Raw genomic sequence first — 55487 nt, 5'->3', positions numbered from 1 at the left:
GTTGCCGGTCGCACCGGTCACTACGATCACGGAATCTGCCTCCGAAGGCTCGGCTGATCGTTCCTGACAGCTCGAGCCTAGGCCGACGGTCCGGACCGCGGCACCGTCGGCAGGGACCAGCCGCGCCCTGGGCCCTGTCGTCGAACTCCCGTCGTCCGCCCGGAGGCCGGGCCCCGCGGCGTCAGGTGCGTGCTCGCGGCGTGCCGGGCCCCCGGCCCTCGTACTGGAGTACTCGGGCCCGGGCCCGGTGCGACGGGAGTGCGTGCATGGCGTCGCGGGGCAGACCGGAGTTCGACGCCAGGGCCCGGTCCGCCCGGCCTACTCCGCCTGGGCCACCTGTGCCTCTTCCGTGTCCCCGGCGCGCACCCGCAGAGCGCGGGCCAGGTCGTCGAGGCGGTCGGCGAGGGTGCGGCGCAGGGCCGGGGTGGGGTCGGCGTCGCGCAGACAGGCCTCGCCGAGCCGCAGGTTCTCGCTGTCGACGGCGTGGGCGGGGAAGGCCCAGCGGCCGGCGGCGACAGCTATGGCGGGGCCGCGCCGGGCACCGACGGCGACGGCGTCCGCGTAGAAGCGCGGCACGTACTCCCGCACCAGCTCGGCCTGTTCGGGCTGCCAGAAGCCCTGTGCGGTGGCCGTGAAAAGGTAGTTGGACAGGTCGTCGCCCGCGAACATCGCCTCCCAGGCGGCCCGCTTGGCCTCCGGGTCGGGCAGGGCGGCGCGGCAGCGGGCGGCGCCCTCGTGGCCGGAGGCGCTCGGGTCGCGCTCCAGCTCGGCGGCGATGGCGGCCTCGTCGGTGGCGCCGAGCACGGCGAGCCGGCCGAGGATGCGCCAGCGCAGCTCGGGATCGAGCTCCGGCCCGCCGGGCACCGTGCCGTCCGCGAGCCAGGCGGCGATGGTGTCGGGGTGGGCGGCCGCGCTGATCAGGTGGCGTACGGCGATCAGGCGCAGGCCGGGGTGGTCGCCGTCCTCGGTGCGCCGCAGCAGGTCCCGGCAGAGCGCGGTGAGGGCCGCCAGGGCGGCCGGTCGGTCCTCGGGCTTCAGGTACTGGTCGGCGATCTGGCCGGAGGCGAAGGAGAGGACGCCCTGGACGAGCGCCAGGTCGGTCTCGCGCGGGAGGTGGGCGCGGGCCGTCTCCAGGTAGGCGGCGGGCGGGAGTTCACCGTCGCGGACGGCGTCCCGCAGGGCGTTCCAGACGACCGCGCGGGTGAGCGGGTCGGGCAGCCCGGACAGACCGCTGCGGACCGCCTCGAAGGACTCGGCGTCGAAACGGACCTTGGCGTAGGTGAGGTCGCCGTCGTTGAGCAGGAGCAGCGCGGGGCGCTTGCCGATGGGCTGCGGGTCGGCATGCGGGACGTCCAGGTCGAGGCGCGTGCGCAGCACCAGCCGGCCCTCGTCGGCGACGTCGTGGTCGTACAGCCCGGCGGTGAGGCGGTGCGGGCGGCCGCCCGCGCGGTCGACGGTCAGCGCGCAGGTGCCGTCGGCGGTGGTGACGAGGGGCGTGAGCTTGTCCACGCCCGTCGTGCGCAGCCAGCTGTCGGCCCAGGCGGGCACGTCGCGGTCGGTGGCGGAGGCCAGGGAGTCGATGAAGTCGGCGAGGGTGGCGTTGCCGAACTTGTGCCGGGCGAAGTGGGTGTTGATGCCGGCGAGGAAGTCCTTCTCGCCGAGCCAGGCGGCCAGCTGACGCAGCGCGGAGGCGCCCTTGGCGTAGGAGATGCCGTCGAAGTTGAGCAGCGCGGAGGCCGTGTCGTCGACCTTCTCGGGGGCGACCGGGTGGGTGGTGGGCCGCTGGTCGGCGTCGTAGCCCCAGGCCTTGCGGGTGACGCCGAACTCGGTCCAGGGGTCGGTGAAGCGGGTCGCCTCGGCGGTGGTCTGGTAGCCCATGTACTCGGCGAAGGACTCGTTCAGCCAGATGTCGTCCCACCACTTGAGGGTGACGAGGTCGCCGAACCACATGTGGGCCATCTCGTGCGCGATGACCATGGCGCGGGTCTGGCGCTCGGTGTCGGTGACGGCGGAGCGGTAGACGAACTCGTCGCGGAAGGTGACCAGGCCCGGGTTCTCCATGGCGCCCGCGTTGAACTCGGGGACGAACGCCTGGTCGTAGGAGTCGAAGGGGTACGGCTCGTCGAACTTCTCGTGGTAGCGGTCGAAGCACGCGCGTGTGACGTCGAGGATCTCCTCGGCGTCGGCGTCGAGGTGCGGCGCGAGGGAGCGGCGGCAGTGGATGCCGAACGGCAGTCCGCGGTGCTCCGTGCGCACCGAGTGCCAGGGGCCGCCGGCGACCGCGACGAGGTAGGTGGAGATCAGCGGGGTGGGTGCGGCCTGCCAGACGCCGTCGGCGCGCTGCTCGACCACGCCGTTGGCGAGCACGGTCCAGTCCTCGGGCGCCTTGACGGAGACCTCGAAGACGGCCTTGAGGTCGGGCTGGTCGAAGGCGGCGAAGACGCGCTGGACGTCGTCCATGAAAATCTGCGTGTAGACGTACGTCTCGCCGTCGCTCGGGTCGGTGAAGCGGTGCATGCCCTCGCCGGTGCGGGAGTAGCGCATGACCGCGTCGACCCGTAGTTCGTGGTCACCGGCGGAGAGGTTCTTCAGCGGCAGCCGGCCGTCGTCCAGCGACTCGGGGTCGAGGGGCTCCCCGTCCAGCGTCACCGCGCGCAACTCGACGGGCTTCAGCTCCACGAACGTGTCCCCGGCGGACCGCGTGGTGAACCGGATCACGGTCCGGGAGTCGAAGGTCTCGTCTCCGGTCGTCAGGTCCAGTTCGACCGTGTAGCGGTGGACGTCGAGGAGCTGTGCTCGGAGCTGCGCTTCATCGCGCGTGAGTACGGACATGCAGGCCATGCTGCCTGATCGCACTGACAGCGCACAGGGGGTGGCCGGATTCACGGCTTATGTCCGGCCCGCCGTCCCGCCCCGCAGCTGCCCTGCGACCGCCCCCGACACTCCCCGACCGGTTCCGACGCCCCCCCGACCGTTCCCGTACGCCGTGACCGCCCTGCCGGGGCCTGCCCGCGGTGCCGGGGGCGGCCGGGTCCGGACGGGTCAGGCCTCCGTCTGCTGTCCGTTGGCGGTGTCCTCGGCGATGCGCTCGTGGTGCCGGATCACCTCCGCGATGATGAAGTTCAGGAACTTCTCGGCGAAGGCCGGGTCGAGCTTGGCGTTCTCCGCGAGGCGGCGCAGCCGCTCGATCTGGCGGGCCTCGCGCGCCGGGTCGGCGGGCGGCAGCTGGTGGACCGCCTTGAGCCGGCCGACCTGCTGGGTGGCCTTGAAACGCTCGGCGAGGAGATGGACGACGGCCGCGTCGATGTTGTCGATGCTGTCGCGCAGCCGCTCCAGTTCCTGACGGACGTCGGGGTCCACGTCACCGGTTCCGATGTTGCTGGTGGTCATGCACGTCACCCTATGGGTTGTCCGGGCCGGACCTCCGGGCTGTCCGGAGAGTGGATCATCGGTGGATCGTCCGGATCGGGGACGCGGTCGCTCCAGCCCCCGGGCACGCTGCGGCCCTGCTGGGCGCGGAAGCGCACCGGGGCGAGGCCCACACGCCGGGTGAACAGCCGGGAGAAGTACGCGGGGTCGTCGTAGCCGACGCGGCGGGCGACGGCCGCGACGGGCAGCTCGGTGGCGGCGAGCAGTTCCTTGGCCCGGCCCAGCCGGATGCCGAGCAGGTAGTCCTTGGGACTGCAGCCCGCGGCCCGGCGGACGGCACTGCGCAGCTCGGCGGGGGTCATGCCGTGCACGCGCGCGTGGTCGGCCACGCTCATCGGCGTGCAGGCGTCCCGCGCGAGCGCCCGGAGCACCTGGTCGCCGTCCGGGGCGAGGTCGGCGCGGGCGCGGCGCAGGGCGACGAGGAGCTCGTGCACGGCGGCGCCGGTCTCCACCTCCAGCAGCGGGTTGCCGCGGCGGGCGGCGCGGGCGATGCGGGCGACCACCGCGCGGGGCCCGGAGGCGTCGGAGAGCGGGACGACGGGCCGCTCGGGTTCGATGTAGCCCAGCTCGGTGTAGGTCGTGGCGGCGGGCCCGGCGAAGTCGACGAAGCCCTCGTCCCAGCCGGTTGCCGGGTCGGGCGCGTAGTGGTGGGGCACGCCGGGGGTGAGCCAGAGCAGCGCGGGCGCGATGACGGTGGTGCGGCGGCCGTCGGCGCCCCGGTACCAGCCGCGGCCCGAGCTGATCACGACGGCCACGTGATGGTCGAGGGTCCGCGGGCCGACCGTCGGCAGCGCGCCGTGCTGGAGGCCCACGCCGAGACAGACGAGACCGAGGCGGTGGTGCGCCGGGCCGGGGCTGAAGAACCGCATCCAGGTCTGGTACATGGGCGCTCCTCCCGGGCGTGCTCCGAGGCGGGCTTCTGTCCGGGGCGAGCCCGGGTTTCGTCCAAGCAGCGCCGATCTTCGTCCATGACGCCGACCGCCGAAAAGGGGTGGGCCGGGGCGCTTGGCGCGTTCCTGGTGGGGGATACCGATGTCCTGCCCGACGGCCGGCCGGTACGGCCGCTGTCGGGGGCGCTCCACTGCTTCCGGGTGCACGTGGAGCGCTCGCGGCACCGGCCGGCGATGCTGCGGGCGATGGGCCTGAACTGCGTGCAGACGTACGTCCCCTGGAACCTGCGCCGGCCGGCCCCGGGCCGCCATCGGGACGTGCGGGCGCTCGGGCGGTTCCGGGACGCGGTCGTGGACGCGGGCCTGTGGGCGATCGTGCGGCCGGGCCCCCGCATCTGCGCGGAGTCGGAGAGCGGTGGGCTGCCGCCCGGGGTGACGGGCGACGTCCCGTCCCGGTGCTGCGGGAGGGCGGGAACGAGGTCCGGGACCCGGAGCTGCAGGAGACGGACCCGGACCGGCGCGCCGCCTGCTGACCGTGTGACCGGGCGTCCGTCCCGCCTACAGTGGAGGGGAGTTCCGGCGTCTTTGGGGGTGCGGACGTGGCGAACGGCGGACCGGTCCAGCACGGCTACCCGCACCTGGAAACGGTGCGGGCCGCCATCACCGCGCTGTACAGGCGCCTGTCCTACGACACCGTGCAGACGTTCGCCACCAGCCTGGCCCCCGCCGACGTGGCCTTCTGCGACACCGACGACCTGCACCTGGGCGCGCAGCGGGTGGCCCGCGAGATCGTCCGGCACTTCCGGCTGCCGGACGCGCGCCTGATCGTCGGCTTCCGGGAGATGACCCACGCGGCGAACGTCGAACTGGCGGCGGGCCCGGAGTACTTCGTGGAACTGAACGACCGTTTCCGCACCCACCGCAGGGACATCGGCGCGGCACTCGCCCACGAGGTCGCGCACGTCTACCTGCACCGCCTGGACCTGTCCTTCCCCACCACGGCGGAGAACGAGATCCTGACGGACGCGGTGACGACCTATCTCGGCGCGGGCTGGCTGCTGCTGGACGCCTTCCGGGAGGACGGGGTCTCCTCGCAGAAGCTCGGGTACCTCACGCCGGAGGAGTTCGGTTACGTCCTGGCCAAGCGGGCGCTGCTGTTCCACGAGGACCCCTCGGTCTGGTTCACCAGCCCGCAGGCGTACGACGCGTACGTCAAGGGCATGGCCCGGGCCCGCCAGGACGAGCAGCAGCCGCCGCTGACCGGGGCCGGCTGGGCGGGCCGGCGCCGCTACGCCCACGACCGCCGGCACGCGCACTCCGTCGCACCGGAGGCGCCCTACGCCTTCACCCCCGACCCCGCCGGCCACCTCCGCGTCTCCTTCCCCTGCCCCACCTGCCATCAGCGGATCCGGGTACCGGTGAGGGGGCGGGTACGGGCGCGGTGCGGGTTGTGCCGGACGGTCCTGGAGTGCGACACCTAGGGCGTGTGTCGAAGTGCCTGGTGAGGATGGCGGAGAGCCCACCCGCGATCCAGAATGATCGGATGGTCACGCTTGAGACTGCCCGTTTGATCCTGCGTCGCTGGCGCGAGGAAGACGTTGCGCCCATGGCTGCCATCAATGCCGACCCCGAGGTCATGCGGTGGATCCGTGACGGCAGCATCCGTGACGAACAGCAGACACGCGGGGGGATCCAGGCTTGGGAGAGCGAGTGGGAGTCCGAGGGCTTCGGCCTGTTCGCCGTGGAGATCCGGTCCACTGGCGAGCTGGCCGGGTTCACCGGCCTTTCGGTGCCCCACTTCCTGCCGGAGGTACTGCCGGCGGTTGAGGTCGGCTGGCGGCTGGGACGTTCCCACTGGGGCCAGGGCCTGGCCACCGAGGCCGCTGCGGCCGCCGTACGGTTCGGGTTCGAAGAACGAGGGCTGAGGCGGATCGTCAGCATCACTCAAGTGGGCAACGACGCCTCCGAACGGATCATGACCAAGCTGGGGATGCATCCGGTCCGTGAGACCGTCAATCCCACCGGTGGCCGGCGAGTACGGGTGTTCGAGCTGTCGTCGGACCAGTACGTCACAACCACTCGTTGACGGCGGCAACGAGGACGGTGGCCTCGTAGCTTCGGTGGCCGGCCACCGCTGGACCCGCGCTTCTCGCGGTTGCGGACTTGGTCGGCCTTGTCCGGAATAGATCATCCCACGACCAAGGTCTACTCTCGATACACGCCCCGGGCGCCGTAGACCGCCCCGGGCGGTTCCGCCGCGGCCAGCAGCTTGCGCGCCGCCTCCCCCGCCTCGGCCGGCGTCCACCGCGCCCCCCTGTCCACCGTCGGTCCGGGCCGCCAGCCCTCCATGACCGTGATCCGGCCGCCCTCCGCCTCGAAGACGCGGCCGGTCACCCCCGTGCTCGCGGCCGAGCCCAGCCAGACCACGAGCGGGGAGACGTTCTCGGGCGCCATGACGTCGAAGCCGGTGGCCGGGGCCGCCATGGCCGCCGCGAAGGTACGTTCCGTCATGCGGGTGCGGGCGGCGGGCGCGACGGCGTTGACCTGGACCCCGTAGCGGGCCAGTTCGGCCGCCGCGACCAGGGTCAGCCCGACGATTCCGGCCTTGGCGGCGCTGTAGTTGCCCTGCCCGAGCGAGCCCAGCAGTCCGGCCCCGCTGCTGGTGTGGACGATCCGGGCCTCGGGGAAACGCCCGGCCTTGGCCTCGGCCCGCCAGTGCGCGGCGGCGTGTTTCAGGGGCAGGAAGTGGCCCTTGAGGTGGACACGGATCACGGCGTCCCAGTCGTCCTCGCCGAGATTGACCAGCATCCGGTCACGCAGGAAGCCGGCGTTGCTGACCAGCGTGTCGAGCCGCCCGTACGCGTCCAGGGCGGTACCGACCAGGGAGGCGGCGCCGTCGGTCGTGGCGATGTCACCGCGGTGCGCGACCGCCTCGCCGCCGGCCGCCCGGATCTCGGCGGCGACGGCCTCGGCCGGGCTCTCCGCACCGGGCGCTCCGTCCAGCGCGACACCCAGGTCGTTGACGACGACCCGGGCCCTCTCGGCCGCGAAGGCGAGGGCATGGGCCCGGCCGAGCCCACGGCCGGCCCCGGTGACGGCGACGACCCGGCCTTCGCAGATTCCGGTCATCTCACTTCCCCTTGTCGCGGTTGACGGTTGTGGCGTCCAGAAAGGCGGGGCGCTCCCCGCCGCCGTGCACGTGCAGACTGGCTCCGGTGATGTAGGCCGCCGCGTCGGAGGCGAGGAAGACGGCGGCGGCGCCGACGTCGTCGGGGGCGGCCAGCCGGCCCAGCGGGACGGTGCGGGAGACGGCGGCGACGCCGTCCGGTCCGCCGTAGTGCAGATGTGAGAGCTCGGTGCGGACCATGCCGACCACGAGCGTGTTGACGCGGACCTCGGGCGCCCACTCCACGGCCATGGAGGCGGCCAGGTGCGCGAGGCCCGCCTTGGCCGCGCCGTAGGCGGCCGAGCCGGGCGAGGGGCGGTCGCCGCTGACACTGCCGGTCATCACGACCGACCCCCGGCTGCGCCGGAGGTGCTCGTACGCGGCGAGGGAGGCGGTCAGCGGGGTGATCAGGTTCAACTCGACGACCCTGGCGTGCCGTTCGGCCTCGGCATCCGCGAGCCGTCGGTACGGCGTGCCGCCCGCGTTGTTGACCAGCACGTCCAGCCGGGGCAACGCGGCGAAGAAGGCTCGCACGGCGGGCGGGTCACGCAGGTCGAGTGGGCTGAACTCGACGCCCTTCAGGGGCCGTTCCGGCGGTCTGCGGGCGCAGGCCAGGACCCGGGCGCCGGTCTCGGCGAACGCCCGGGCGATCCCGGCCCCGACGCCCCGGGTACCGCCGGTGACGACCACGGTCCTCTCGCGCGGCCCGTTGTCCACAGGGTGCGCTATCGAGTTGTCCACAGGCCCTCCCGCTCGTCTGCGCCGACTGCTAGCTTCGAAGCCTCACACCTAACAAATGTTTGGTGGAAAGGTAGCTGATGCGCCCATGGGTGTCTCCCGTTCGTCCCCGGAAAAAGGGATTGCCGCGGTCACCGTCGACTTCCCGCCGGTGAACGCGCTGCCGGTGTCCGGCTGGTTCGCCCTGGCCGACGCGGTGCGCGCGACCGGCCGCGACGCCGATGTGCGGTGTGTGGTGCTGGCCGCCGAGGGCCGCGGGTTCAACGCGGGCGTGGACATCAAGGAGATACAGACGCGGGGACAAGAGGCGCTGATCGGTGCCAACCACGGCTGCGCCGAGGCCTTCGCCGCGGTGTACGAGTGCGCGGTCCCGGTCGTCGCGGCGGTGCAGGGTTTCTGCCTGGGCGGCGGGATAGGCCTGGCGGGCAACGCGGACGCGATCGTGGCGAGCGAGGACGCCGTCTTCGGGCTGCCCGAGCTGGACCGTGGCGCGCTGGGGGCCGCCACCCATCTGGCCCGGCTGGTCCCGCAGCACCTGATGCGCGCTCTGTACTACACGGGGCGCACCGCGAGCGCCGAGGAGTTGCACCGGCACGGCTCGGTGTGGCGCGTGGTGCCGCGCGCGCAGTTGCGGGCGGCGGCGCTGGAGCTGGCACGCGAGATCGCCGCCAAGGACGGGCGGCTGCTGCGCATGGCCAAGGCCGCCATCAACGGCGTCGACCCGGTCGATGTGCGCCACAGCTACCGCTTCGAACAGGGCTTCACGTTCGAGGCCAACCTCAGCGGACTGGCCGACCGGGTCCGCGACGCGTTCGGGAAGGAGGGCACGTAGATGGGCGACAAGACGATGACCGCCGACGAGGTGGTCTCCCGGCTGGGGAGCGGCATGACCCTCGGCATCGGCGGCTGGGGTTCCCGCCGCAAGCCGATGGCGCTGGTCAGAGCGCTGCTGAGGACATCGATCAGCGACCTCACGCTCGTGTCGTACGGCGGCCCGGACGTCGGGATGCTGGCCGCGGCCGGCCGGATCCGCAGGCTGGTCACCGCCTTCGTCACGCTCGACTCCATCCCGCTCGAACCGCACTACCGTGCGGCGCGCGAGCGGGGCGCCTTCGAGCTGACCGAGATCGACGAGGGGATGTTCCAGTGGGGCCTCAAGGCCGCGGCGCACCGGCTGCCCTTCGTGCCGGTGCGGGCGGGCCTCGGCTCGGACGTCATGCGGGTCAACCCCGGCCTGCGGACGGTCACTTCGCCGTACGCGGACGGGGAGACGTTGGTGGCGATGCCCGCCCTGCGGATGGACGCCGCCCTGGTCCACGTGGGCCGCGCCGACCGGCTGGGCAACGGGCAGTGTCTGGGCCCGGACCCGTACTTCGACGACCTGTTCTGCGAGGCGGCGGACGCGGCCTACGTCTCGTGCGAGCGGATCGTGGACACGGCCGAGCTGACCAAGGAGGCGCCCCCGCAGTCACTGCTCCTCAAACGGCTCGCGGTGACCGGCGTGGTGGAGGCCCCGAACGGCGCGCACTTCAGCTCCTGCGCTCCGGACTACGGCAGGGACGAGGAGTTCCAGAAGCTGTACGCGTCCATGCCCTGGCCGGAGTTCACCGACCGGTTCCTCGGCGCCGACGAGAGCGCCTACCGGACGGCGGTCAAGGCATGGCGGCAGGAGGAGCGATGAAGGGCACCCGCACCCCGTCCTCCCCGCCCACCGGCGCCCCCCTCTCCCCGCCCACCCGCGCCGAGTACTGCGTGATCGCCTGCGCCGACGCCTGGCGCGGCGCCGGGGAGATCCTGGCCGGACCGATGGGCCTGATCCCCTCCCTGGCCGCACGGCTGGCCCGGCTCACCTTCGCGCCGGACCTGCTGCTGACCGACGGGGAGGCGCTGCTGGTCCGCCCGGACGGCACGCCCGAGGGCTGGCTGCCGTACCGGCAGCATCTGGACCTGGTGGCGGGTGGTCGCCGGCACGTGATGATGGGCGCGAGCCAGATCGACCGGTACGGCAATCAGAACATCTCCTGCGTCGGAGACTGGGCCCACCCGCGCCGGCAGCTGCTCGGGGTGCGCGGGGCGTCCCTCAACACGCTCAACAATCCGACGAGTTACTGGATACCGAGACACTCCCGACGTGTGTTCGTGGAGCACGTGGACATGGTGTGCGGGGTGGGGTACGACCGGGCGGCGGGCCTGGGCTCCTCGGCCCGCTTCCACGACCTCGTCCGGGTCGTCTCCGACCTCTGCGTCCTCGACTTCGCCACCCCGGACCACTCGATGCGGCTCGCCTCGCTGCATCCGGGGGTGAGCGTGGAGCAGGTGTGCGAGGCGACGGGCTTCGAACTCGCCGTGCCGGACGAGGTGCCCCGCACCCGGGAGCCCGAGGCGGAGGAACTGCGGCTGATCCGTGAGGTGCTGGACCCCGACGGGGCACGGGCGCGTGAGGTGCCCGGCCCCCCGAGGGGGTGAGGTCGTGCGGGAGACCGCGCTCACCCGGCTGGTCGGGGTGCGCCATCCGATCGTGCAGACCGGGATGGGCTGGGTGGCAGGCCCGCGGCTGGTCTCGGCGGCGGCGAACGCGGGCGCGCTCGGCATCCTGGCCTCCGCGACGATGACGCCGGACCGGCTGCGTGAGGCGATACGGGAAGTGAGGTCGCGTACCGACGCGCCGTTCGGGGTGAATCTGCGGGCCGACGCGGGCGATGCGGCCGACCGGGTGGAGATCATGCGGGCGGAGGGCGTCCGGGTGGCCTCCTTCGCCCTGGCCCCCTCGCGCGAGCTGATCACCCGGCTCAAGGAGGCGGGGGCGGTCGTCATCCCGTCCGTCGGGGCGCGCCGGCACGCCGAGAAGGTGGCCGCGTGGGGTGCGGACGCGGTGATCGTGCAGGGTGGCGAAGGTGGCGGGCACACCGGCGAGGTCGCGACGAGCGTGCTGCTGCCGCAGGTGGTGGACGCGGTGGACATCCCGGTCGTGGCGGCGGGCGGCTTCTTCGACGGGCGGGGTCTGGTGGCGGCGCTGGCCTACGGGGCGGCCGGGGTGGCCATGGGCACGCGGTTCCTGCTCACCTCCGACTCGACCGTGCCGGAGGCCGTGAAGGCCCGGTATCTGGCGGCGACGGTCCGCGACGTCACGGTGACCCGGGCGGTGGACGGGCTGCCGCACCGGATGCTGCGCACCGACCTGGTGGACGCGCTGGAACGGTCGGGCCGCATACGGGTCCTGGCCCACGCGCTGCGGAAAGCGGCCGGTTTCCGGCGGCTGTCGGGGCTGACGTGGCGGCAGCTGTTCCGGGACGGCCTCGCGCTCAGACACGGCAAGGAGCTGTCCTGGAGCCAGGTGCTGCTGGCCGCGAACACCCCGATGCTGCTGAAGTCCGCGATGGTGGACGGGCGTACGGACCTCGGGGTGATGGCGTCGGGGCAGGTCGCCGGGGTGATCGACGACCTGCCGTCGTGCGCGGAGCTGGTGGAGCGGATCGTCAAGGAGGCGGAGGAGGTGCTGGAAGGGCTGAGCGGGGCAGCGCTCTGAAGAGGCGCGGGGGACCGCACGACCAGCCGTGGCGCCGCCGCAGCCGCAGCCACGTCCCGCTCTTCCGGACCGCCGAACCCCTTACGGAGCGGCTTTCACTCAGAGCCGTTCGATGATCGTCACGTTGGCCTGGCCGCCGCCCTCGCACATGGTTTGCAGGCCGTAGCGGCCGCCGGTGCGCTCCAGTTCGTGCAGGAGGGTCGTCATCAGGCGGGCGCCGGTCGCGCCGAGCGGATGGCCGAGGGCGATCGCGCCGCCGTTGACGTTGACCTTGTCGGGGTCGGCGCCGGTCTCCCGCAGCCAGGCGAGGACGACCGGGGCGAAGGCCTCGTTGATCTCCACGAGGTCGATGGCGTCGAGGGCCAGACCGGTCTTCTTCAGGGCGTGCGCGGTGGCCGGGATGGGCGCGGAGAGCATCCGGATGGGGTCCTCGCCGCGCACGCAGAGATGGTGGACACGGGCACGCGGGCGCAGTCCGTGGTCACGTACCGCCCGTTCCGAGGCGAGCAGCAGGGCGGCGGCGCCGTCGGAGACCTGTGAGGAGCAGGCCGCGGTGACGGTGCCGCCGTCGAGGACGGGTTTCAGCGCGGCCATCTTCTGCAGGGAGGTGTCACGCCGCGGGCCCTCGTCGACGGCGACCTGGCCGTAGGGGACGGTCTCGCGGTCGAAGCGGCCGGTGTCCATGGCCCGGATCGCCCGCCGGTGCGAGCGCAGGGCGAACTCCTCCTGCTCCTCGCGGCCGATACCCCACTTGGCGGCGATCATCTCGGCACCGCTGAACTGGTTGACGGGCTGGTCGCCGTAGCGGGCGCGCCAGCCGGTGCTGCCGAGGAAAGGACCGTCGGTCAGGCCGAGGGGCTCGGCGGCCTGCCGGGAGGCGAAGGCGATCGGGATCTGGGACATGTTCTGCACCCCGCCGGCGATCACCAGGTCCTGGGTGCCGGACAGCACGGCCTGCGCGGCGAAGTGCACGGCCTGCTGCGAGGAGCCGCACTGCCGGTCGACGGTCACGCCCGGCACCTCCTCGGGGAGCCCGGCGGCCAGCCAGCAGGTCCGGGCGATGTCCCCGGCCTGCGGCCCCACCGCGTCCAGACAGCCGAAGACCACGTCCTCCACGGCTGCCGGGTCGATGCCGGCCCGCTCCACCAGCGCCTTGAGCACATGCGCGCCCAGGTCGGCCGGGTGGACCGCGCTGAGCCCTCCCCCGCGCCGCCCGACGGGCGTGCGGACCGCTTCGACGATGTAGGCCTCGGCCATGCCGACTCCCTCACTGGAAAGGGGCGTTATGCGAACGGTGTCACTCGCGTACGGCGATCCCGTCCAGCACCATCGACAGGTACTGGCGGGCGATCTCCTCGGGGCTGTGCTGTCCGCCGGGCCGGTACCAGGAGGCGGCGACCCACACGGTGTCGCGCACGAACCGGTAGGTGAGGCGGACGTCGAGGTCGGCGCGGAAGACGTGCTCGGCGACCCCGCGTTCCAGCGTGCTGAGCCATGCCTTCTCGAACCGGCGCTGGGAGTCGGCGAGGAACGCGAACCGGTCCTGGGCGACGAGCTGCTTGCTCTCCTTCTGGTAGATCGCGACGGCCGCGCGGTGCCGGTCGATCTCCCGGAAGGACTCGGTGACGAGCGCCTCCAGCGTCTCGCGGGGCCCGAGCCCTGCGGCGAGGACGGTGTCGTAGCCGTCCCACAGCTCGTCGAGGAAGGTCCGCAGGATCTCCTCGAGCATCGACTCCTTGGAGTCGAAGTGGTAGTACAGGCTGCCCGCGAGCATCCCGGCGTGGTCGGCGATCCTGCGGACGGTGGTGGCGTTGTAGCCGTGCTCGGCGAACACCTCGGCAGCGGTGCTGAGGAGTTCGCCGCGCCGGGCGGCCGCCGCGGTCACCTGGGGCTTCTTCTTGGTCGGCACGCACCCATTCTGGTCCTAGGCATGCTGGCTGCTGACGGCGACGACCTCGCCGGTCATGTAGGAGGAGTAGCCGGAGGCCAGGAACACGATCACGTTGGCCACCTCCCAGGGCTCCGCGTACCGTCCGAAGGCCTCGCGCCCGGTCAGCTCCTGGAGGAGTTCCGCGGACGTGACCTTCACCAGGTGCGGGTGCATGGCGAGGCTCGGGGCGACCGCGTTGACCCGCACGCCGTAGGGGGCGGCCTCGATCGCGGCGCAGCGGGTCAGCGCCATCACCCCGGCCTTGGCAGCGGCGTAGTGCGCCTGACCGGCCTGGGCGCGCCAGCCGACGACGGAGGCGTTGTTGACGATCACCCCGCCGCCCCTCTCCCGCATGGACCGCAGGGCCGCGCGCGTGCACCGGAAAGTGCCGTTGAGGGTGACGTCCAGCACCCGGGACCACTGCTCGTCGGTCATGTCGACGAGGTGCGAAGTCCCGCCGAGGCCTGCGTTGTTGACGACGACGTCCAGCCGCCCGTGCGCGGCCGCGGCCGTCTCGAACAGCGCCCGCACCTGGCCCTCGTCGGTGACGTCGCAGGGCACCGCGGTCACCGCGCCCGGGAACTCCCGGCCCAGTTCGGCCTCGTACTCCTTCAGCCGGCGGGTGTGCGCGTCACTGATGACGACGCGGGCGCCCTCCTCCAGGAAGCGGCGCGCGGTCGCTCCCCCGATGCCGGCGCCGGCCGCCGCGGTGATGACGGCGGTGCGGCCCCGGAGCAGTCCGTGCCCGGGGACGTAGACCGGGCTCTCGACGCCTGTCATACGGCCACGCTAACCTACCAAACACTTGTTAGGGAAGGTCGAGGGAAGAAGGTGCCGGCGGTGGACCTCACCCACTCCGCGGCCGACGAGGAGTTCCGCGCCGAGGCCCGGGCCTGGCTCGCCGCGCATGTGCCGGGCACGCCGCTGCCGTCCCTGGAGACGGCGGAGGGCTTCGCGGCCCACCGCGCCTGGGAGGCCGAACTGGCCGCGGACCGCTGGTCGGTGGTGTCGTGGCCGGAGCGGTACGGCGGCCGGGGTGCGGGGTTGCCGCGCTGGCTGGTCTTCGAGGAGGAGTACTGGGCGGCGGGCGCGCCGGGCCGCGTCGGCCAGAACGGGATCAGCCTGCTCGCGCCGACACTCCTCGACCACGGCACCGAGGAGCAATGCGCGCGGGTGTTGCCGCCGATGGCCACGGGCGAGGTGGTCTGGGCGCAGGCCTGGTCCGAGCCGGAGGCGGGCTCCGACCTGGCCTCGCTCACCTCCAGGGCGGTGCGAACGGACGGCGGCTGGCTCCTGCGCGGGCAGAAGACCTGGTCGTCGCGGGCGGCCTTCGCCGACCGGGCCTTCGGGCTGTTCCGCAGCGATCCGGCGGCGCCGAAACCGCACCAGGGGCTCACGTATCTGATGTTCGACCTGCGGGCACCGGGAGTCACGGTCCGTCCGATCGGCCGGCTGGACGGCAAGCCCGCCTTCGCCGAGCTGTTCCTGGACGACGTGTTCGTGCCGGACGAGGACGTGATCGGCGAGCCCGGTCAGGGCTGGCGGATCGCGATGTCCACGGCGGGCGACGAACGCGGGCTCACCCTGCGCTCACCGGGCCGCTTCCTCGCCTCGGCGCACCGGCTGGTGGAGCTCTGGCGCTCGCGCGGCTGCCCGGAGCACGCCCGCGCCCGGGTGGCCGACGCCCTGATCGGCGCCCGCGCCTACCAGCTGTTCACCTACGCGGCCGCCTCCCGCTTCCTGGCCGGCGAGGAGCTCGGCCCCGCGTCCAGCATGAACAAGATCTTCTGGTCCGAGCTGGACCTCGCGCTGCACGAGACGGCGCTCGATCTGCTGGGGGAGGAGGGCGAGCCGGCCGACACCGCGTGGTCCGAGGGATATGTGTTCGCGCTCGCCGGGCCCATCTACGCGGGCACCAACGAGATCCAGCGGGACATCATCGCCGAGCGGCTGCTCGGCCTGCCGAAGGGACGCCGCTGATGCGTTTCCTGCTCGACGCCGAACAGCACGCCTTCACCGACTCCCTGCACGCGATGCTGTCAGGGGCCGACACCCCGGTGGTGATCCGCGACTGGAGCCGCGGCGACCACGGGAGCGGGCGGGCGTTGTGGTCACGGATCGCCGAGGCGGGGGTCTTCGGCCTCGCGGTGCCGGAGGAGTACGGGGGGCTGGGGCCTCATTCCGTGGAACTTGCCCTGGCCTTCGTGGAGTTGGGCCGACACGCGGTGCCCGGCCCGCTGGTGGAGACGGTCGCGGCGGCCGTACTGGTCCAGGACCTCCCGTCGGCCGGGCGTTTCCTGCCGGGGCTGGCGGCCGGGACGGAGCTCGCGACCGTGACGACGCCAAAGGCCTACGCCCCCGACACCGGCGCGACCGACCCCGGCCCACCGCCCGAGATCCCCGAATCCACCGCCTGCCTGACCTCCCACACAGCCAACCCCACCTCCCCCCTCACCCCCGGCACCGCCAAGGCCCTTCGCCACCCGGCCCCCGGCACCGCCAAGGCCCCCACCCGACCAGCACCCGGCACCGGCACCGCCGAGGCCACCCCCCGTCTGGCCCTCGACGCCGACGCGGCCGGCCTCCGTCTCGTCCTCACCGCAGACGGCCTGTACCTGTCCACCGGCGCCGTCGGCCCGGTGCTCCGCTCCCTCGACCCGGCCCGCCGTCTGGCCCCGCTCAGCCCGGACGGCGAGCTGCTCACCCCCGATCCCCCGCGCGACCGCGCCCTGACCTGGGCCCGTCTGGCCACGGCCGCCCAGGCCCTCGGCGTCGGACTCGCCCTGCTCGACCGCACGGTCGCCTACGTCGGGCAGCGCACCCAGTTCGGCGTCCCCGTCGGCTCCTTCCAGGCGGTCAAGCACCGCCTCGCCGACGCCAGGACGGCGCTGGAGTTCGCCCGCCCGCTGGTCCTCGGCGCGGCGATATCGCTCCGCCCGGCGGACGTGGCGGCAGCGAAGCTGAAGGCGTGCGAGGCGGCGTACGGCGCCGCACGTGCGGCGCTGCAGCTGCACGGCGCGATCGGCTACACCGCGGAGTACGACCTGTCCCTGTGGCTGACCAAGGCCCGCGCCCTGCGCACGGCGTGGGGCACGCCCGAGGAGTGCCGCGAGCTGGTGCTCGACGACGCGCTCAGCGGACCAGCAGGCGCGTGAGCGAGGTCCGGGCGCCTTCCAGGCGGGCGATGCGTTCCTCGATGCCCTGCAGTTGCTCCAGCAGCACCGGGGCGAGACAGGGCTCGGCCTCCGCCTCGCTGCCGCCCACGCAGTCCAGCACCTCGCGGATCACCCGGGTGGGCAGGCCGGCGTCCAGAAGGCTGCGGACGCGGCGTACGGTCGCGGGCGCGTCGGCGTCGTACACCCGCCGTCCGCCGGGGGTGCGGTCGGGCAGGAGCAGGCCCTGTTCCTCGTAGTACCGCAGCAGCCGGACGCTCACGCCGGTCGCGCGGGCCAGCTCCCCGATCTTCATATGCCCCCCTCACGACGGCCCCGATGGGCTTGAAGCTCACATCCATGTGAGCTCCGGGCGTCACAGCCATGACGAACCCGAATGTGTTCCGCATCGGTGGCGACCTCGAGGTGCGCCGGATCGGCTACGGCGCGATGCGCCCGGCGAACGCCCCGCACGAGCGGTCCGGCATGACCGCGCCGATCTGGACCGCGCCCACCGACCGCGCCGACACCTTCGGCCTCCTGCGCACGGCGGCCGAGCTGGGTGTGAACCTCTTCGACACCGCCGATGCCTACGCCCTGGGCGCGAACGAGGAGTTGCTGGCGGAGGCGCTCCAGCCGTACCGCGACGGCATCGCGATCGCGACCGAGGCGGGTCTGCTCAGGCCCGGACCCACCGAGTGGATCACCCATGGACACCCGGCCTGTCTGCGCCAGCAGGCCGAGTTGAGCCTGCGGCGGCTGCGTACCGACCGCATCGACCCGGACTACCCGCTCGCGGACCAGATCGGAGCGCTCAAGCAGCTCCAGGAGGAGGGCAGGGTACGGCACATCGGGCTGTCGGAGGTGACGCTGGAGGAGCTGACCGCCGCCGGCGCCATCGCACCGATCGCCGGCGTGCAGAACGTGTACAACCCGGCCACGCGCGGCCACGACCCGGTGATCGACCACACGGCCGAGCGCGGTATCGCCTTCCTGCCGTACTTCCCGGTGGCGCTGGGCGGGCACGCGGCCGAGGGCGGGGCGCTCGCCGAGGTCGCCTCCGAACTCGGGGCCACCCGCGCCCAGACGGCCCTCGCCTGGCGGTTGCACCGGGCACCGAACGTGCTTCCCATCCCGGGCACCTCCTCCCCCGCCCATCTCGCCGAGAACGCCGGCGCTCTCGGGCTCTCCCTCACCGAGGAGCAGTTCAAGCGGATCGACGCGGCGGGGTGACCCGGGCCGGCCGGACGACGCCCGCGGCGCGTGCGGCTGCGAGCCACCGCGGGAACTCCCCGACGAGCCGGTCGTACAGTTCGCCGTCGGAGACGCCTCGCGGGTCCTGGCCGACGTGGAAGAAACCGGCGTTGTCCACGATCCGCCGGCCGGGCACGGCCAGCTCGTCCAGCTTGCGCAGGAAGTCGAACTGCCGGCTGTCCGGGTCGCCGAAGCCGACGAACTGCCAGAACAGGGGCAGTTTGGCCGCCTTGCACAGATAGCGTTCGGCGGCGAGCTTGTTGATCGGGCCGCCGTCGGTCTGGAAGACGACGAGGGCGGGGTCGGTGGCACCGCTGTCCAGGTAGTGGTCGATGACGGCGTCCATGGCCAGGTGGTAGCTGGTCCTGCCCATGTGCCCGAGCCCGGCCACGATCCGCTCGACGCTGCCCTCGTGCCCGTCGAGGGCGATGTCGGTGACCGCGTCGACGTCCGTGGAGAAGAACACCACCGGCACCCGGCCGTCGTCGTCCAGGTGCGCGGACAGGCCCAGCACCCGGTCGGCGAGGGTCTGCACGCTGCCGTCCTGGTAGTACGGCTTCATCGAGCCGGAGTAGTCGACCACCAGGTAGACGGCGGCGCGCAGCCCGTCCAGGCCGTGCTTGGCAAGCGACACTCCGGCCGACCTGTAGGCGCCGGCGAGCGCGGGCGCGGTCTGTTCCACCTTGCTGAGACTGATCGCGGCCATGCGTCCCCCTCGGCTGTCCCTCACCGCCCCCGGCTGTCCGGAGGCCGAGCCTACGTGATCGACAGCCCCAGGTGACGCTCCTGTCACATGGGTTCGCTATTTTGTTCGCCGCCGACCCCACCGGCTCTTTCCGTCCCCTTCTCTCTGCGAGGAGCCGGCCGTGGCCGCCGATTCCGCCATCACCACCTGCTTCCGTCATCCGCAGGTGGAGTCCCATGTCCGCTGCACCCGATGCGATCGCTACATCTGCCCGTCCTGCATGCGCGAGGCCGCCGTCGGTCATCAGTGCGTGGAGTGCGTGAAGGAGGGAGCACGGTCGGTGCGGCAGGCGCGCACCGCGTTCGGCGGCCGGATCAGCGCCGTACCGCTGGTGACGTACGTGCTCGTCGGGCTCAATGTGCTCGCCTACCTCGCCGAGTTGGCCCGGCCGTCGATCGAGGACCGCTTCGCCATGCTCGGCACCGTGCCCGCGGGGTACCTGCCGGAGGGCGTCGCGCACGGCGAGTGGTACCGACTGCTGACCGGCGCGTTCCTGCATCTGACGCCCACCGAGGGCACGTTCGGCGTCACGCACATCCTGTTCAACATGCTCGCGCTGTGGAACATCGGCCGCGTGGTCGAGGCGCAGCTCGGCCGGGTCCGCTATCTCGCCCTGTATCTGCTGTCGGCGCTGGGCGGCTCGGTGCTGGTACTGCTGCTCGCACCCACGGACTTCACCGTCGGCGCCTCCGGCGCGATCTTCGGTCTGGGCGCCGCGTACTGGGTCATGGGCCGCCGCCTCGGCCACGACATGCGAGCGGTCAACCAGTACATGGCCGGCCTGCTGCTGTGGATGGTGATCTCCGCCTGGGCGACCTCCTGGCAGGCCCACCTCGGCGGTCTCCTCTCGGGCGCGGTGGTCACGCTGGCGTACGCGTACGCGCCCCGCGACGGCCGGCGCACGCTGGTCCAGGCGGGGGTGTGCGTGGCGCTGCTGGCGCTGCTGCTGGTGCTCACGTGGATGAAGGTGACATCGCTGACGGCCTGAGCGGGCGCGGGACAGCCGGGTGCCCGGCGGATGCGGCCGACCGTACGCTTCCGGCCATGCCCGAGCATCCGTGGTTCGTCATCGAACCGGAAGTCGACGATGAGTTCGAGTTCACCGACGACGAGCACGCCTTCGCGGCCGCGCTGCGGGAGCGCACCGCCGGTTGGGCCGAGGCCCATGTCGGCGGAGACGTCCTGCGGTCGGACGCCTGGGACTCGCTGGTCGTCTCCCTGTCCTTCGGCGATCCGTGAGCGCGACACCACTGATCGACGTCGGCGTGCACTTCTACGGCGTCCGGGTCCGTGGTGACCGTCTGCGCAACCAGCTGTTCACCCTGACCGACCGCCCCTCCGGCTGGGGTCTGGAGGCCACCGGCACCGTCGAGGAGCCGGCCGACCGGTCGGCGCGGTGGTTCCGCACGGTGCTGGACAAGCCCGTCGTGCTCTACGTCTGGCTGAACGACGAGTGGTACGCCTACGCGGCACGGTTCGCCTTCGCCGACGACGACCAGACGATCTCCCAGTCGTACGACAGGGACCTGGCCCCGGCGGGGCAGGCGGAGGAGCTGATCGCGGCCGGCCATGTGCCGGCCGTGGCTGGATCCAGACGGTCGGCCTGCCCACTCCCACGCTGTACCAGCACATCCGCGGCGATCCGGGCAGGGCCGTCCTGCCGCCCGGAGTGCGGGCCGTCACCGAGCGTGGCCCGCTCGCCGGCGTCTGGTACGAGTAGCCACGGCCCGCGGAAAAGCAACGACGCCTGCCCGGGCGTCCGGTCGGGGACAGGGCAGGCGTCGTCAGGTGTTCCGTACGCCTTTGTACGGGACGTCTGTGGGGATGCCGTCAGACCGCCAGGGCGCGGTCGGTCGGGCGGATCGGGGCCGGCAGGTCGCTGGCACCGGTCAGGAACCGGTCGACACCGCGGGCGGCCGAGCGGCCCTCCGCGATCGCCCACACGATGAGGGACTGCCCGCGGCCGGCGTCACCGGCGACGAACACACCCGGCACGTTGGTCTGGAAGTCGGCGTCGCGGGCGATGTTACCGCGTGCGTCGAGCTCCAGGCCGAACTGGTCCACCAGGCCGTTCTCCCGGTCGGTGCCGGTGAAGCCCATGGCCAGCGTCACCAGCTGGGCGGGGATCTTGCGCTCGGTGCCCGGCTTCTGGGTCAACTTACCGTCGACGAACTCCACCTCGGCCAGGTGCAGCCACTGCACGTTGCCGTCCTCGTCGCCCTCGAAGTGGGTGGTGGAGGCGGAGTAGATCCGCTCGCCGCCCTCCTCGTGGGCCGAGGTGACCTTGTACAGGATCGGGAAGGTCGGCCAGGGCTGGTTCGTCGCGTGCCGCTCGTCGTTCGGGCGGGGCATGATCTCCAGCTGGGTGACGGAGGCCGCGCCCTGCCGGTGGGCGGTACCCACGCAGTCCGCGCCGGTGTCACCGCCGCCGATGACGACGACGTGCTTGCCCTCCGCCGAGATCGGGGCGGTGACGTAGTCGCCCTCCTGGACCTTGTTGGCCAGCGGCAGGTACTCCATGGCCTGGTGGATGCCCTTGAGCTCGCGGCCGGGGACGGGGAGGTCACGGGCCGTGGTGGCGCCGGCGGCGATCACGATCGCGTCGTAGCGCTTCTTCAGGTCGCGGGCGTTGATGTCGCGGCCGACCTCGACACCGGTACGGAAGCGGGTGCCCTCCGCGCGCATCTGCTCGATACGGCGGTTGATGTGCCGCTTCTCCATCTTGAACTCGGGGATGCCGTACCGCAGGAGGCCTCCGATGCGGTCCGCGCGCTCGTAGACGGCGACCGTGTGTCCGGCCCGGGTCAGCTGCTGGGCGGCGGCGAGACCCGACGGACCCGAGCCGATGACCGCGACCGTCTTGCCGGACAGGCGCTCGGGAGCCTGCGGGGCGACGGTGCCCGCGTCCCACGCCTTGTCGATGATCGAGACCTCGACGTTCTTGATGGTGACCGGCGGCTGGTTGATGCCGAGCACACACGCCGACTCACAGGGAGCCGGGCAGAGGCGACCGGTGAACTCCGGGAAGTTGTTGGTCGCGTGCAGGCGCTCGGACGCGGCCGTCCAGTCCTCGCGGTAGGCGTAGTCGTTCCACTCGGGGATCAGGTTCCCCAGCGGACAGCCGTTGTGGCAGAACGGGATGCCGCAGTCCATGCACCGGCTGGCCTGCTTGCTGATGATCGGCAGCAGGGAGCCGGGGACGTAGACCTCGTTCCAGTCCTTGACGCGCTCACCGACGGGACGGGTCCGGGCGACCTCGCGGCCGTGGTTCAGGAAGCCCTTCGGGTCAGCCATTGATCGCCGCCTCCATCATCTTCTCGGTGATCTCGGTCTCGGAGAGACCGGCTCGCTCGGCGGCGTCCTTGGCGGCGAGCACTGCCTTGTACGTGCTGGGGATGATCTTGCTGAACCGGGCCACGGACGCGTCCCAGTCGGCCAGCAGCTTCTCGGCGACGGTCGAGCCGGTCTCCTCGGCGTGGCGGCGCACCACGTCGTGCAGCCACTGCCTGTCCGTCTCGTCCAGGGCCTCGACCGACCCGGCGTTGCCGACGTTGACGTTGTCGCGGTCGAGGTCGATGACGTAGGCGATGCCGCCGGACATGCCCGCCGCGAAGTTGCGGCCGGTCGGGCCGAGGACGACCGCGTGACCACCGGTCATGTACTCGCAGCCGTGGTCGCCCACGCCCTCGGAGACGACCAGCGCGCCGGAGTTGCGGACGCAGAAGCGCTCACCGGTGCGGCCGCGCAGGAACAGCTCGCCGCCGGTGGCGCCGTAGCCGATGGTGTTGCCCGCGATGGTCGAGTACTCGGCGAGGTGGTCGGCGGCCCGGTCCGGGCGGACGACGATCCGGCCGCCGGAGAGGCCCTTGCCGACGTAGTCGTTGGCGTCGCCCTCCAGGCGCAGCGTGACGCCGCGCGGCAGGAACGCGCCGAAGGACTGGCCGGCCGAACCGGTGAAGGTGATGTCGATGGTGTCGTCGGGCAGGCCCGCGCCGCCGAACTTCTTCGTCACCTCGTGGCCGAGCATGGTGCCGACCGTGCGGTTGATGTTGCGGATGGCGACCTGGGCGCGCACCGGCTGGGCCTCGGTGGCGTCATTCGCGGCCAGCGCGTCGGCGGAGAGCTTGATCAGCTCGTTGTCCAGCGCCTTCTCCAGGCCGTGGTCCTGGGCGACCAGCTGGTGGCGGGGGGCGCCCTCGGGCAGGTCCGGCACGTGGAACAGCGGCTCCAGGTCCAGGCCCTGCGCCTTCCAGTGGTCGACGGCCCGCTGGACGTCGAGCGCCTCGGCGTGGCCGACGGCCTCCTCGATGGAGCGGAAGCCCAGCTCGGCGAGGATCTCGCGGACCTCCTCGGCGATGAACCGGAAGAAGTTCACCACGTACTCGGCCTTGCCGGCGAAGCGGTCGCGCAGGGTCGGGTTCTGGGTGGCGATGCCGACCGGGCAGGTGTCCAGGTGGCAGACGCGCATCATCACGCAGCCGGAGACGACGAGCGGAGCGGTCGCGAAACCGAACTCCTCGGCGCCGAGCAGCGCGGCGACGACCACGTCACGGCCGGTCTTCAGCTGGCCGTCCGTCTGGACCACGATCCGGTCGCGCAGGCCGTTGAGCAGCAGGGTCTGCTGGGTCTCGGCGAGGCCCAGCTCCCAGGGACCGCCCGCGTGCTTCAGCGAGGTCAGCGGGGAGGCACCGGTACCGCCGTCGTGACCCGAGATCAGCACGACGTCCGCGTGCGCCTTGGACACACCGGCCGCGACCGTGCCGACGCCGACCTCCGACACCAGCTTCACGTGGATACGTGCCGCCGGGTTGGCGTTCTTGAGGTCGTGGATCAGCTGGGCCAGGTCCTCGATGGAGTAGATGTCGTGGTGCGGCGGCGGGGAGATCAGGCCGACGCCCGGCGTCGAGTGTCGGGTCTTGGCGACCCACGGGTAGACCTTGTGGCCGGGCAGCTGGCCGCCCTCGCCGGGCTTGGCGCCCTGGGCCATCTTGATCTGGATGTCGTCCGCGTTGACCAGGTACTCGGAGGTCACGCCGAAGCGGCCGGAGGCGACCTGCTTGATCGCCGAGCGGCGCGCGGGGTCGTAGAGGCGGTCCGGGTCCTCGCCGCCCTCGCCGGTGTTGGACTTGCCACCCAGCTGGTTCATGGCGATGGCGAGGGTCTCGTGCGCCTCCTTGGAGATGGAGCCGTACGACATGGCGCCCGTGGAGAAGCGCTTGACGATCTCGCTCACCGGCTCGACCTCGTCGACGGAGATCGGCTGCCGGTCGGACTTGAAGCCGAACAGGCCGCGCAGCGTCATCAGGCGCTCGGACTGCTCGTTCACCCGGTCCGTGTACTTCTTGAAGATGTCGTAGCGACCGGTGCGCGTGGAATGCTGCAGGCGGAAGACCGTCTCCGGGTCGAACAGGTGCGGCTCGCCCTCGCGGCGCCACTGGTACTCGCCGCCGATCTCCAGCGCGCGGTGCGCCGGGGCGATGCCGGAGGGCGGGTAGGCCTTGGCGTGGCGGGCAGCGACCTCCTTGGCGATGACGTCGATGCCGACGCCGCCGATCTTGGTGGCGGTGCCGTCGAAGTACTTCTCGACGAAGGCCTCGTCCAGGCCGACGGCCTCGAAGACCTGGGCGCCGCGGTAGGAGGCGACGGTGGAGATGCCCATCTTCGACATGACCTTCAGGACGCCCTTGCCGAGGGCGTAGATCAGGTTCCTGATGGCCTTCTCCGGCTCCAGGCCGTCCAGGAAGGTGCCGGCGCGCAGCAGGTCCTCGACCGACTCCATCGCCAGGTACGGGTTGACGGCGGCGGCGCCGAAGCCGATCAGCAGGGCGACGTGGTGGACCTCGCGGACGTCGCCGGCCTCGACCAGCAGGCCCACGTGGGTGCGCTGCTTGGTGCGGATGAGGTGGTGGTGGACGGCCGCGGTGAGCAGCAGCGACGGGATCGGCGCGTGCTCGGCGTCCGAGTGGCGGTCCGACAGGACGATCAGCCGGGCGCCGTTCTCGATGGCCGCGTCGGCCTCGGCGCAGATCTCCGCGATGCGCGCGGCGAGGGAGTCACCGCCGCCGGAGACCCGGTACAGGCCCGACAGGGTGGCGGCCTTGAAGCCCGGCATGTCGCCGTCGGCGTTGATGTGGATGAGCTTGGCCAGCTCGTCGTTGTCGATGACCGGGAAGGGCAGGGTGACCGAGCGGCAGGAGGCGGCCGTCGGGTTCAGCAGGTTGCCCTCCGGGCCCAGCGACGAGCGCAGGGAGGTGACCAGCTCCTCGCGGATCGCGTCCAGCGGCGGGTTGGTGACCTGTGCGAACAGCTGGGTGAAGTAGTCGAAGAGCAGCCGCGGGCGCTCGGACAGGGCCGCGATCGGCGAGTCCGTGCCCATGGAGCCGATCGGCTCGGCGCCGGTGCGGGCCATCGGCGCGAGAATGACGCGCAGCTCCTCCTCGGTGTAGCCGAAGGTCTGCTGGCGGCGGGTGACCGAGGCGTGGGTGTGGACGATGTGCTCGCGCTCGGGCAGGTCGCCCAGCTCGATCTCGCCGGCCTCCAGCCACTCGGCGTACGGCTTCTCGGCGGCGAGGGCCGCCTTGACCTCGTCGTCCTCGATGATGCGGTGCTCGGCGGTGTCGACCAGGAACATCTTGCCGGGCTGCAGCCGGCCCTTGCGGACGACCTTGGCCGGGTCGATGTCGAGGACGCCGACCTCGGAGCCGAGGACGACCAGGCCGTCGTCGGTGACCCAGTAGCGGCCGGGGCGCAGACCGTTGCGGTCGAGCACGGCGCCGACCTGGGTGCCGTCGGTGAAGGTGACGCAGGCGGGGCCGTCCCAGGGCTCCATCATCGTGGAGTGGAAGCCGTAGAAGGCGCGCCGGGCCGGGTCCATGGAGTCGTGGTTCTCCCACGCCTCCGGGATCATCATCAGCACGGAGTGCGGCAGCGAACGGCCGCCCAGGTGCAGCAGCTCGAGCACCTCGTCGAAGGAGGCCGAGTCGGAGGCGTCCGGCGTACAGACCGGGAAGACGCGCTCCAGCTTCTCCTTGGGGCCGAACAGGTCGGAGACCAGCTGGGACTCGCGGGCGCGCATCCAGTTGCGGTTGCCCTTGACGGTGTTGATCTCACCGTTGTGGGCGACGAAGCGGTACGGGTGCGCGAGCGGCCACGACGGGAAGGTGTTCGTGGAGAACCGGGAGTGCACGAGCGCGATCGCGGAGGCGAAGCGGCGGTCGGACAGGTCCGGGAAGAAGGGCTCCAGCTGGCCGGTGGTCAGCATGCCCTTGTACACGATCGTGCGCGCGGAGAGCGACGGGAAGTAGACACCGGCCTCGCGCTCGGCGCGCTTGCGCAGCACGAACGCCTTCCGGTCCAGCGCGATGCCCTCGCTGGCGTGGTCGGCGACGAAGATCTGCCGGAAGAGCGGCATGGTGGAGCGGGCGGTGGCGCCGAGCAGTTCGGGCGCGACCGGGACCTCACGCCAGCCGAGGACGTTCAGACCCTCCTCGTCGGCGATCGTCTCGATCTGTGAGACGGCCTCGGCGGCCCCGTCCACCGGCAGGAAGGCGATACCGACGGCGTAGGAGCCGGCGGCGGGCAGCTCGAATCCGGCCACCTCGCGGAAGAACGCGTCGGGCACCTGGGAGAGCAGGCCCGCGCCGTCACCCGAGTCGGGCTCGGAGCCGGTGGCACCGCGGTGCTCCAGGTTGCGCAGCACGGTGAGCGCCTGCTCGACAAGCGTGTGGGACGCCTCGCCGGTGAGGGTGGCGACGAAACCGACGCCACAGGCGTCGTGTTCGTTGCGGGGGTCGTACATACCCTGCGCAGCAGGGCGAGCATCCATGAACGACCAGTTCTGGCCATTCGCGGAATGCTGGGACGGCTGGCGCGGCGTACGCATCGGCTCTCCCGTCGTCGTCATGAGGCATGTGGCAAGTGCCGAGGGACGACGTTGGCCCTCTGCGAAGTGGCGAAATTTCGTGCAGGTTACATGATGGAGCGGTTCTCGGGAAGCGGATACTCCGTTCCAACATGCGGACGCCACGGCGTCCGTGGCGTGTGCCGCACGGTGGCGGCGGTGGTGCCGCACAGGGCGGCAGGGGGGTCGCGCGGGGCGGCCCGGGTGCCGCGCGGTGGCGGCGAACGCGTGAGGGGAACCGCTGCGGACAAGATCGGTCGGATCGGCGTCCGGCGGCCCGAGGGGGGCGGGAGGAGCGGTTCACTCAGCCCGCGGGGTGCGGCAGGCGTCATTGCCCGCAGCGCGCTTACGGCTCATGCCCGGTGGTCACGCGGTCGAAACCAGCGAGTAACAGGCTTTGGTGGCTACCTATGCGGCCCGACGCATAAGTAGCCGGATCGCTATCCTACGGCCGTCCCGAACAGGATGCCCAGGGCGTACGTCACACCGGCCGCGGCTCCGCCCAGCGCAAGCTGCCTCAGCCCGCTGTACCACCAGCTGCGCGCGGTCACCCTGGCCACGACGGCACCGCAGCCGAAGAGTCCGGCGAGGGCGAGCAGCACGGCCGGCCACAGCACATGCGCGCCGAGCAGATACGGAAGCACGGGCAGCAGGGCGCCCAGGGCGAACGAGCCGAACGACGAGACGGCGGCGACCAGCGGCGAGGGCAGATCGCCGGGGTCGATACCCAGCTCCTCGCGGGCATGGATCTCCAGGGCCTGCTCGGGATCCTTGGACAGCTGGCGCGCGACCTCCCGGGCCAGCTCCGGCTCGACCCCGCGGGCCACGTAGAGTGCGGCGAGCTCCTCCTCCTCGTCCTGGGGGTGCTTGCGCAGCTCACGGCGCTCGACGTCGAGCTCGGCCTCGACCAGCTCCCGCTGGGAGGCGACCGAGGTGTACTCACCGGCCGCCATGGAGAAGGCGCCCGCGGCGAGCCCCGCGAGCCCGGTGATGACGATGGTCTGCTGGCTCACGGCCCCTCCGGCCACGCCGGTCATCAGGGCGAGGTTGGAGACGAGGCCGTCCATGGCGCCGAAGACGGCGGGGCGCAGCCAGCCACCGTTGACGTCGCGGTGGGTGTGGTTGTCCCGGTGCGCCTCGTGCAGCGCGGCCTGGGTTTCTATGACGGCCATGCGGACCCCTGGGATAGCTTAGCCAAAGCTAACTTTGGACGAGTTCTACTTTTCGACAACACAGAACGTACGCCCATTCATCCACTCTCGCCACCAAGGAAAGGCTCGGCTAACCTGCACCTTTACCTTCTTTGCTCATACGTGCATGATCTTGCTCAGATGCCAAGCGGGTGACGAGAACCCTCCGGAGGCTCGCGGAGCGGCGGCGTGTGGCACACATCCGCAAAGCGTCTTCGTGGTCCCGCTGAAGGAGGCCGCCCATGGCATCGATCGCCTGCACTCCCCCGGTTCCGGTGCCCGTGCCCGACGACGCCGCCGGACTCCGCGCCAGGGCCCGCGGCGCGCTGCTCGGCCTGGCCGTCGGAGACGCGCTGGGAGCGCCGGCGGAGAACCTCAAGCCGTCCGAGATCCGCGCCCGCTGGGGCCGCATCACGGGGTACGTCACGGACCACCCCTGCGGTACGGACGACACGGAGTACGCGATCTTCTCGGGACTGCTGCTCGCCCGGCACGGCTCGGCACTCACCCCGGCCCATGTGGAGGCGGCCTGGCACGAGTGGATCGCCGATCGTGCCGAGGGCCCCTTCCGGGGCGCGGGCTTCAGCGAACGCGGCACCCTGGAGAACCTGCGACGCGGCCTCGCTGCCCCCGTCTCGGCCCAGCACCGCCACGCGTGGAGCGACGGCCTGGCGATGCGGGCGGCCCCCTTCGGCGTCTACGCGGCCGGCCGCCCCGCCGAGGCGGCCCGCCTGGTGGCGATCGACGGCTCGGTGAGCCACGACGGCGAGGGCATCTACGGCGGCCAGGCGGTCGCGGCCGGGGTGGCGGCGGCGATGACCGGAGCGCCGGTGCCGGTGGTGATCGCCGCCGCGCTGGCGGTGGTCCCCGAGGACTCCTGGACGGCACGCTCCCTGCGCCGCGCGGTGGCCGTGGCCCACCGCGGCGAACGCGCGGTCCGCTCCGCGGTCGTCATCGGCGGCTATCCCTGGACCGATCTGGCCCCCGAGGCGGTCGCCCTCGCCTTCGGCGCGTACGCGGCGGCCGACGGCGACTTCGTCCAGGCCGTCCTGACCGCCGTCAACATGGGCCGTGACGCCGACACGACGGCGGCGGTGGCCGGCGCCCTGGCCGGCGCGACCCACGGCATGTCCGCGATCCCGCCCCACTGGGCCACGCCCATCGGGCCGGCCCTCGGCCGCTGCCTGCCGTCCATGGCAGGCCACCACGTCCTGGACATCGCCGAACTGCTGGTCCCCGGTGAGAGTGGGAAGCGGGGGTCGGGGGTGGCGCCGAAAGGGGCGACGGAGGAGGTGTCGGGGCTGCTGCAGGAGGAAGCGGCGGCCGACAGCCCGCCGGCCCCGACGGCACAGCCACCGAGAACACCTGAGCCCCTACCGCACGACCAGCCACCAGATCCGCCGGACGGACCACCGGAGACAGCGGCGGCCGACAGGCCGGGGCGGAGCCACCTGGTGGGGGCCGGGAGCTCCGGGGCGCAGGACAGCGAGGGGCGGCCATGACCGTGCGCCGTATCGAGGGGCTCCTGCTCGGTCTCGCCGCGGGCGACGCCGCCGGCTGGCCCGCGGCCCGGCACCGAGCCGCCCGCATGCCCGAGTGGACCCGCCGCCTGACCCGTGAGCTGGACACCTTCGCCGAGCAGAACGCCACCACCACCCTCCCGGTGCCGATCGCCCTCAACCAGCCCCCCGAGCCCCTCCGCCTCGGCCCTTCCGACGACGCCGAATGGGCGGCCTTCGCCGCGGAGGCGGTGCTGCGGGCCGGCGACGACGACGTCCTCGGCGACCTCAGCCGGGAGCGCCGTACCCGCGCCGCCATCGATCTCACCTGGACCGCCGTGGCCGCGGAAGTCGCCGCCGCGGCGGACCGCGCGCCCGAGATCGAGTCCGCCGTACTCCCCCTGCGCGCCCGCATCTCCGTCCGCGCCGGCCTCGGTAACCTCGCCACCGGCCTGCGCCCGCCCGCCACCGGCCACGACAATCCGCACTACTTCGACGACGCCGCCTGCGTCCGCGCCTGTGTCCTCGCCGTCGCCCACCCCGGCGACCCCGAACACGCCGCCGCCCTCGCCGAGTTCGACGCCCGCTACACCCAGGACGGCGACGGCGTGCACGGCGCCCGTGCCATGGCCGCGGCCCTCGCGCTCGCCCTCGCCGGCGCCGAGCCGGAGACATGTGTGACCGCCGCGCTCGCCGAGCTCCCGCCCGACACCGAGATCGGCCGCAATGCCCGCCACGCGCTCGCCCTGGCCGAGGACAGCGAGTCCGCCTTCGCCCTCGTACCGCTCCTGGAGCACCAGATCCTCGACCACGTCTACAGCTACGGCATCGCCGCCGCCGAGACCGTCCCGGTCGCCCTGGCCCTGGCCACCGCCGCCGGCGGCCGTATCACCGAGGCCGTACCCGCCGCCGTCTGCCTGTCCCGGGTCGCCGACTCCGCCCCCGCCCTCGCGGGCGCGCTCACCGGAGCCCTCGGCGGCGGCGCGGCCATCCCGCGGACCTGGCGGGACGCCTGCCGCACCCTGTCCGGCTGCGCGCTGCCCCGTCTCACCGGCACCGACCTGGTGGAACTCGCCGGACTCCTGGAAGCCGCACAACCGGCCCGCCCAGGAGGATGATTCGGACATGACGCCCAAGGAGTCCAAAGGACTCGAAGCAGACCCAGAGTGCGGCGGGTCGTCCCCGCACTGGCCCGTGCACACGCTCGACGAGCGGATCACCGGTGCCCTCGTCGGAGCCGCCGTGGGCGACGCCCTCGGCGGTCCCGTCGAGGGCTACTCCCCCGACCAGATCGCCGAGCGCCACGGCGGCAGCGTCCACGGCGTCGTCGGCCCCTGGCACGGCGACGCCTGGCGCACCGCCCGCCCCGTCGCCCCGTACCACAAGGGCGACGGCCACGTCACCGACGACACCCTGATGACCCACGCGCTGATCCGGGTGTACGCCCGTGTCCGTGACCACCTCGACGCGTACGCGATCGCCGACCATCTGGTCCCGGACCTGATGACCAACCCGCGCTGGATCCCGGAGCTGGAGGAAGAGGCCCTGCCCCTGCACCGCCTCTTCCTCGCCGAGAAGTGGCTCGTGGCCCGGCTCGCCTACGGCCACGCCGACCCCCGCGAGGCGGGCGTCGGCAACATCGTCAACTGCGGCGCGGCGATGTACATGGCCCCCGTCGGCCTGGTCAACGCGGCCGACCCGGCCGCGGCCTACGCCGAGGCCCTGGACATCGCCGGTGCGCACCAGTCGTCGTACGGCCGTGAGGCGGCCGGTGTCCTCGCCGCGGCCGTCGCCGCCGCCACGATGCCCGGGGCGACCCCCGACTCGGTCGTCACCGCCTGCCTGTCCCTGGCGAAGGACGGCACGCGGGAGGCGATCGAGAAGGTCTGCGAAGTGGCCTGCCGGCACAGCGACTTCGAGTCGGCGCTGCGGCCCCTGCGTGCGGCGGTGGCCCCGTACGACACCGTCGGCCCGGACTACCGCGCCCCTTCCCTGGCCGCCCGCCGCCCCTCCCGGCTGCACGCGATCGAGGAACTGCCCATCGCCCTCGGCATGGTGCTGGTCTCCGGCGGCGACTACCGGCACGCCGTCCTCGGCGCCGTCAACTACGGCCGCGACTGCGACTCGATCGCCACGATGGCCGGTGCCCTCGCGGGCGCCCTCGGCTCGCCCGTCCCCCAGGACTGGGCGAAGACGGTGGCGGAGGCCAGCCGGCTGGACCTGTGGGAGCCGGCCCGCACGCTCACCGAGGTCGCGCGGGAGGTCTTCGCGCGGGACGTATGCCGCCGACGCGCCCACGAGCAGGCGTTCACGGCCCTCGGAGGCACCGGATGCTCCGACTGACCTGGGTCCAGCCGGAGGACCTGCTGGGCCACGAGCTGCGCCAGGCGCGCCTGGACGGGCGGGAGCCGTCGGCGATCGAGGCCCGCTGGCGAGCGGCGGGCGGTCCGGACGCACCGCCCCGCGCGGGAGCGTCGGCCCACGGCGTCTCGCGGTATCTGCGCCTCCTGGCAGAAGACCTCCTGGACGAACTGGCCGACCTCCCCAGCGGCTTGTCCCACGACGAGCCGACGGACCTGACCCGCATCAAGTCCCTGTGCCCAAACTGGCCGGCGCCACCGAGCAGCGACCACCCGTCGTCGCCCGGCGGCGGGCCTGACGCGGCTGACCACGCCGTTCCCCGCGCCCCTGGGGAGTCGCGGCCGCCGAACTCGAATCACGCCGACGCCGCGGGCAGCGGCACTCCGCCGGCGCGGGCAAGCGGTCCAGCCCCCACCCCGGCCGCCCTGGAAGCCGCCTGGCTCGGCCGGGCCATCGGCTGTCTGCTCGGCAAACCCGTCGAGAAGCTCCCCCTCGACGGCATCCGCGCCCTCGCCCGGGCCGCCGGCAACTGGCCCCTCACCACGTACTTCACCGCCGCCGGCGTCCCGGACGACCTCCTCGCCGCCCACCCCTGGAACCGCCGCTCCGCCTCCACCTGCCTCGCAGAGAACATCGACGGCATGCCAGAGGACGACGACCTCGACTACCCCCTGCTGAACCTCCTCCTGCTGCGCCGGCACGGAAAGACCTTCACCACCGCCGACGTGGCCCGGCTCTGGCTGGACGAACTCCCGCCCGGCCGCACCTTCACCGCCGAACGCATCGCCTACCGCAACCTCCTCAGCGGTGTCGAACCCCCGCACACGGCCCGCCACCGCAACCCCTTCCGCGAGTGGATCGGCGCCCTGATCCGCGCCGACGTGCACGGCTGGACCAACCCCGGCGACCCGGCCGCCGCCGCCGAACAGGCGCACCGCGACGCGGTCCTCACCCACACCGCCAACGGCGTCTACGCGGCGATGTTCACGGCCGCCGTGATCGCCACCGCCGCCACCGGCGGCCACGACGTCCACTCCTGCCTGCGCACCGGCCGCCGGGTGATCCCGCCCCGCTCCCGGCTCGCGCGGGCGGTCGACCACGCCGTCCGGCTGGCCGAGGCCCACGAGGACTTCGACGACGTCGTCGACGAGCTGCATGCCCGTTACTCCCCCGCCCACCACTGGGTCCACGCCGTCCCCAACACCGCCCTGCTCACCGCCGCCCTCACCCACGCGGACGGCGACTTCACCGGCTCCATCTGCCGTGCCGTGTCGGGTGGCTGGGACACGGACTCGAACGGCGCCACGGCCGGCAGCGTCGCGGGGCTGCTCGCGGGCGAGGCCGCCGCGCTCCCCGACCGCTGGCGGGCCCCGCTGAAGAACCGGCTCACCACCACCGTCGCCGACTTCGACGGCACCGGCTTCGACACCCTCGCCCACCTCACCCATCTGGAAGCGACCCGCCCATGACCCACATCGTCGTCCTCGGCAGCACCAACATGGACCTCGTCACCTATGTCACCAAGGCCCCGCAGCGCGGCGAGACCGTGACGGGGCGGGAGTTCCACACGATCCCCGGCGGCAAGGGGGCCAACCAGGCGATCGCCGCGGCCCGCGCCGGCGCCACCGTCTCGATGGTCGGCGCGGTCGGCAACGACGCCTTCGGCCTGCGCCTGCGCGACACCCTCGAACACTCCGGTGTGGACACCGACTTCCTGCGGACGGTCGAGGGCCCGTCCGGCACCGCGCACATCGTGGTGGACGACGAGGGCGCCAACTCCATCGTCGTCATCCCCGGCGCGAACGGCACCGTGGACCATCTCTCCCCCGGCGACGAGGGCGTGATCGCCTCCGCCGACGCCCTGCTGCTGCAACTGGAGATCCCGCTGCGCGCGGTCGTCCTGGGCGCGGAGGCGGCGCGCCGGCACGGGGTCCGTACGGTCCTCACCCCGTCGCCGGCCCAGCCGCTGCCGCCCGAACTCCTCGCCGTCACCGATCTGTTGGTGCCCAACGAGTACGAGGCGATCACCCTCATCGGCCGCACCGACCCGCGCGAGGCGGCCGCCGCCCTGCTGGACCTGGTGCCGGAGGTCGTCGTCACCCTGGGCGCGACCGGCAGCCTCTATCTGGCCCGGGGCACCGAGCCGCTGGTGATCCCGGCGCCGCGGGTGACCGCCGTGGACTCCACGGGGGCCGGCGACACCTTCGTCGGGGCGCTCACGGTGGCCCTCGCCGAGGAGAAACCGGTGCGGGAGGCCCTGTCCTGGGCCGCGGCCGCCGCGGCGATCTCCGTCCAGCGGGCCGGGGCGTCGGCATCGATGCCGTACCGCCCGGAGATCGACGCCCAGTTCACCGCCTGAGGCAGAGCACACGAGGCACGAGGTACGACGCATGAGTACGACGACACCGCCCCTGGCCGGTCTGCGGGTGCTGGACCTCGCGACCCTCTTCGCCGGCCCGCTGGCCGCCACGCTGCTCGGGGACTTCGGCGCCGAGGTGATCAAGGTCGAGCATCCGCATCGGCCGGACCCCTGCCGCGGGCACGGCCCGGCCAAGCACGGTGTCGGCCTGTGGTGGAAGGTGCTCGGCCGCAACAAGCGGACCATCACCCTGGACCTGTCCACCCCCGGCGGCCGCGCCCTGCTGCTCCGGCTCGCCGCCACGGCCGACGTGGTGATCGAGAACTTCCGCCCGGGGACCCTGGAGAAGTGGGACCTGGGCTGGGCGGAACTGACGGCCGCCAACCCCCGGCTGGTCCTCGCCCGGGTGACGGCCTTCGGCCAGTTCGGCCCGTCCGCGCACCGCCCCGGCTTCGGCACGCTCGCCGAGGCCCTGAGCGGTTTCGCCGCGATCACCGGCGAGCCGGACACGCCGCCCACGCTGCCGCCGTTCGGTCTCGCGGACTCGGTCGCGGGTCTGGCGACCGCCTACGCCGTGCTCACCGCCCTGGCCGCGCGGGAGCGCACCGGCGCCGGGCAGGTCGTCGACATGGCGATCATCGAGCCGATCCTGGCGGTCCTCGGCCCCCACCTCACCTGGTACGACCAGCTCGGCCACGTCCAGGAACGCACCGGGAACCGCTCCCAGAACAACGCCCCGCGCAACACCTACCGCACCGCCGACGGCCGCTGGGTCGCCGTCTCCACCTCGGCGCAGTCGGTCGCGGAGCGGGTGATGCGCCTGGTGGGCCGCCCGGAGCTGATCGCGGAGCCGTGGTTCGCCACCGGCGCGGACCGCGCGGCCCATGCCGACGTGCTGGACGAGGCGGTCGGCTCCTGGATCGCCGCCCGCACCCGCGCCGAGGTCCTCGCCGCCTTCGAGAAGGCGGAGGCGGCGGTGGCCCCGGTCCAGGACGTGCGGGACGTCCTGGCCGACCCCCAGTACCAGGCGCTGCGCACGGTCACCACCGTCGACGACCCCGAACTGGGCCCGCTGCGCATGCAGAACGTCCTCTTCCGGCTCTCCGCGACGCCCGGCGCGATCCGCTGGGCCGGCCGTCCGCACGGCGCCGACACCGAAGCCGTGCTCACCGAGCTGGGCCTGACCCCGGCGGAGGTCGCCGCCCTGCGCACGGAGGGAGCCCTGTGAACCGGACCCCGCTCACCTGGCTCTACGTCCCCGGCGACCGCCCGCACGTGGTGGCCAAGGCGCTCACCGCGGGCGCCGACGTGGTGGTGATCGACCTGGAGGACGCGGTCGCCCCGGACCGCAAGGAGTACGCCCGCGCGGCCACGGCCGACCTCCTCACCGACCCCGGCCCCCGGCCGGTCCCGGTCCACGTCCGCGTCAACGCCCTGGACGGCCCCTGGGCAGCCGCGGACCTGACGGTGCTGGCCACGCTCCCGGGTCTTTCGGGCCTGCGCCTGCCCAAGGTGACCACCCCGGACGAGATCAGGAAGGTCGCCGCCGCCACCCCCGTCCCGCTGTACGCCCTTCTGGAGACGGCCCTCGGTATCGAGCGCGCCCATGCCATCGCCACCGCCCACCCGGCTCTGCGGGGCATCGCCCTCGGCGAGGCGGATCTACGGGCCGACCTGGGGGTACGGGGCGACTCGGGCCTCGACTGGCCGCGCTCCCGGGTGATCGTCGCCGCCCGCGCGGCCGGCCTCGCCCCACCGCCCCAGTCGGTCCACCCCGACATCCGCGACCTGGACGGCCTCGCCGCCTCCTGCGCCCACGGCCGCGCCCTCGGCTTCCTGGGCCGCGCCGCGATCCACCCCCGGCAGCTGCCGGTGATCGAGCGGGCCTATCTGCCCACCCCGGCAGAGGTCGAACACGCGGAGACGATCCTGAAGGCGGCGGCCGCGGACCAGGGCGCCCAGGCCCTGCCCGACGGGCGCTTCATCGACGCGGCGGCGGTGGCGCTGGCCCAGCGCACCTTGTCGCTGGCGTACCGGGTCTGACCGTTCCCGGACACGCCGAGGCGCCCGGGCCCTGTTCATGCGCGGCTGCCGCCGCGTGGCTCCGGGCGCCCTCGGCGTCCTGCGACCGCCGGTCAGCTCTTCTTGGTCGCCGACTCGGCCTGGTCCTTCTCGCCCTCCGCCGCCGAGGCATCGGCCTCCACGGCATCGGGCTCGGCCTCCACCGCGTCCGGCTCAGCCCTGCCCTGCGCCTCGTGCTCCGCCTGGTCCTCCGCCTCCGCCTTGCCCTCGGCCTCGTCGGTGCCCTCCGCACCGTCGGCCGGGCCGTCGGGGACACCCGGCTCGACGACGGCTTCCCGTCCCGGGCGCAGCTTCGACGACACCACGATGTACGCCACCGCCAGCAGGAACACGATCATCGCGGTCCAGTCGTTCAGGCGGAGGCCCAGGATGTGGTGCGCGTCGTCCACGCGCATGTACTCGATCCAGCCGCGGCCCACGCAGTACGCGGCGACATACAGGGCGAACGCCCGGCCATGGCCGAGCTTGAAGCGACGGTCGGCCCAGATGACCAGGAAGGCCACACCGATGCACCACAGGGACTCGTAGAGGAAGGTCGGGTGGTAGTAGCCCGGCACCCGGCCGCCCTCGGAGGAGGTGATGTGCAGCGCCCAGGGAACGTGTGTCTCGCGGCCGTACAGCTCCTGGTTGAACCAGTTGCCCCAGCGGCCGATGGCCTGCGCGAAGGCGATGCCGGGCGCGACGGCGTCGGCGTAGGCCGGCATCGGGATGCCGCGGCGCCGCGCGCCGATCCACGCGCCGAGCGCGCCGAGCGCGATAGCGCCCCAGATGCCCAGGCCGCCCTGCCACACCTTGAAGGCGTCCACCCAGTCACGGCCCGGGCTGAAGTACAGCTCGTAGTCCGTGATCACGTGGTACAGCCGGCCGCCGACCAGCCCGAACGGCACAGCCCAGACCGCGATGTCCGCGACCGTGCCGGCCCGGCCGCCGCGCGCGATCCAGCGCTTGTTGCCGAGCCAGACGGCGACGAAGACGCCGATGATGATGCAGAAGGCGTAGCCGCGCAGCGGGATGGGGCCGAGATAGAGCACCCCGCGCGACGGGCTGGGAATGTAGGCAAGTTCCATGGCAAGTCCGACGCTACCGTGCCGGGCCGTGGGGACGGCAAGCAGCCCGGCTACGGGTCCATAACGGGGACGTGAGAAAAACGCGTGCCGGAGGGGACGTCCTTACCCGCGGTCGGCCGCCTCCACCATCTGCTTGAGCTTGGCCGGGGTCAGGGTCTGGTCCTGGTAGATGTTCTTCCCGTTCAGCAGGACCGTGGGCGTGCTGTTGAAGTTTCCGGACTGGAAGGCCTTGTTGGCCTTGTTGACCCAGCTGTCGTGGGTGCCGTCCTTGACGCACTTCTGGAAGGCGGGCGTGTCCAGCCCGCCGACCTTGCCGGCCAGCTCGATCAGCTTGTCGTTGTCGGCGTACGCGTCGTCGGTCTCCTTGGGCTGGTTCGCGTACAGCACGTCGTGGTAGTCGCGGAACTTTCCGGCGTCCTGCGCGCAGGCCGCGGCGTTGGCGCCGCGCAGGGAGCCGGTGCCGCCGAGGTTGCCGTCGATCAGCCGGACCAGGTGGTACTCGATTCTGAGCTTGCCGGAGTCGACCAGTTCATGGAGCGTCGGGCGGTAGGTGACCTCGAAGGACTGGCAGGCGGGGCAGCGGACGTCCTCCCAGACGGTGAGCGTCGACCTGGCGTTGTCCTTGCCGACCGGGATCGCGAGGCTGTCCTTGCCCTGCGCGCCCGAGGGCGCCACGACCGGCCCGGCGCTCTCGCTGCCCTTGTTCTTGCCGGAGTTCGCGGCGATCACGCCGATCACCACCGCGAGACCCAGGACGCAGACGACGCTCGCGCCCACGATCAGGGTGCGCCGCCGCTTCTCCGCGGACTTCTGCTTCTCGCGCTCGACCGCCAGCCGCTCCCGGGCGGTGCGCTTTGCGTCACGGTTCTTGTCGCTCACACCCCCAGAACGAACCGGGGAGGCGCAGCGCGCCTCCCCGGTCGCAGGTCCACTCGTTCGAGTGACCGAATGTTCCCGATTACTGACGGTTACGCCTGACCGCGCACGCCCTTCGCCAGCTCCCCGGCCAGCTCACGGACCGCCACGACACCCGACGCGTGGTCGGGGGCCTCCAGCATCCGCTTCACGAACGCGGAGCCGACGATCACGCCGTCGGCAAAGCCGGCCACCTCGGCGGCCTGAGGGCCGTTGGAGACACCGAGTCCCACGCAGACGGGCAGCTCGGAGCCGGTGGCGCGGGTGCGCTCGACCAGGTTGTGGGCCTGCGCGCCGACGGATTCGCGAGTGCCGGTGACACCCATCAGGGAGGCCGCGTAGACGAAGCCGCTGCCCGCCGCGGTGATCTCGGCGAGCCGCTCGTCCTTGCTGCTCGGCGCCACGACGAAGACCGTCGCGAGTCCGTGCTTCTCGGCGTGCTCCCGCCACAGCGCCGACTCCTGGACGGGCAGGTCGGGCAGGATGCAGCCCGCGCCGCCCGCCTCGGCCAGCTCGGCCGTGAACCGCTCGACGCCGTAGCGGTCGATGGGGTTCCAGTACGTCATGACGAGCACGGGCTTGCCGGTCGCCGCGTGCGCCTCGTGGACCGTCCGCATGACGTCGGCGATCCTGACCCCGCCCCGCAGGGCGATGTCGTCGGCGGTCTGGATGACCGGGCCGTCGAGGACGGGGTCGCTGTGCGGCAGGCCCACCTCGACGACGTCGGCACCGCCGTCGAAGACGGCCTTGATCGCCTCGATGCCGCCGTCCACGGTCGGGAACCCGGCAGGGAGGTAGGCGATGAGGGCCGACCGGCCCTCGGCCCTGGCGGCGGCGAGGGTGTCCGACAGCAGCTGCACGTTCCCGCTCACTTGGCGTCCCCCTCGATCTCGGCGGTGTCGGTTTCCTCGGCGGTCACTTCGGCGTCGGTCTCGTAGAGGCCGAAGTAGCGGGCGGCGGTGTCCATGTCCTTGTCGCCGCGGCCGGAGAGGTTGACGACGATCAGGCCGTCCCTGCCCAGCTCCTTGCCGACCTCCAGGGCGCCGGCCAGGGCGTGGGCGCTCTCGATGGCCGGGATGATGCCCTCGGTACGGGACAGCAGCCGCAGGGCCTGCATGGCCGCGTCGTCGGTGATCGCGCGGTACTCACCGCGCCCGGAGTCGCGCAGGTAGGAGTGCTCCGGGCCGACGCCCGGGTAGTCCAGTCCGGCGGAGATCGAGTACGGCTCGGTGATCTGGCCCTCGTCGTCCTGCAGGACGTAGGACCGGGAGCCGTGCAGGATGCCGGGCTCACCGGCGGTGAGCGTGGCCGCGTGCTCGCCGGTCTCGACGCCGTGGCCCGCGGGCTCGCAGCCGATGAGCCGTACGCCTTCGTCGGGAATGAAGGCGTGGAAGAGGCCGATGGCGTTGGAGCCGCCGCCGACGCAGGCGATCGCGGCGTCGGGCAGCCGGCCGGCGCGCTCCAGGAGCTGGCGGCGCGCCTCCACGCCGATCACGCGGTGGAAGTCGCGGACCATGGCCGGGAAGGGGTGCGGTCCCGCGACCGTCCCGAAGAGGTAGTGGGTGTGGTCGACGTTGGCGACCCAGTCGCGGAACGCCTCGTTGATGGCGTCCTTCAGGGTGCGGCTGCCGGACTTCACGGAGACCACCTCGGCGCCGAGCATGCGCATGCGGGCGACGTTCAGGGCCTGGCGCCTGGTGTCGACCTCGCCCATGTAGATGGTGCAGTCGAGACCGAAGAGCGCGCAGGCGGTGGCGGTCGCGACGCCGTGCTGGCCGGCGCCGGTCTCCGCGATCACGCGCGTCTTGCCCATCCGCTTGGTGAGCAGGGCCTGGCCGAGCACGTTGTTGATCTTGTGGGAGCCGGTGTGGTTGAGGTCCTCGCGCTTCAGGAACACGCGGGCGCCGCCGGCGTGTTCGGCGAAACGGGGGACCTCGGTGAGGGAGCTGGGGCGGCCGGTGTAGTTCACCAGCAGGTCGTCGAGTTCGCGGGCGAACTCGGGGTCGGCCTTGGCCTTGTCGTACTCGACGGCGACCTCGTCCACGGCGGCGACGAGTGCCTCCGGGATGAACTTGCCGCCGAACGCGCCGAAGTAGCCCTCCGCGCTGGGCACCTGGCCGGTGGGGTCAGGGAAGAAGAAATTGCTGGGCATGCCAGAACCTCACGGTGAGTGCGTGTGAAAAGACACTATTCGCCGTGGGGGCGGAGCTTATGGAACGACCTCAGGCCGTGTGTGGCTGGTCGCGCAGTTCCCCGCGCCCCTTCGGGGCGCGTTGCCATCGGCGTCCGTTCACCTGCCCAGGTTCGTCACCGATGACGTACCGCACCCTGCGACCGTGGACACGCCTCGCCGGGGCGCGGCAGCCCCTCGGGCGGCAGCCGCGCGCCAGGCGGGCGTACCGGTCCACGGTCGTCACGGTGAGAGTCATCGGTTTCAGCCTACCGGGTGATCAGCTCCGGCCGTGCCGCAGAGCGGGATGTTCGCCCGCGGCGACCAGGTCGGCGACGGCCGTCTTCGGGTCACGGCCGGTCACCAGGGACTCGCCGACCAGCACCGCGTCGGCGCCGGCGTTGGCGTAGGCGATCAGGTCGTGCGGGCCACGGACACCGGACTCGGCGACCTTGACGAGGTGGTCGGGGATCTCCGGCGCGACCCGCTCGAACGTGCCGCGGTCGACCTCCAGCGTCTTCAGGTTGCGCGCGTTGACGCCGATGACCTTGGCACCCGCGTCCACGGCCCGCTCGACCTCGTCCTCGTCGTGCACCTCCACGAGAGGGGTGAGGCCGATGGAGACCGCGCGCTCGATCAGCGACTCCAGGGCCGGCTGGTCCAGGGCGGCCACGATCAGCAGTGCGAGGTCGGCGCCGTACGCCCGGGCCTCCCACAGCTGGTACGAGGTGACGATGAAGTCCTTGCGCAGCACCGGGATGTCCACGCGCGCACGGACGGCCTCGAGGTCGGCGAGCGAGCCGCCGAAGCGGCGCTGTTCGGTGAGGACGGAGATGACGGCCGCGCCCCCCGCCTCGTAGTCCGCGGCCAGCCCGGCCGGATCGGCGATCGCGGCCAGCGCGCCCTTGGAGGGGCTCGAGCGTTTGACCTCGCAGATCACCTTGACGCCGTCGCCCTTGAGCGCGGCCACCCCGTCCTTGGCGGCGGGAACCTTGGCCGCGCGCTCCTTGAGCTCGTCGAGGCTGACGCGTGCCTGCCGCTCCGCGAGGTCGGCACGGACTCCGTCGATGATCTCGTCGAGCACACTCACGCGAGCGGCCCCCTTTCAGACGGTGGTTCCTTCAGGTTTTGAAAACCCGTGGTCACTGCGATGGTATCCGGAGGAGGCCGGAGCCCTCGCATCCGGTGGAGCCGGTCCCACTACCTGGACGCTCCCCTTGTGATCAAGGATGCAACCAGCCACCCCACGGCAGGTTCCGGACAGCCGTGAAGACCAGCAGCAGCGCGCCGATCGCCCACAGGTGTGCCGGCCGCGGATCCAGTCGCACCGGCCGGCCGCGCACGGCGCCGGCCACCCGCACGGTCCACAGCACCGCGAAGCCCAGGTAGGCGGCGACACCGAGCGCGTTGTCGTGCAGGGCGGTGAGGAGGTCGCCGTGGACGAAGGCGTGCGCGCTGCGCAGCCCGCCGCAGCCGGGGCAGTACAGGCCGGTGAGCCGGTACAGCGGGCAGACGGGGTAGTGGCCGGGTTCGTTCGGATCGACGGCGCCGACATACGCGAAGGCCCCGGCGACGGCCGCGAGGACCCCCGCCGGTACGGCGAGGCGCCGCCACAGCGGGTCGGCAGGGGCGGGGTCAGGAACGGCGCGGGGGACGGCCTGCGGGGCCGGGGACGCTGCCGGGGGCGGGAAGCTCACCCGGGCATTGTCTCCTCCGGCCGGGCCCTGCGCGCGCCGGTCCGACTCGGACGACGGGGGCGGACCGCACTCTCTCCGAGTGCCGGCCCGCCCCCGGGGAAGCAGTGGGTGCGCTCAGCTCTCCACGCCGACCGGCTCACGCGTCGCCAGGGGGGCGCCGACCATCTTGAGGGGAGGCTGCTTCTGGCCGAGGCCCATGGCGCGCATGACGCCGCCGACCACCGCACCGGCGGCGATGAGCACCATGCCGGCCCAGAAGCCGACCGGCTGGGCCATCACCATGAAGGCGCCCGCGACGCAGAAACCGATGAAGGAAATGATGACACCGGTCCAGGCGGCCGGGGTGTGACCGTGGCCGTGGCTGCTGCCCGCCATGTCTGTGCTCCTCGTTGCTGTGTACGTGTCCCAGGAGAGCGCCGTACGGGTCGCACGGCTCCGAGCCCGACCGTCACCGTCCGAACCGGATGCTCCACGTTCATTGTCCCGTACCCGCGCCCGTGACGGACGCGGGGGTCGCGTCTGCTTCGCCACACCCGGAGGAGGAACGGTCAGGCGCCGGTCGGGTCCTCGCCCCGGTCCAGGGCCTTCCACATCTCCTCGGGCCGCTCCGGGTCCACCGGCCGGGCCTGGCGGCGCGGACGGTCGGTGCCGCGCTCGTAGCGGCCGGACATGGCTGGCCACAGGCCGCCGTAGCGCAGCGCCAGCAGGCCCGCCAGCAGGATCAGCACACCGCCGACGGCCGCGACGTAGGGCCAGCCGGTGTGGCTGAGCCCGGCGACGGTGGCGGAGGTGTCGCCGCTGGCCTGGGCGGCCTTGTCGTCCAGCGCGGAGTTGTCGGTGGCGGCCATGAGGGCGGCGGCCGCGATGCCGGCGCCGGACAGCGCGAGCAGCCCGGCGACGACGAACCGGCCGGCCCTGCGGACGGCGAAGACGGCGACGAGCGCGGCGAGGCCCACTATCGCGAGGGCCGCGGGGACGCCCGTGACGTCGCTGCCCTTGGCGGTGAGCGGGAACGCGCCACCGGCCACCGTCGCGGTGCCCGCCGCCCAGCGCTGCCGGGTCGCGAGCAGCGCCACGGCCGCGCCGAGCGCACCGCACAGGAGGGCCAGGGCAAGGCTGCGGCGGCCGGACCGGACGGGCGCGGCGGCTTCGGAACGGGGGTGGGGAACGGCAGTCACGTACTCCACTATCGCCCGAACCCCGGGCGAACCGTCACCCGGGGTTCGTATGAGATGCACCCCAGGTGCCGTGAAGGGCGCTACCTGGCCAGCCGGTTGGCGGTGTGCACGGCCCGGAGCACCGCCGCGGCCTTGTTGCGGCACTCCTGGTCCTCGGCGACCGGGTTCGAGTCGGCGACGATGCCGGCGCCCGCCTGGACGTACGCCGTGCCGTCCCGGAGCAGTGCCGTGCGGATGGCGATCGCGGTGTCGGAGTCGCCGGCGAAGTCCAGGTAGCCCACGCAGCCGCCGTACAGGCCGCGCCGGGACGGCTCCAGCTCGTCGATGATCTGCATCGCGCGCGGCTTGGGGGCGCCGGAGAGGGTGCCGGCCGGGAAGCAGGCGGTGAGCACGTCGAAGGCGGTGCGGCCGTCGGCGACCTTGCCGGTGACGGTCGAGACGATGTGCATCACGTGCGAGTAGCGCTCGATCGACATGAAGTCGACCACCTCGACCGAGCCGGGCTCGCAGACCCGGCCCAGGTCGTTGCGGCCGAGGTCGACGAGCATCAGGTGCTCGGCGCGCTCCTTCGGGTCGGCCATCAGCTCCTCGGCGAGGGCCTGGTCCTCCTGCGGCGTGGTGCCGCGGGGGCGGGTGCCGGCGATGGGGTGGACCATCGCGCGCCCGTCCTCGACCTTCACCAGCGCCTCGGGGGACGAGCCGACGACGTCGAAGCCGTCGAGGCGGAACAGGTACATGTACGGCGACGGGTTCGTGGCCCGCAGGACCCGGTAGACGTCCAGGGCGCTCGCCGTGCACGGGGTCTCGAAGCGCTGGGAGGGCACGACCTGGAAGGCCTCGCCGGCGCGGATGCGCTCCTTGATGTCGTCGACGGCCACCTGGAAGTCCGGGCCGCCCCACAGCGCGGTGTAGTCGGGCAGCTCGGAGGGCGGCAGCACGGCCGGCGGCTGGGCGACCGCGCGCGTGAGGTCGGCCTCCATGGCGTCGAGCCGGGCCACGGCGTCGGCGTAGGCCTCGTCCACCCCGGTGTCGAGGTCGTTGTGGTTGATCGCGTTGGCGATCAGCAGGACCGAGCCCTCCCAGTGGTCCATCACGGCGAGGTCGCTGGTCAGGAGCATGGTCAGCTCGGGCAGCCGCAGGTCGTCGCGGTCGCCGGGGCCGATCTTCTCCAGGCGGCGGACGATGTCGTAGCCCAGATAGCCGACCATGCCGCCGGTGAAGGGCGGCAGGCCCTCCTGCTGCGGGGTGTGCAGGGTCTGGAGGGTCGCGCGCAGGGCCTTCAGGGGGTCGCCGTCGACGGGGACGCCGACGGGCGGGGTGCCGAGCCAGTGGGCCTGGCCGTCGCGCTCGGTCAGCGTCCCGGCGGAGCGGACGCCGACGAAGGAGTAGCGGGACCAGGAGCGGCCGTTCTCGGCGGACTCCAGCAGGAAGGTGCCGGGGCGCTCGGCGGCCAGCTTGCGGTAGAGCGCGACCGGGGTGTCGCCGTCGGCGAGGAGCTTGCGCGTGACCGGGATGACGCGGCGGTCGGTGGCGAGCTTGCGGAAGGTCTCGAGGTCCATGGCGGCCGACCTTACTGATCAGATGCCCGAGCGGCGGAATCGGCGGCGTCCTCGAGGAGCACGTCCTCGTCGAAGCAGGTGCGCGCACCGGTGTGGCAGGCCGCGCCCACCTGGTCGACCTTGACCAGCACGGTGTCGGCGTCGCAGTCCAGCGCGACCGACTTCACCCATTGGAAGTGGCCCGAGGTGTCGCCCTTGACCCAGTACTCCCGGCGGCTGCGCGACCAGTAGGTGCAGCGGCCGGTGGTGAGCGTGCGGTGCAGCGCCTCGTCGTCCATCCAGCCGAGCATGAGCACCTCGCCCGTGTCGTACTGCTGGGCGACGGCGGGCAGGAGGCCGTCGGCGCTGCGCTTGAGGCGGGCGGCGATCTCCGGGTCGAGGCTGCTGGGCCGGGGCGTACCGGTCGTACTGGTCATGGGTGCCATTGTGCCGCGCGGGTCCGACAGTACCGGTGCCGTGTCCACTGCGCGGACGGAGCGCCTGGTCGTAGGCTGACTCCATGTCGACCTTCGCCAAGCGTGAACGGCTCCTGCTCGCCGACCTCTTGGAAACCGTGGGCCCGGACGCCGAGACCCTCTGCGAGGGCTGGCGGACCCGGGATCTGGCCGCGCACGTGATCGTGCGCGAGCGCCGCCCGGACGCGGCCGGGGGCACGCTGATCAAGCAGCTCGCGCCGCGCCTGGAGAAGGTGATGGCCGAGTACGCCGCGAAACCGTACGAGGAGCTGATCCAGCTGATCCGTACCGGGCCGCCGCGCTTCTCGCCCTTCCAGCTCAAGCAGGTCGACGAGGCGGCCAACATCGTCGAGTTCTACGTCCACACCGAGGACGTCCGCCGCGCCCAGCCGGACTGGACCCCGCGCGAACTGGACTCCGTCTTCCAGGACGCCCTGTGGTCCCGGCTGGAGCGTACGGCACGGCTGGTGGCCCGCGGGGTGCCGACCGGTCTGGTGCTGCGCCGCCCGGACGGGCAGACGGCGGTGGCGCACCGGGGCGCGCCGGTGGTGACGGTGACCGGCGAGCCGTCGGAGCTGCTGATGTTCGCGTTCGGCCGGCAGGACGCGGCCAGGGTGGACGTGGCCGGCGAGACGGACGCGATCACCAAACTGCACGAGTCCAGGCAGCTGGGCATCTGATCCCCGCCGCCGAGCAGCCGAGAGGGGCCGCGTCGTGATCAAGGTCGCGATGACCGGTGTGTACGTGGACGACGTGGCGGCGGCGCACGCCTTCTACACGGATGTCCTCGGCTTCGAGACCCGCGCCCACATGGACCTGGGCGGTGGCACGCTCTTCGTCACGGTCGGGGCCCGGGAGGGCGCCCAGCCCGATCTCCAGCTGCTGCTGGAGCCCGGCCGGGGCCCCGTCGCCGAGCCGTACCGGCGGGCGCTGTACGAGGCGGGCATCCCGTGCATCGTCTTCTCCGTGGACGACCTGGCGGCGGAGTACGAGCGGCTGACCGGCCGGGGTGTCCGGTTCACGCACGAGCCGCAGGAGCAGGGGCCGGTGCTGGCGGCGGTGTTCGACGACACCTGCGGCAATCTGGTGCAGCTGGTTCAGCCGAAGGGGTGAACCGCGGTCAGCCCGGGAGTTCCGCGCGGCGCAGGGCCGGTGTGACGAGGGCGACGACCCCGCCGAGGCCGCAGACACCGGCGCTCACGACGTAGACCGGTCCGAGCCCCCAGGCCCCGATGGCGGCGGCCGTGAACGGCATGCTCAGCGGGGTGAGACCGAGACTGATCAGGCTGGAGACGGCGGTGACCCGGCCCAGGTGGGCGGGGTCGGCCTGGGTCTGCAGCAGGGCGCCGCACATCGCTCCGCTGAGGCCGGTGAGCAGGCCGACGAGCAGGGCGGTGCCGACGGCCGCCGCGAGGGAGGGGGCGAAGGCGAGGCCACCCACGGCCACCGAGCCCGCGGTGATCGTCCACCCGGCGACGAATCCGGCGCGGGCCAGCCGCCCCCGGACGGCCAGCAGCAGCGAGGCGGCCCCCGCCCCGACGCCGAACCCGGCGAGCACCCAGCCCATGCCGGCGGCGCCCCAGCCGCGCCGGTCGGCCAGCAGGGTCAGACCGACGTTGAGCGGGGCGACGAAGCCGAGGTCGCCGAGGGCGATGGCCAGCATCAGCGGGGCGAGGACGCGGTGGCGGCGGATGTGGCGCAGGCCGGCGCGCAGGTCGCTCCAGGCGGTGCCCGCCGCTCCGGGCTCCTTCGCCAGGTCCCGTACCCGTACGGAGACCAGGAGCGGCACGGAGACGGCGATCAGCAGCCCGGCGAGGGTGAACGCGGCACAGGCTCCGCCCGCCGCCACCGCGAGCCCGCCGAGCGGGGCGCCGACGACGACGGCGAACCGGATGGCGAGCCCCCGCATGCCCTGGACCCGGCCGAGCTGGTCCGTCCCGGTGAGCCGGGCCGGCAGCGCGCCCACGGCGGGCACGAAGACGGCGTCGACGGCGCCGAAGACCAGCGCCAGCAGGGTGAGCGGCAGCAGCCCGGGGCTGGTGAGGAACAACAGGGCCGCCACCGCGAGGACGGCCACGCAGCGCACCGCGTCGCTGCCGATGACGACCCGACGCGGCCCGAACCGGTCGGCGACGACTCCCCCGCCCAGCATCAGCACGGCCCGGGGCAGCGCGCTCGCCGACATCACGAGCCCGACCTGCGCCGGGCTCGCGGACCGGACGACGGCCCAGGACAGGGCCATGTAGTAGACGTTGTCGCCCAGCATCGAGGAGGTGTAGGCGGCGAGCCAGCGCCGGACGTTGGAATCGCGGTGGGCGGGTGTGGTGGCCGGCGGTGTGATCAGCGTGGCGGTCACGGAGGGAGGGTCCTCTCAGATCCGGAACGGGAAGCCGTACGTGTGCAGCGCGACGTTCTCGCGGCCCTCGGTGTCACCGGCGGCGTCGGCGGCCCGGCCCCGCTCGTCGAACCTGCGGACCAGGGCGAGCAACTCCCTGTTCAGCTCGGCCAGTTCGCCGGCCGTCAGGCGCAGCACCGCCTCGGAGGACTCCGCGGCGTCGTTCCACTCGGCGCCCCAGTGGGTCCGCTCGTCGAGGAAGCGCCGGTACAGGTCGGCCCGCTGCTCGAAGAACAGCCGGCTGGCGGCGGTGTGCGCGGCCGCCTTCTCCGGGGCGTCCCGGAAGTCCTGGTCACGGATGCTCACGCCGTCGGAGGCCGGCTGCCACCAGCGCTCCCGGCCGTCCGCGCTCTGCGGCTCGGCCTCCTCGATCAGGCCGTGCTCTGCCAGCTTGCGCAGGTGGTAGCTGACCAGCGAGACGGCCTCGTCGACCTGCTCGGCGAGCTGGGACGCGGTCGCGGTGCGGGCGATGGACAAGGCCCGGTACAGCTGCGACCGCAGCGGATGGGCGAGCGCCTTCAGCGTGCCCAGGTCCTTGATCCGGCGGTCCCTCTCCTTGTCCGGCATGCCTCCACGCTATGTGGGAAAGAAAAGTTGCACAATATTTTTTGCGCAACTTATCTTTCGTATCCAGGCGCGGAAAGGCCCCGCCGGGCGGAGCCGGTACGCGCGCTAGCGGACGGGGTGCCCCGCCTCCCGCAGCGTCTGCTTCACCTCGCCGATCCGCAGATCGCCGAAGTGGAACACCGATGCCGCCAGGACCGCGTCCGCGCCCGCGGCCACGGCCGGCGGGAAGTCGGCCAGCTTGCCGGCGCCACCGGAGGCGATCACGGGGACGGTGACGTGCTTGCGGACGGCGGCGATCATCTCGAGGTCGTAGCCGTCCCTGGTGCCGTCGGCGTCCATGGAGTTGAGCAGGATCTCGCCCGCGCCCAGTTCGGCGGCGCGGTGCGCCCACTCCACGGCGTCGATGCCCGTGCCCTTGCGGCCGCCGTGGGTGGTCACCTCGAAGGACCCGGACTCGGTGCGGCGGGCGTCCACCGACAGGACCAGGACCTGACGGCCGAAGCGCTCCGCGATCTCGCGGATCAGGTCCGGGCGGGCGATGGCCGCAGTGTTCACGCCCACCTTGTCCGCCCCCGCCCGCAGCAGCTTGTCCACGTCCTCGGCCGTGCGGACGCCGCCGCCGACCGTCAGCGGGATGAACACCTGTTCCGCGGTGCGGCGCACCACGTCGTACGTCGTCTCCCGGTTGCCGGAGGACGCGGTGATGTCCAGGAACGTCAGCTCGTCGGCGCCCTCGGCGTCGTACACCTTGGCCATCTCGACGGGGTCGCCCGCGTCGCGCAGGTTCTGGAAGTTGACGCCCTTGACGACCCGGCCGTTGTCCACGTCCAGGCAGGGGATGACTCGGACCGCCAGGGTCATGTCTGCTCAGGCTCCTCTGAATGCTTCAAGCTCTACTTCGACCAGGATGCGCGGATCGACGAAGCCCTCGACCACCAGCAGGGTCGAACACGGGCGCACGGAGTCGAACAGCTCCTTGTGGGCCCGCCCCACCTCGTCGACGTCGCGCACATGGCTCAGATACATACGGGTGCGGATCACGGACTCGACGCCGAGTCCGAACTCCTTCAGCGCGTCGAGGGCGTTGCCGAAGGCGACCTTGGTCTGCTCGTAGGGGTCGCCCTCGCCGTACAGCACCGTGCCCTTGAAGGGCGTGGTGCCCCCGACGGACACCCGGTCCCCCGCCGCGACGGCGCGCGCGAACCCGAAACTCTCTTCCCAGGGACTTCCGCTCTGCACGCGCCGCACGGCATCGGACGTCATGACGACACAGCCTCCAAGGCCTCTTCCAGGGTGAACGCCTTCGCGTACAGGGCCTTCCCGACGATGGAGCCCTCGACACCGAGGGGTACCAGCTCGGCGATGGCCCGGAGGTCGTCCAGGGACGACACGCCGCCGGAGGCCACGACCGGCCGGTCCGTGGCCGCGCACACGTTCTTCAGCAGCTCCAGGTTCGGACCCTGCAGGGTGCCGTCCTTGGCGATGTCGGTGACGACGTAGCGGGCGCAGCCCTCCTTGTCGAGGCGCGCCAGCGTCTCGTAGAGGTCGCCGCCGTCGCGCGTCCAGCCGCGGCCGCGCAGGGTCGTGCCGCGCACGTCCAGGCCGACGGCGATCTTGTCGCCGTGCTCGGCGATGATCCTGGCGACCCACTCGGGGGTCTCCAGGGCGGCGGTGCCGAGGTTGACCCGGGTACAGCCGGTGGCCAGGGCGGCGGCCAGGGAGGCGTCGTCGCGGATGCCGCCGGACAGCTCCACCTTGATGTCCATCGCCCTCGCGACCTCGGCGATCAGCTCACGGTTGTCGCCGGTGCCGAAGGCCGCGTCCAGGTCGACCAGGTGCAGCCACTCGGCGCCGGAGCGCTGCCAGGCGAGGGCGGCCTCCAGCGGGGAGCCGTAGGAGGTCTCGGTCCCGGACTCGCCGTGCACGAGGCGGACGGCCTGGCCGTCGCGGACGTCGACGGCGGGGAGGAGTTCGAGCTTGGCCATGGTCTACAGGGTTCCGATCCAGTTGGTGAGGAGCTGGGCGCCGGCGTCGCCGGACTTCTCGGGGTGGAACTGGGTGGCCCACAGGGCGCCGTTCTCCACGGCGGCCACGAACGGCTTGCCGTGCGTCGACCAGGTCACCCTGGGGGCCGAGATCACCGGGTTGTGCGTCTCGAGCGCCCAGTCGTGGACGGCGTAGGAGTGCACGAAGTAGAAGCGGGCGTCGGCGTCGAGGCCGGCGAACAGCTCCGAGCCGGCCGGGGCCTCGACGGTGTTCCAGCCCATGTGGGGCACGACGTCGGCCTGGAGCGGCTCGACCGTGCCTGGCCACTCGTCCAGGCCCTCGGCCTCCACGCCGTGCTCGATGCCGCGCGCGAACAGGATCTGCATGCCCACGCAGATGCCCATCACGGGCCGGCCGCCGGACAGCCGCCGGTCGACCACCCAGTCACCGCGCGCGGCCCGCAGCCCCTGCATACAGGCGGCGAACGCGCCCACGCCCGGCACCAGCAGTCCGTCGGCGTTCATCGCCTTGTCGAAGTCGCGGGTGATCTCGACTTCGGCGCCCACGCGCGCGAGGGCGCGCTCGGCGGACCGGACGTTGCCGAAGCCGTAGTCGAAGACGACGACCTTCTTGGTAGCGCTCAATTCCACACCCCCAGCCGCATGACGCCCGCGACGAGGCACAGGCCCGCACCGATGGAGAGCAGCACGATCAGGCTCGTGGGCATCTTCTGCTTGACGAAGGAGACGATGCCGCCGACCAGGAAGAGACCGACGACGATCAGCAGGGACGAGAGGCTGTTCATGGGGTTACAGCGCGCCCTTCGTGGAGGGGAGGATGCCGGCCGCGCGCGGGTCGCGCTCGGACGCGTAACGCAGCGCCCGGGCCAGCGCCTTGAACTGGCACTCCACGATGTGGTGCGCGTTGCGCCCGTACGGCACGTGCACGTGCAGCGCGATCTGCGCCTGGGCGACGAAGGACTCCAGGATGTGCCGGGTCATCGTCGTGTCGTACTCGCCGATCATCGGCGCCATGTTCTCGGGCTCGGTGTGCACGAGGTACGGGCGGCCGGACAGGTCGACGGTGACCTGGGCGAGGGACTCGTCCAGCGGGACCGTGCAGTTGCCGAAGCGGTAGATGCCCACCTTGTCGCCGAGCGCCTGCTTGAAGGCGGCGCCGAGCGCGAGGGCGGTGTCCTCGATGGTGTGGTGGGAGTCGATGTGCAGGTCGCCGTCGGTCTTCACGGTCAGGTCGAACAGACCGTGCCGGCCGAGCTGGTCGAGCATGTGGTCGTAGAAGCCGACGCCGGTGGCGATGTCGGTCCGTCCGGTGCCGTCGAGATCGATCTCGACCAGCACCGAGGTCTCCTTCGTGGTGCGCTCTGTGCGTCCAACGCGGCTCATGCCTCAAGCTCCTTCTTCAACTCACGTACCGCGTCGAGGAACGCGTCGTTCTCCTCCGGGGTGCCGGCGGACACCCGCAGCCACCCCGGTACGCCGTTGTCCCGGACCAGGACGCCCCGGTCGAGGATCTTCTGCCAGGCGGCGTGGGCGTCGGCGAACCGGCCGAACTGGACGAAGTTCGCGTCGGACTCGGTGACCGCGTAGCCGATCGCGCGCAGCTCGGCGACCAGCCGGTCGCGCTCCGCCTTCAGCTGCTCGACGTAGCCCAGCAGCGTGTCGGTGTGCTCCAGGGCGGCCAGGGCGGTCGCCTGGGTGATCGCCGACAGGTGGTACGGCAGCCGGACGAGCTGCACGGCGTCCACGACCGCCGGGTCGGCGGCGAGATAGCCGAGGCGCAGCCCGGCCGCGCCGAACGCCTTCGACATCGTGCGGGAGACCACCAGGTGCGGGCGGCCCGCCAGCAGCGGCAGCAGCGAGTCGCCGTGGCTGAACTCGATGTACGCCTCGTCCACGATCACCATCGACGGCTTGGCCGCCTGGGCCGCCTCGTACAGCGCGAGGACCGTCTCCGGCGGGACCGCGTTGCCCGTGGGGTTGTTGGGGGTGGTGATGAAGACGACGTCCGGCCTGTGCTCGGCGATCGCCCGCTGGGCGGCGGCCAGGTCGATCGTGAAGTCCTCGTTCCGGGGACCGGAGATCCATCCGGTGCCGGTGCCGCGCGCGATGAGCGCGTGCATCGAGTACGACGGCTCGAACCCGATGGCCGTACGGCCAGGTCCACCGAAGGTCTGCAGCAGCTGCTGGATGACCTCGTTGGAGCCGTTGGCGGCCCACACGTTCTCGATGCCGATCGGGTGCTTGCCGGTCCTCGTCAGGTAGGTGGCCAGCTCGGTGCGCAGCTGGACCGCGTCCCGGTCGGGGTAGCGGTTCAGGTCACGGGCGGCCTCCCGCACCCGTTCCGCGATCCGCTCGACCAGCGGCTCGGGCAGCGGGTAGGGGTTCTCGTTGGTGTTCAGCCGTACGGGTACGTCCAACTGGGGCGCGCCGTAAGGGGACTTGCCACGCAGCTCGTCCCGTACGGGAAGATCGTCGATCCTCACGTCGCTCACTTGCTCTCGGGTACCTTCCAGCCGAACCTCGCCTTGATCGCCGCGCCGTGCGCCGGCAGGTCCTCCGCCTCGGCCAGCGTCACCACATGGTGCGCGACCTCGGCCAGCGCGTCCTTCGTGTAGTCGACGATGTGGATCCCGCGCAGGAAGGACTGGACGGACAGGCCCGAGGAGTGGCAGGCGCAGCCGCCGGTGGGCAGGACGTGGTTGGAGCCGGCCGCGTAGTCGCCGAGCGAGACCGGGGCCCAGGGGCCGATGAAGATCGCGCCGGCGTTCTTCACCCGGTCTGCCACCGCGGCGGCGTCGGCGGTCTGGATCTCCAGGTGCTCGGCCCCGTACGCGTCGACGACCCTGAGGCCCTCCTCGACGCCGTCGACCAGCACGATCGCGGACTGCCGGCCCTCGAGGGCGGGCACGATCCGGTCCTCGATGTGCCTGGTGGCCGCCACCTGCGGCGCCAGCTCCTTCTCCACCGCCTCCGCCAGCTCGACGGAGTCGGTGACCAGGACGGCCGCCGCGAGCGGGTCGTGCTCTGCCTGGCTGATCAGATCGGAGGCCACGTGCACCGGGTCGGCGGTGTCGTCGGCGAGGATCGCGATCTCGGTCGGGCCGGCCTCGGCGTCGATGCCGATCTTCCCGGTGAAGAAGCGCTTGGCGGCGGCGACCCAGATGTTGCCCGGGCCCGTGACCATGTTCGCGGGCGGGCAGGACTCGGTGCCGTAGGCGAACATCGCCACGGCCGTGGCGCCGCCGGCCGCGTAGACCTCGTCCACGCCGAGCAGGGCGCAGGCCGCGAGGATCGTCGGGTGCGGGAGGCCCCCGAACTCGGCCTGCGCGGGCGAGGCGAGCGCGATCGACGCGACGCCGGCCTCCTGGGCCGGTACGACGTTCATGACGACGGACGAGGGGTAGACCGACCGGCCGCCCGGCGCGTACAGCCCGACGCGCTCGACCGGCACCCACTTCTCGGTCACCGAGCCGCCCGGCACGACCTGGGTGGTGTGGGTGCTGCGGCGCTGCGCGCGGTGGACCAGGCGGGCGCGTCGGATGGACTCCTCCAGCGCGGCGCGCACGGCCGGGTCGAGGGCCGCCAGCGCGTCGGTGAGCGCCTGGACCGGGACACGGACGGATTCCAGCCGTACTCCGTCGAACTTCTCGGCGAAGTCGATCAGCGCCGCGTCGCCACGATGATGCACGGCCTCGCAGATCGGACGCACCCTCTCCAGGGCGGCCGGTACGTCGAAGTCGGCTCGGGGCAGCAGGTCGCGCAGGGCGGGGCCCTCGGGAAGGGCGTCGCCGCGCAGATCGATTCGGGAGATCACGGTCCCAATTCTCTCAGACCGGTGTCGTGAGCCGTCCGCATGTATCAATGGCTGATACAGAACGTGGCCGAACTCGGAAGATCACCTTCACCTCCAGTGTTCCCGGGGTCACTCAGCGGGCATGAACGGCTGTACGAAAGCACTGGACCAGGAGAGGACCGAGGTGACCGAGGGGGCCGGCGCCGTCGCCGGGGACCTGCCCGATGAGCTGACCGCGGCCGAGGCGGGCATGTGGCAGGCCTTCCGCAACGGCAGTGTGTACGACCTGAGCTGCGGGGACGCCGTGGTGGACGATCCGCACGGCGGACACCCCTGGGGTCCGGAGCGCTCCGTGCGCGCGCGGATCGTGGCCTGGCTGCTGCTGGACGGCCCGCCCGCGCTCGCGGGCCGGGTGTCCGCGCTGAAGCTGGCCGGCGTGCGGATCGTCGGCACGCTGGACCTCTCGGGCGGCACGGTGCAGCCGTACGCCGAGCTGCGCGGCTGCCGCTTCGACGAGGAGGTCCTCGTGCCGGAGGCCCGGTTCACGACCCTGCGCATGGTGGACTGCGCGGTGCCGCGGCTGGAGGCCGCCCGGGTCCACACCGTGGGCGACCTGCACCTGCCGCGCTGCCGCTTCCAGAACGGGGTCCGGCTGACGGACGCGCACATCGGCACCGATCTGATGCTCAACCAGGCGGTGGTGTACCGCGACCGCAGCGGGCGGTCGATCTCGGCGGACGGCATGACCGTCGGCCAGGACCTGCAGGCGGAGATGCTGCAGTCGCACGGTGAGCTGCGGCTGCGCAGCGCCAAGGTCGGCGTGTCGCTCAGCCTGCGCGGCGCGACGCTGGACAACCCGTACTCCCGCTACGCCCTGAACGCCCCCCAGCTGACCGTCGAGCGCACCCTGTACCTGACCCCGGCCGGCGTGGGCAGCCCGCTGCTCAGCGGTACGACCCCGGCGCGCGGGACGCGGATCCAGCGCTTCGAGTGCCGGGGCGGGATACGTCTGGACGACGGGCGGTTCGGGGACGCCGTCGACTTCGAGCGGGCCCGGTTCACCCTCACCGACGACCAGGAGCTGTCGCTGCGCCGAGTGCACGCGTCGGAGCTGCGCTTCCTCGGGGAGATGCCGCAGCGCGGCAAGGTGGTGCTGTCCGGCGCGCGGATCGTCAACCTGGTCGACCGGGCGGCGAGCTGGCCCGGTCCGGGCAATCTGCACATGGGCGGCTTCGTGTACGAGAACCTCGTCCCGCGCGGCCCGTTCCCGCTGACCGGCCGGCTGGACTGGGTGGCGGCGGCCACCGCCGAGTACGCCCCGGAGCCGTACGAGCGGCTGGCGGCGGTGCTGCGGGCGGCCGGGGAGGACGAGGACGCGCGCGAGGTGCTGCTCGCCAAGCAGCGCCGGCGCCGCGAGACACTGCCGCCGGCCGCGAAGATCTGGGGGTTCGTGCAGGACTGGGC

55 protein-coding genes and 1 pseudogene (2 of these 56 cut by a window edge) are annotated in these 55487 nt (G+C 72.5%); 22 read left to right on the top strand and 34 right to left on the bottom strand.

Annotation, left to right across the window (positions count from 1 at the left end; translation table 11 throughout):
- The 4 genes from AB0L59_RS05410 to AB0L59_RS05395 form a co-directional block, all read right to left on the bottom strand.
- On the bottom strand, positions 1-30 hold the beginning of the coding sequence (locus AB0L59_RS05410) for an NAD(P)H-binding protein (RefSeq protein ID WP_365579409.1). The gene continues 804 nt to the left of window position 1, outside the view; 30 of the gene's 834 nt are visible here — the first part of the coding sequence; it begins with the start codon at positions 28-30; its stop codon lies off the left edge, out of view.
- A 288-nt stretch (positions 31-318) separates the two neighbouring features.
- The gene (gene pepN, locus AB0L59_RS05405; RefSeq protein WP_365579407.1) at positions 319-2832 is read right to left on the bottom strand and encodes an aminopeptidase N; all 2514 of its coding nucleotides are present in this window, start codon (positions 2830-2832) and stop codon (positions 319-321) included.
- 210 nt (positions 2833-3042) lie between these two features.
- Positions 3043-3390 (bottom strand): chorismate mutase, encoded by a 348-nt coding sequence (locus tag AB0L59_RS05400; RefSeq protein WP_365579405.1) that lies wholly within the window; start codon positions 3388-3390, stop codon positions 3043-3045.
- Between the two features lie 5 nt (positions 3391-3395).
- Positions 3396-4313: an AraC family transcriptional regulator gene (locus tag AB0L59_RS05395; RefSeq protein ID WP_365579403.1), complete on the bottom strand. Its 918-nt coding sequence runs from the start codon at positions 4311-4313 to the stop codon at positions 3396-3398.
- An 84-nt stretch (positions 4314-4397) separates the two neighbouring features.
- On the opposite strand from AB0L59_RS05395, the pseudogene AB0L59_RS05390 reads away from it, so the two are divergent.
- From AB0L59_RS05390 to AB0L59_RS05380, 3 genes and pseudogenes are all read left to right on the top strand, one after another.
- Positions 4398-4760 (top strand): annotated as a pseudogene (locus tag AB0L59_RS05390) (beta-galactosidase); the annotation flags it as partial.
- A 158-nt stretch (positions 4761-4918) separates the two neighbouring features.
- On the top strand, positions 4919-5800 hold the full coding sequence (locus AB0L59_RS05385) for a hypothetical protein (RefSeq protein WP_365579401.1): 882 nt from the start codon (positions 4919-4921) through the stop codon (positions 5798-5800).
- Between the two features lie 62 nt (positions 5801-5862).
- Entirely contained in the window at positions 5863-6405 is a 543-nt protein-coding gene (locus AB0L59_RS05380; RefSeq protein ID WP_365579399.1) for a GNAT family N-acetyltransferase, read from the top strand.
- Between the two features lie 119 nt (positions 6406-6524).
- Here AB0L59_RS05380 and AB0L59_RS05375 read toward each other — a convergent pair whose 3' ends face one another.
- Together AB0L59_RS05375 and AB0L59_RS05370 are read right to left on the bottom strand one after the other, a co-directional pair.
- Complete coding sequence (locus tag AB0L59_RS05375) at positions 6525-7448, bottom strand: SDR family oxidoreductase (protein WP_365579397.1); 924 nt, start codon at positions 7446-7448, stop codon at positions 6525-6527.
- Between the two features lies 1 nt (position 7449).
- Positions 7450-8226: an SDR family oxidoreductase gene (locus AB0L59_RS05370; RefSeq protein ID WP_365579395.1), complete on the bottom strand. Its 777-nt coding sequence runs from the start codon at positions 8224-8226 to the stop codon at positions 7450-7452.
- 85 nt (positions 8227-8311) lie between these two features.
- On the opposite strand from AB0L59_RS05370, the gene AB0L59_RS05365 reads away from it, so the two are divergent.
- Genes AB0L59_RS05365 through AB0L59_RS05350 form a run of 4 tightly spaced genes read left to right on the top strand, consistent with a single transcriptional unit; the run spans position 8312 to position 11749 of the window.
- The gene (locus AB0L59_RS05365; RefSeq protein WP_365579393.1) at positions 8312-9055 is read left to right on the top strand and encodes an enoyl-CoA hydratase family protein; all 744 of its coding nucleotides are present in this window, start codon (positions 8312-8314) and stop codon (positions 9053-9055) included.
- The gene (locus tag AB0L59_RS05360) at positions 9056-9904 is read left to right on the top strand and encodes a CoA-transferase (RefSeq protein WP_365579391.1); all 849 of its coding nucleotides are present in this window, start codon (positions 9056-9058) and stop codon (positions 9902-9904) included.
- Complete coding sequence (locus AB0L59_RS05355; protein ID WP_365579389.1) at positions 9901-10689, top strand: CoA-transferase; 789 nt, start codon at positions 9901-9903, stop codon at positions 10687-10689. Before AB0L59_RS05360 ends, AB0L59_RS05355 begins: the two co-directional genes overlap by 4 nt.
- A gap of 4 nt (positions 10690-10693) precedes the next feature.
- Positions 10694-11749 (top strand): nitronate monooxygenase, encoded by a 1056-nt coding sequence (locus tag AB0L59_RS05350; protein WP_365579387.1) that lies wholly within the window; start codon positions 10694-10696, stop codon positions 11747-11749.
- A 99-nt stretch (positions 11750-11848) separates the two neighbouring features.
- Here AB0L59_RS05350 and AB0L59_RS05345 read toward each other — a convergent pair whose 3' ends face one another.
- From AB0L59_RS05345 to AB0L59_RS05335, 3 genes are read right to left on the bottom strand one after another with little or no spacing between them, the layout of a single operon-like run.
- A complete protein-coding gene (locus AB0L59_RS05345; protein WP_365579385.1) occupies positions 11849-13006 on the bottom strand; it encodes an acetyl-CoA C-acetyltransferase in 1158 nt (385 codons plus the stop codon).
- A 40-nt stretch (positions 13007-13046) separates the two neighbouring features.
- Entirely contained in the window at positions 13047-13658 is a 612-nt protein-coding gene (locus AB0L59_RS05340; RefSeq protein ID WP_365579383.1) for a TetR/AcrR family transcriptional regulator, read from the bottom strand.
- A gap of 15 nt (positions 13659-13673) precedes the next feature.
- Positions 13674-14459 (bottom strand): SDR family oxidoreductase, encoded by a 786-nt coding sequence (locus AB0L59_RS05335; RefSeq protein WP_365579381.1) that lies wholly within the window; start codon positions 14457-14459, stop codon positions 13674-13676.
- 60 nt (positions 14460-14519) lie between these two features.
- Between AB0L59_RS05335 and AB0L59_RS05330 the strand changes: the two genes are divergently transcribed.
- Entirely contained in the window at positions 14520-15659 is a 1140-nt protein-coding gene (locus AB0L59_RS05330; protein WP_365579379.1) for an acyl-CoA dehydrogenase family protein, read from the top strand.
- Positions 15659-16834 (top strand): acyl-CoA dehydrogenase family protein, encoded by a 1176-nt coding sequence (locus tag AB0L59_RS05325; RefSeq protein WP_365579377.1) that lies wholly within the window; start codon positions 15659-15661, stop codon positions 16832-16834. The genes AB0L59_RS05330 and AB0L59_RS05325 overlap by 1 nt, the downstream gene beginning before the upstream one ends.
- Here the strand turns inward: AB0L59_RS05325 and AB0L59_RS05320 are convergent.
- Complete coding sequence (locus AB0L59_RS05320) at positions 16812-17147, bottom strand: MerR family transcriptional regulator (protein ID WP_365579375.1); 336 nt, start codon at positions 17145-17147, stop codon at positions 16812-16814. The two genes, AB0L59_RS05325 and AB0L59_RS05320, sit on opposite strands and share 23 nt — an antisense overlap.
- Before the next feature lie 68 nt (positions 17148-17215).
- Here AB0L59_RS05320 and AB0L59_RS05315 point away from each other — a divergent pair, with 68 nt between their 5' ends.
- Positions 17216-18064, top strand: a complete 849-nt coding sequence (locus AB0L59_RS05315; protein WP_365579373.1) for an aldo/keto reductase — start codon at positions 17216-17218, stop codon at positions 18062-18064.
- On the opposite strand, the gene AB0L59_RS05310 is transcribed toward AB0L59_RS05315, so the two are convergent.
- Positions 18039-18791 carry a VWA domain-containing protein gene (locus AB0L59_RS05310; RefSeq protein WP_365579371.1) on the bottom strand — a complete coding sequence of 251 codons (753 nt, stop codon included), beginning with the start codon at positions 18789-18791 and terminating at the stop codon, positions 18039-18041. The genes AB0L59_RS05315 and AB0L59_RS05310 overlap by 26 nt on opposite strands.
- 160 nt (positions 18792-18951) lie before the next feature.
- Between AB0L59_RS05310 and AB0L59_RS05305 the strand changes: the two genes are divergently transcribed.
- Together AB0L59_RS05305 and AB0L59_RS05300 are read left to right on the top strand one after the other, a co-directional pair.
- A complete protein-coding gene (locus AB0L59_RS05305) occupies positions 18952-19818 on the top strand; it encodes a rhomboid family intramembrane serine protease (RefSeq protein ID WP_365579369.1) in 867 nt (288 codons plus the stop codon).
- A 56-nt stretch (positions 19819-19874) separates the two neighbouring features.
- Positions 19875-20069: a hypothetical protein gene (locus AB0L59_RS05300; RefSeq protein WP_365579367.1), complete on the top strand. Its 195-nt coding sequence runs from the start codon at positions 19875-19877 to the stop codon at positions 20067-20069.
- A gap of 591 nt (positions 20070-20660) precedes the next feature.
- Here AB0L59_RS05300 and AB0L59_RS05295 read toward each other — a convergent pair.
- The 3 genes from AB0L59_RS05295 to AB0L59_RS05285 all read right to left on the bottom strand — a co-directional run bounded on the left by AB0L59_RS05295 (position 20661) and on the right by AB0L59_RS05285 (position 27902).
- Positions 20661-22124 carry a glutamate synthase subunit beta gene (locus AB0L59_RS05295; RefSeq protein WP_365579365.1) on the bottom strand — a complete coding sequence of 488 codons (1464 nt, stop codon included), beginning with the start codon at positions 22122-22124 and terminating at the stop codon, positions 20661-20663.
- Positions 22117-26712 carry a glutamate synthase large subunit gene (gltB, locus tag AB0L59_RS05290; protein ID WP_365579531.1) on the bottom strand — a complete coding sequence of 1532 codons (4596 nt, stop codon included), beginning with the start codon at positions 26710-26712 and terminating at the stop codon, positions 22117-22119. The genes AB0L59_RS05295 and gltB overlap by 8 nt, the downstream gene beginning before the upstream one ends.
- A 458-nt stretch (positions 26713-27170) precedes the next feature.
- A complete protein-coding gene (locus AB0L59_RS05285) occupies positions 27171-27902 on the bottom strand; it encodes a VIT1/CCC1 transporter family protein (RefSeq protein ID WP_365579363.1) in 732 nt (243 codons plus the stop codon).
- A gap of 260 nt (positions 27903-28162) precedes the next feature.
- Here AB0L59_RS05285 and AB0L59_RS05280 point away from each other — a divergent pair, with 260 nt between their 5' ends.
- The 7 genes from AB0L59_RS05280 to AB0L59_RS05250 are packed head-to-tail and all read left to right on the top strand — an operon-like array spanning position 28163 to position 36182.
- Positions 28163-29422: an ADP-ribosylglycohydrolase family protein gene (locus AB0L59_RS05280; protein WP_365579361.1), complete on the top strand. Its 1260-nt coding sequence runs from the start codon at positions 28163-28165 to the stop codon at positions 29420-29422.
- Entirely contained in the window at positions 29419-30537 is a 1119-nt protein-coding gene (locus tag AB0L59_RS05275) for an ADP-ribosylglycohydrolase family protein (RefSeq protein ID WP_365579359.1), read from the top strand. Before AB0L59_RS05280 ends, AB0L59_RS05275 begins: the two co-directional genes overlap by 4 nt.
- A gap of 7 nt (positions 30538-30544) precedes the next feature.
- A complete protein-coding gene (locus tag AB0L59_RS05270) occupies positions 30545-31762 on the top strand; it encodes an ADP-ribosylglycohydrolase family protein (RefSeq protein ID WP_365579357.1) in 1218 nt (405 codons plus the stop codon).
- Positions 31750-33249, top strand: coding sequence for an ADP-ribosylglycohydrolase family protein (locus AB0L59_RS05265; RefSeq protein WP_365579355.1), 1500 nt, complete (start codon positions 31750-31752; stop codon positions 33247-33249). The genes AB0L59_RS05270 and AB0L59_RS05265 overlap by 13 nt, the downstream gene beginning before the upstream one ends.
- The gene (gene rbsK, locus AB0L59_RS05260) at positions 33246-34139 is read left to right on the top strand and encodes a ribokinase (RefSeq protein ID WP_365579353.1); all 894 of its coding nucleotides are present in this window, start codon (positions 33246-33248) and stop codon (positions 34137-34139) included. Before AB0L59_RS05265 ends, rbsK begins: the two co-directional genes overlap by 4 nt.
- A gap of 31 nt (positions 34140-34170) precedes the next feature.
- Complete coding sequence (locus AB0L59_RS05255) at positions 34171-35367, top strand: CoA transferase (protein WP_365579351.1); 1197 nt, start codon at positions 34171-34173, stop codon at positions 35365-35367.
- Positions 35364-36182 carry a CoA ester lyase gene (locus tag AB0L59_RS05250; protein ID WP_365579349.1) on the top strand — a complete coding sequence of 273 codons (819 nt, stop codon included), beginning with the start codon at positions 35364-35366 and terminating at the stop codon, positions 36180-36182. Before AB0L59_RS05255 ends, AB0L59_RS05250 begins: the two co-directional genes overlap by 4 nt.
- Before the next feature lie 92 nt (positions 36183-36274).
- On the opposite strand, the gene lgt is transcribed toward AB0L59_RS05250, so the two are convergent.
- The 10 genes from lgt to hisI all read right to left on the bottom strand — a co-directional run bounded on the left by lgt (position 36275) and on the right by hisI (position 45223).
- Positions 36275-37288 (bottom strand): prolipoprotein diacylglyceryl transferase, encoded by a 1014-nt coding sequence (lgt, locus tag AB0L59_RS05245; protein WP_365579347.1) that lies wholly within the window; start codon positions 37286-37288, stop codon positions 36275-36277.
- Between the two features lie 102 nt (positions 37289-37390).
- Positions 37391-38167: a thioredoxin domain-containing protein gene (locus tag AB0L59_RS05240; RefSeq protein ID WP_365579345.1), complete on the bottom strand. Its 777-nt coding sequence runs from the start codon at positions 38165-38167 to the stop codon at positions 37391-37393.
- 89 nt (positions 38168-38256) lie between these two features.
- Positions 38257-39075 carry a tryptophan synthase subunit alpha gene (gene trpA / locus AB0L59_RS05235; protein WP_365579343.1) on the bottom strand — a complete coding sequence of 273 codons (819 nt, stop codon included), beginning with the start codon at positions 39073-39075 and terminating at the stop codon, positions 38257-38259.
- Complete coding sequence (trpB, locus tag AB0L59_RS05230) at positions 39072-40355, bottom strand: tryptophan synthase subunit beta (protein WP_365579341.1); 1284 nt, start codon at positions 40353-40355, stop codon at positions 39072-39074. Before trpB ends, trpA begins: the two co-directional genes overlap by 4 nt.
- Positions 40356-40653: 298 nt before the next feature.
- The gene (trpC, locus tag AB0L59_RS05225) at positions 40654-41463 is read right to left on the bottom strand and encodes an indole-3-glycerol phosphate synthase TrpC (protein ID WP_365579339.1); all 810 of its coding nucleotides are present in this window, start codon (positions 41461-41463) and stop codon (positions 40654-40656) included.
- A 133-nt stretch (positions 41464-41596) separates the two neighbouring features.
- Positions 41597-41989: a DUF2752 domain-containing protein gene (locus tag AB0L59_RS05220; protein WP_365579529.1), complete on the bottom strand. Its 393-nt coding sequence runs from the start codon at positions 41987-41989 to the stop codon at positions 41597-41599.
- A gap of 195 nt (positions 41990-42184) precedes the next feature.
- Entirely contained in the window at positions 42185-42445 is a 261-nt protein-coding gene (locus tag AB0L59_RS05215; protein WP_365579337.1) for an HGxxPAAW family protein, read from the bottom strand.
- A gap of 173 nt (positions 42446-42618) precedes the next feature.
- Positions 42619-43257 (bottom strand): TIGR02234 family membrane protein, encoded by a 639-nt coding sequence (locus AB0L59_RS05210; RefSeq protein ID WP_365579335.1) that lies wholly within the window; start codon positions 43255-43257, stop codon positions 42619-42621.
- Between the two features lie 71 nt (positions 43258-43328).
- Positions 43329-44807: an anthranilate synthase component I gene (locus AB0L59_RS05205; protein WP_365579333.1), complete on the bottom strand. Its 1479-nt coding sequence runs from the start codon at positions 44805-44807 to the stop codon at positions 43329-43331.
- 11 nt (positions 44808-44818) lie between these two features.
- Positions 44819-45223 carry a phosphoribosyl-AMP cyclohydrolase gene (gene hisI, locus AB0L59_RS05200; RefSeq protein ID WP_365579331.1) on the bottom strand — a complete coding sequence of 135 codons (405 nt, stop codon included), beginning with the start codon at positions 45221-45223 and terminating at the stop codon, positions 44819-44821.
- Between the two features lie 83 nt (positions 45224-45306).
- Here hisI and AB0L59_RS05195 point away from each other — a divergent pair, with 83 nt between their 5' ends.
- Entirely contained in the window at positions 45307-45942 is a 636-nt protein-coding gene (locus tag AB0L59_RS05195; protein WP_365579329.1) for a TIGR03085 family metal-binding protein, read from the top strand.
- Between the two features lie 34 nt (positions 45943-45976).
- Positions 45977-46375 carry a VOC family protein gene (locus AB0L59_RS05190; protein ID WP_365579327.1) on the top strand — a complete coding sequence of 133 codons (399 nt, stop codon included), beginning with the start codon at positions 45977-45979 and terminating at the stop codon, positions 46373-46375.
- A 7-nt stretch (positions 46376-46382) separates the two neighbouring features.
- Here AB0L59_RS05190 and AB0L59_RS05185 read toward each other — a convergent pair whose 3' ends face one another.
- From AB0L59_RS05185 to hisD, 10 genes are all read right to left on the bottom strand, one after another.
- Positions 46383-47618, bottom strand: coding sequence for an MFS transporter (locus AB0L59_RS05185; RefSeq protein ID WP_365579325.1), 1236 nt, complete (start codon positions 47616-47618; stop codon positions 46383-46385).
- A gap of 15 nt (positions 47619-47633) precedes the next feature.
- Positions 47634-48224, bottom strand: coding sequence for a helix-turn-helix domain-containing protein (locus tag AB0L59_RS05180; protein WP_365579323.1), 591 nt, complete (start codon positions 48222-48224; stop codon positions 47634-47636).
- 105 nt (positions 48225-48329) lie between these two features.
- On the bottom strand, positions 48330-49085 hold the full coding sequence (gene hisF, locus AB0L59_RS05175; protein ID WP_365579321.1) for an imidazole glycerol phosphate synthase subunit HisF: 756 nt from the start codon (positions 49083-49085) through the stop codon (positions 48330-48332).
- Positions 49086-49091: 6 nt separating this feature from the next.
- Complete coding sequence (locus AB0L59_RS05170) at positions 49092-49487, bottom strand: RidA family protein (protein ID WP_365579319.1); 396 nt, start codon at positions 49485-49487, stop codon at positions 49092-49094.
- Positions 49484-50209 carry a bifunctional 1-(5-phosphoribosyl)-5-((5-phosphoribosylamino)methylideneamino)imidazole-4-carboxamide isomerase/phosphoribosylanthranilate isomerase PriA gene (gene priA, locus AB0L59_RS05165; RefSeq protein ID WP_365579317.1) on the bottom strand — a complete coding sequence of 242 codons (726 nt, stop codon included), beginning with the start codon at positions 50207-50209 and terminating at the stop codon, positions 49484-49486. Before priA ends, AB0L59_RS05170 begins: the two co-directional genes overlap by 4 nt.
- A 3-nt stretch (positions 50210-50212) precedes the next feature.
- Complete coding sequence (hisH, locus tag AB0L59_RS05160; RefSeq protein WP_365579315.1) at positions 50213-50854, bottom strand: imidazole glycerol phosphate synthase subunit HisH; 642 nt, start codon at positions 50852-50854, stop codon at positions 50213-50215.
- Positions 50851-51015 carry a hypothetical protein gene (locus AB0L59_RS05155; RefSeq protein WP_365579313.1) on the bottom strand — a complete coding sequence of 55 codons (165 nt, stop codon included), beginning with the start codon at positions 51013-51015 and terminating at the stop codon, positions 50851-50853. The genes hisH and AB0L59_RS05155 overlap by 4 nt, the downstream gene beginning before the upstream one ends.
- Before the next feature lie 4 nt (positions 51016-51019).
- Complete coding sequence (gene hisB, locus AB0L59_RS05150) at positions 51020-51613, bottom strand: imidazoleglycerol-phosphate dehydratase HisB (protein WP_365579311.1); 594 nt, start codon at positions 51611-51613, stop codon at positions 51020-51022.
- Positions 51610-52722, bottom strand: a complete 1113-nt coding sequence (locus tag AB0L59_RS05145) for a histidinol-phosphate transaminase (protein WP_365579309.1) — start codon at positions 52720-52722, stop codon at positions 51610-51612. The genes hisB and AB0L59_RS05145 overlap by 4 nt, the downstream gene beginning before the upstream one ends.
- Complete coding sequence (gene hisD, locus AB0L59_RS05140) at positions 52719-54044, bottom strand: histidinol dehydrogenase (protein WP_365579307.1); 1326 nt, start codon at positions 54042-54044, stop codon at positions 52719-52721. The genes AB0L59_RS05145 and hisD overlap by 4 nt, the downstream gene beginning before the upstream one ends.
- Before the next feature lie 163 nt (positions 54045-54207).
- Here hisD and AB0L59_RS05135 point away from each other — a divergent pair, with 163 nt between their 5' ends.
- Positions 54208-55487 carry the 5' portion of an oxidoreductase gene (locus AB0L59_RS05135; protein WP_365579527.1) on the top strand. Its footprint extends 298 nt past the window's final position, so 1280 of the gene's 1578 nt are visible here — the first part of the coding sequence; it begins with the start codon at positions 54208-54210; its stop codon lies beyond the right edge, outside the window.

The sequence above is a fragment of the Streptomyces sp. NPDC052109 genome (assembly GCF_040680195.1).
Lineage (GTDB): Bacteria > Actinomycetota > Actinomycetes > Streptomycetales > Streptomycetaceae > Streptomyces.
Note: the sequence above shows the minus strand (reverse complement) of the source record. Positions and strands in the feature narration are given on the sequence as shown.

Coding starts and splice junctions, on each gene's coding strand:
- rbsK (WP_365579353.1), top strand. CDS start 33,246: ATGACCCACATCGTCGTCCTCGGCAGCACCAACATGGACCTCGTCACC.
- AB0L59_RS05170 (WP_365579319.1), bottom strand. CDS start 49,487: ATGACGTCCGATGCCGTGCGGCGCGTGCAGAGCGGAAGTCCCTGGGAA.
- AB0L59_RS05325 (WP_365579377.1), top strand. CDS start 15,659: ATGCGTTTCCTGCTCGACGCCGAACAGCACGCCTTCACCGACTCCCTG.
- AB0L59_RS05280 (WP_365579361.1), top strand. CDS start 28,163: ATGGCATCGATCGCCTGCACTCCCCCGGTTCCGGTGCCCGTGCCCGAC.
- AB0L59_RS05255 (WP_365579351.1), top strand. CDS start 34,171: ATGAGTACGACGACACCGCCCCTGGCCGGTCTGCGGGTGCTGGACCTC.
- AB0L59_RS05355 (WP_365579389.1), top strand. CDS start 9,901: ATGAAGGGCACCCGCACCCCGTCCTCCCCGCCCACCGGCGCCCCCCTC.
- lgt (WP_365579347.1), bottom strand. CDS start 37,288: ATGGAACTTGCCTACATTCCCAGCCCGTCGCGCGGGGTGCTCTATCTC.
- hisB (WP_365579311.1), bottom strand. CDS start 51,613: ATGAGCCGCGTTGGACGCACAGAGCGCACCACGAAGGAGACCTCGGTG.
- hisI (WP_365579331.1), bottom strand. CDS start 45,223: ATGACCAGTACGACCGGTACGCCCCGGCCCAGCAGCCTCGACCCGGAG.
- AB0L59_RS05310 (WP_365579371.1), bottom strand. CDS start 18,791: ATGGCCGCGATCAGTCTCAGCAAGGTGGAACAGACCGCGCCCGCGCTC.
- AB0L59_RS05320 (WP_365579375.1), bottom strand. CDS start 17,147: ATGAAGATCGGGGAGCTGGCCCGCGCGACCGGCGTGAGCGTCCGGCTG.
- AB0L59_RS05215 (WP_365579337.1), bottom strand. CDS start 42,445: ATGGCGGGCAGCAGCCACGGCCACGGTCACACCCCGGCCGCCTGGACC.
- AB0L59_RS05365 (WP_365579393.1), top strand. CDS start 8,312: ATGGGTGTCTCCCGTTCGTCCCCGGAAAAAGGGATTGCCGCGGTCACC.
- AB0L59_RS05375 (WP_365579397.1), bottom strand. CDS start 7,448: ATGACCGGAATCTGCGAAGGCCGGGTCGTCGCCGTCACCGGGGCCGGC.
- hisF (WP_365579321.1), bottom strand. CDS start 49,085: ATGACCCTGGCGGTCCGAGTCATCCCCTGCCTGGACGTGGACAACGGC.
- AB0L59_RS05155 (WP_365579313.1), bottom strand. CDS start 51,015: ATGAACAGCCTCTCGTCCCTGCTGATCGTCGTCGGTCTCTTCCTGGTC.
- AB0L59_RS05380 (WP_365579399.1), top strand. CDS start 5,863: ATGGTCACGCTTGAGACTGCCCGTTTGATCCTGCGTCGCTGGCGCGAG.
- AB0L59_RS05180 (WP_365579323.1), bottom strand. CDS start 48,224: ATGCCGGACAAGGAGAGGGACCGCCGGATCAAGGACCTGGGCACGCTG.
- AB0L59_RS05400 (WP_365579405.1), bottom strand. CDS start 3,390: ATGACCACCAGCAACATCGGAACCGGTGACGTGGACCCCGACGTCCGT.
- AB0L59_RS05205 (WP_365579333.1), bottom strand. CDS start 44,807: ATGGACCTCGAGACCTTCCGCAAGCTCGCCACCGACCGCCGCGTCATC.
- AB0L59_RS05300 (WP_365579367.1), top strand. CDS start 19,875: ATGCCCGAGCATCCGTGGTTCGTCATCGAACCGGAAGTCGACGATGAG.
- AB0L59_RS05395 (WP_365579403.1), bottom strand. CDS start 4,313: ATGTACCAGACCTGGATGCGGTTCTTCAGCCCCGGCCCGGCGCACCAC.
- gltB (WP_365579531.1), bottom strand. CDS start 26,712: ATGCGTACGCCGCGCCAGCCGTCCCAGCATTCCGCGAATGGCCAGAAC.
- AB0L59_RS05285 (WP_365579363.1), bottom strand. CDS start 27,902: ATGGCCGTCATAGAAACCCAGGCCGCGCTGCACGAGGCGCACCGGGAC.
- AB0L59_RS05265 (WP_365579355.1), top strand. CDS start 31,750: ATGCTCCGACTGACCTGGGTCCAGCCGGAGGACCTGCTGGGCCACGAG.
- AB0L59_RS05335 (WP_365579381.1), bottom strand. CDS start 14,459: ATGACAGGCGTCGAGAGCCCGGTCTACGTCCCCGGGCACGGACTGCTC.
- AB0L59_RS05360 (WP_365579391.1), top strand. CDS start 9,056: ATGGGCGACAAGACGATGACCGCCGACGAGGTGGTCTCCCGGCTGGGG.
- AB0L59_RS05270 (WP_365579357.1), top strand. CDS start 30,545: ATGACGCCCAAGGAGTCCAAAGGACTCGAAGCAGACCCAGAGTGCGGC.
- AB0L59_RS05275 (WP_365579359.1), top strand. CDS start 29,419: ATGACCGTGCGCCGTATCGAGGGGCTCCTGCTCGGTCTCGCCGCGGGC.
- priA (WP_365579317.1), bottom strand. CDS start 50,209: ATGGCCAAGCTCGAACTCCTCCCCGCCGTCGACGTCCGCGACGGCCAG.
- AB0L59_RS05315 (WP_365579373.1), top strand. CDS start 17,216: ATGACGAACCCGAATGTGTTCCGCATCGGTGGCGACCTCGAGGTGCGC.
- trpB (WP_365579341.1), bottom strand. CDS start 40,355: ATGCCCAGCAATTTCTTCTTCCCTGACCCCACCGGCCAGGTGCCCAGC.
- AB0L59_RS05345 (WP_365579385.1), bottom strand. CDS start 13,006: ATGGCCGAGGCCTACATCGTCGAAGCGGTCCGCACGCCCGTCGGGCGG.
- AB0L59_RS05195 (WP_365579329.1), top strand. CDS start 45,307: ATGTCGACCTTCGCCAAGCGTGAACGGCTCCTGCTCGCCGACCTCTTG.
- pepN (WP_365579407.1), bottom strand. CDS start 2,832: ATGTCCGTACTCACGCGCGATGAAGCGCAGCTCCGAGCACAGCTCCTC.
- AB0L59_RS05295 (WP_365579365.1), bottom strand. CDS start 22,124: ATGGCTGACCCGAAGGGCTTCCTGAACCACGGCCGCGAGGTCGCCCGG.